This window comes from Xanthomonas hortorum pv. pelargonii (assembly GCF_024499015.1).
Taxonomy (GTDB): domain Bacteria; phylum Pseudomonadota; class Gammaproteobacteria; order Xanthomonadales; family Xanthomonadaceae; genus Xanthomonas; species Xanthomonas hortorum_B.
Genome location: NZ_CP098604.1, coordinates 3738454 through 3796124, shown reverse-complemented (window position 1 = coordinate 3796124; position 57671 = coordinate 3738454). Strand labels below are relative to the sequence as shown.

Here is a 57671-nt window from a genome sequence, read left to right as displayed (position 1 = left end):
TGACGCGCAAGTGGCGCTGTTCACGGTGATCGAGGAAAACCACGACACCGCACGCGCCAAGATCAAGCCATCGGTGCTTGAAACAACCTATTTCCCGACCGTGCCGTTCAACGGCTGGACCGCGACAAATACGGAAGTGGATCTGCCGAAATTCGGAACGATCGGCTGGATGTATTTTTGTCTATTCCAATACATCACACTCAAATACGAGGACAACCAGACCTTGTGGGAGAAGGTGTTCACCGGCCCTACTGGTCAGCGCGATTTGTTCAACACCGCCACCAGCAAGATCCAAAAAGAATACCCACAGCTCAACACCCAGATCACCGAAACCCATCCCCTGGCTGCCGCAGCGCAGGCCATCTACATGATGTATGCCATCTGCGATCAAGGCGAAGGCGGGATTGACTGGCAGACCACCAGTGCATTTCTCGGGATGATCCACGAGCGTGCATTGGAAACCGGGGCCGAACTCGCCACCCTCAACAGCGTGATCGTGCAGTTCCAGCCCGACGAAGCGGCGTTGGCCAACAACTATCCGTCCTACACCGACTCGGGCGACCCGGCGCCCTCGGCAGATGCGGCTGCGCGATCAAGCAATGGTGGACAGGATCATTACGAACGCTTCGAGCAGCTGCTTGATCTGGTCGATCAGGTGGAGACGTGGAGTGAGTGGCACGCGGTCTCCGGCAACATCTGGACAGAGGCGCTACTCACCAGTGCCGATTTCGACCCTGCCACGGCGCCGACCACCATCCCCAAGCCATCCGAGGTGGCAACGGCTCTCAACAACTTGAAGCAGCTTAACCCCGTCGACTTGGACAACGTCGCGCAAGGTTCGCTCGCCGGCATTACGACCGTGTTGACCAAATCCTGGGGTGATCTGTCTGTCGACTTCCCGTTCCCCTCCATGGTCGGCTCAGGGGATCGCATGGGGTTGTATTGGGCCGTCTATGGCAGCGCGCCGACCTTGCGGCAAGGGATGGCGGCACAGCCCACGAGCGCCCTGCAACACGCCTGCCAGGGCCTGGCACTGGATGCCTCTGGCGGGAACTGTGCGGCACCGGCCATCTATCACAGCTGCAAAGGCTCCAATACTTGCGCCACGCAAGGAGGCTGTGGCTTTGCTCATGGGGTGAGCGGTGGCGGCAATTGCTCCCAAGCGATCGGAGGACGCGGCGGGTGTGGCCAATCTGCGCCACGTGCTCCGGCGGTAGGTGGCACCTGCGGCCTGCCGGACTTCTTCAGCGCGCCCGCAGACAACAAATGCGCAGGGTTGGGTGGATGCGCCGTGCCCATCTCCGCCTCGCAGTTGTATCCCACGGCCGGCACCATGGAATTGTTCAATTTCACCGATCCGAACAATACTCCCACACCAGTGGCGGAACTGCCCTTCGCCGTGGGCGACTCCGTCTACGACATCGCATGGCAGGCGTTCGAGAAGGTCATGGCCAGCCGCCAGCTGCCACCCGGCACTAAGCCCAGTCCAACGGATCTGCGCATCGCCCTGCCGCCTTCCACCTGACCGGCCGACACGGTGATGCACGCACGTCCGACTCAACCGCACCACGCCCAGGACATGGTGGAAGAACGCTTGCCACTGCCCCGCCTGGGCTTACCCAATCTCGGATTTGGTGTCGGACTGCGTCCCCAACATCTCCCGGCCATCCTGGCCGGGGGAGCGCGGGTGGATTGGTTCGAGATCATTTCGGAAAATTATCTCGATGACGCCGGCTACCAGCGTGCCATGTTGCGCAAGCTGGCGGCTGAGGTTCCCATCGTCATGCATGGCGTCAGCTTGTCGATCGGCTCAGACGCGCCACTCAACAACGATTATTTGCACAAGCTCAAACGGTTGGCAGAAGACATCAACGCCGTCTGGGTCTCGGATCATCTGTGCTGGACCGGGCTTGGCTCTCACAACTCGCACGATTTGCTGCCCCTGCCCTTCAACGCAGAGTCACTGGCCCATGTGTGCGACCGCGTTCTGCAGGTGCAGGACGTGCTCGGCAGAGCGCTGGTGTTGGAAAATCCATCCAGCTATGTGCAATTCCAGACATCGACCATGCCCGAGTGGGAGTTCCTGGCGTGCCTTGCCGAAAGCACGGGTTGCGGCATCTTGCTGGACGTCAACAATGTCTATGTGAGTGCCCACAATCACCGCTTCGATCCCGAGGTGTATCTGCGCGCGTTGCCGCACCGGCAGGTCGTGCAGATCCATCTGGCAGGACCGACGCAATATGGCGACTGCCTGGTCGACACACATGACCAACCCGTTCCTGCCCGCGTGTGGGAGTTGTATGCACTGGCGCAGCAATTGACCGGTGGTGTGTCGACACTACTGGAATGGGATGCCAACCTGCCTGACTACGATGAACTCCTGGGCGAATTGGACAAGGCGCGTCAGGTCATGGAAGGCAGCATGCCGGTGATGGCACCTCCCATCGTGGCCGAGTGTCGACTCCCCGCAATTCAATGCCAGCCAAAACTAGAGGTCTGCGGTAGATGTTGATCACGGAACTCGGCGGGCGTTAGCCCGCCCAGGCTGTCGTGCGGGATCTGCTGGTTGTAGTCGGCCAGCCAGTGTTCGGTCTGTTCGCGGACCTCGCTCAGCGTGCGGAAGAGATGCATGTCCAGCACGCCGCGCCGGTAGCTGCCGTTGAAGCGTTCGATAAAACCGTTTTGCATTGGACGCCCCGGCTCGATGAAGTCCAAGGCGATGCCTTTGCGCTCGGCCCACTCGGCCAAGGCTAATGCGACAAACTCCGGGCCATTGTCCAAGCGAAGTTTGGCGGGGTAGCCACGCCAGGCTGCGATGCGTTCCAAGGTGCGGATGACGCGGGCGGCCGGAAGATTCAAGTCCACTGCGATCGCCAAGGCTTCCCGGCTGAAGTCGTCGATGACATTGAACGTGCGGAAACGTCGACCATCCCACAGCGCATCGAACATAAAGTCGATCGACCATCCAGCATTGGGGCGTGCTCCGCATGTCAGCGGTTGTGGATGACGGGTCGGGACCCGGCGCCTGCTGCGACGACGTGGATTGAGCTTTATCAGGCAATACACGCGCCACACCCTTTGTGATTCCACACATGTCCGCGACGGCGGATGATCTGAAAGAGCTTTCCAAAACCACGCTCGGGAAAAACGCTTGGCCAATTCGGACAACAGCGCAATGACCTCCTCGTCGCGGTCGGGACGACGCCGATAGCGCGCTGTCGATCGAGCCACGCCAACCACCGCACAGGCCCGGCGCTCGCTCCAGCCATGCTGCTCGATGAGCCAGGCAAGAAGCGGGCGCTTGTGCGCCGGGTCTACAGCTTTTTGCGATGACATCCTTCAGTGCATGGTTTTCCATCGCGAGCTCGGCATACATGCGTTTGAGCTTGCTGTGCTCGGTCTCCAGGTCGCGAAGGCGCTGCACGTCAGCTGCCTCCATGCCGCCGTACTTGGACTTCCAGACGTAGTACGTCGCATCGGAAATGCCCAGCTCACGGCATACATCTTCCTGATTAGCCCTGACCATCAGCCGCCTGTCGCAGGATCTGCGCCGCGCTGGGTGGATGCTGCTGTCACCTGAAGCCAACGAGGTGGCGTGATGAGTATCAATGCCGTGCAGTTCCAAGCGGGATTGTCGATGCCTGAGTTCTTCGCGTCCTACGGCACCGAAGCCAAGTGCTATCGCGCGCTTTACAAGTGGCGCTGGCCGCAAGGCTTTCGTTGCCCTGTTTGTGCCGGACGCGTGCGCTCGCGTTTCAAGCGGGGTGCTGCGATCTACTACCATGCAGCGCGTGCCGGCATCAGACCAGCCTGATTGCAGGCACGATGTTCGAAGGCACCAAGCTGCCGCTGCGCACCTGGATGCTGGCGTTGCACCTGCTGACCTCGACCAAAACCAACATGGCCGCGCTGGAGTTGATGCGGCATCTGGGCGTCAACTACAAGACGGCCTGGCGGATGAAACACAAGATCATGCAGGTTATGGCCGAGCGCGAATCCATGCGGAAACTGGCGGGTTTCGTGCAGATCGACGATGCCTATCTCGGCGGCGAGCGTAACGGTGGCAAGGCCGGACGCGGATCGGAGAACAAACAAGCGTTCCTGATTGCGGTGCAGACCGATGCCACCTTCACCGCGCCGCGCTTTGTGGTGATCGAGCCGGTGCGCAGCTTCGATAACACCTCGCTGCAGGACTGGATTGCCCGTCGCTTGGCGCCCGAATGCGAGGTCTACACCGATGGGCTGGCCTGCTTCCGCCGGCTAGAAGACGCCGGCCACGCGCACACCACGCTGGACACTGGCGGTGGTCGTGCCGCGACCGAAACGGCCGGTGCACGTTGGCTCAACGTGGTGCTGGGCAATCTCAAGCGCGCCATCAGTGGCGTGTATCACGCCATCGCGCAAGGCAAATACGCAAGGCGTTACCTGGGAGAAGCGGCCTATCGTTTTAATCGTCGATTCCGCTTGCGCGAGATGCTGCCACGACTTGCCACGGCCATGATGCAATCCACACCATGCCCAGAGCCGGTTTTACGTGCAGCGAGCAATTTTCATGGCTGAGAGTCGGGGCTAATCAGGTACATCTTTGACCTGGCGACCGCCCTCGACCTGCTTCAGCGTGGCGACAATCTGGCTCTCGGTGAACTTGCTCTTGCGCATCATTGGTCTCCTTGGTGGCTAGTGTGCCGGAGACCTCTAGTTATGGCTGGATCAATTTTACGGGGAGTCGACACAACGAATTCGGCATCCTGAGCAGTGAGAGCTTTTGCCTCAATGATCTGCGCCATGCCCGCGAAAGCGCGTAAGAAATGGCATCTGTCAGGACTTGATGCCCGCAACGCCGGCACCGCATCGTCCAAGTGATCAAGGTGGGTTCGCAACTGGGCTCTGTCCATAACCCAGAGTATCGATGGCGCTGTCGCATCGCCTGAGACCGCACCGCCTGTGCCACGCTATGGAACCACCCACTTGCTAGTGGCTCAGGTCGTTGGAGCTGGGTCACAACTTCAAGAATTAGGGATTGACGCTAGAGTTCGTTTGTTAGATACAAGTGACGACCGCGTGCCACATCGTGGCAACAGGGGCGCGGCGCAACCCTGCCACTCGCCCAGTTGGGCTGCCTGCTTCAACTCCGTCAACTCATGCGTTCCTCAACAGGCAACGGCCTTGTTCCGTGCTTGCTGAGCTTGTGCGACCCCAGAAAACACAAGGAGATGTGCTGCTATGCGATTCCGAATCTTCCTCGCCGTGTCGTTGATCACCACGTTCAGTGCTGCGGCCCAGGCCCAAGTGGTCACGCTCAACAAGGGTGGCTACACGTTGAGCTACGACTGCACCAACCGCACCGCGCTGCGCTACGAGTATGTATTGCAAGCCGACACCGGCTCGGCAGCGCGCCCTTCAAGCTTCAACTTGGATACCGAATTACCCAGTGGCTGCGCAGGCCAAACGTCGAGTGCTTCCTATGCCAGTGTGCGTTCTGGCTATGACCGGGGGCACTTGGTGACCTCCAACCACATGGACTACAACGCACCTACATCCGCCGCGCCAACTTGATGTCCAACATCGTTCCGCAGGTGGCTAGCTTCAATCAAGGCATCTGGGTCCGTGCTGAAGAAGTGGCTGAGTGTTATCGCGATATCGCAAGCGTCCAAGTCTATGGGGGCGTCATTTACAGCGACACGACCAACGACTACTTCCTCACCAGTCATGGCATCCGCACGCCGGATTTCTTCTGGAAGACCATCATCACGGCCAATCCCAATGGCGGCTCGCGGGCCATCAGTTGGCTCATTCCAAACAGCGCCACGCTCGGATCGCTGGACAGCTACATCGTCAGCATCAATGAGCTGGAAGACACCTTTGGCGCCAGCACGATTGGCATCACGGCGCCAGCAGACGTCAAGGCGATGCTACCGGCAACTACTTGGCCACAGCCGAGTGGTTGTGACCTGAGCTAATAGACGGCAATCCGCAGACGTAAGAAATGAGTGCCCGAAGTCCCTTCGGGCACTCGTTGCCTCGCATTCGCAAGCCTCAGCCCGGGAAAGCCGGGAACTTCTCATCCGGATGCTTGGCTTTCCATTCTTTGTAAGAAGCACTGCCCTGCCAAATGGTAAAGGCCTTGGGCGGACGACCACGCCCTGACCATGTCTCTTGGTTGTGGGGCAACCAATACTTGGGCGCTACTTCCTTTCTCGTAGAAGCAGCCTTCTTCGGCTTAGCTACACCAGCACCGATCAGAGCCGCAATTTCCGACTTCTGCTTTGCACTGAAGTGATCGGAATATTGGTCAAGTAGCTTGACGATCTCTGAATAGGTTTCAGATGATTGCTGCTGGCGTAGCTGAGCTTCCTGCTCTTCCAACTTCCGAATTTCTTCTGCCAATTTTTCCTTGGCAGCGGCAAGGGCACTCAAAGACGCGGTTGTCATTCAGGACTATTCCAATCGTTTGGTTAGCAAATTATTCGGGAGAAATCTATTGCAGTAAAGCTGCACGGCGATCTATCGACAAGCTCTACCATTCTATCGTATTGCTCCGCAGCGACCTCTGTCTTTTTTGGATATCGGGAGGGCATGAGGCCGGTCGGGCCTCCTCAACTTGAACAGCTTGACTACTGCCACAACCCTTGAAAGCATGTAGGTCAAGACAGGGGAGGGATCGTCGAAGCGACAAGGAATACACGGCTCAGGAGTGGCGGATTTGGATGTGTCTGCTCGCCGAGCATTGAAGCCTCATCTGCGTTGTCCCTATTGCGAGGCGACCGCTCATTTCAGGTCGGCGTCCAAGCCCAGCCCAGGGCGGCGCAGCAAAGTCGCACACTTCTATGCCGGCGGCTTTAACTCTGATTCGCAATACCAACGGTTGTGATCAGAGTTGAATTCGCCACTTCAATAGTCGTCTTTAGCTCGATCCAACCCAGAACCAGGCAAGCCAGCGCTAAGCACAATACACTAAAACGATGACGACTGAGATCGTCAGTTCTGGATGTAATAACACGCCCCAATTGCAAACAGCGCTTCCCAGGAAATCGCAAAGCGGGGCCGCCCAAAGTCCACTCGGCACATCTTGGACGAGCAGGATCAACGCCAAAGGAGCGTAAGAGCCTATAAACAGAAGCAAAGCAGGGAGTAGACGAAACTTCGTAACTGTTCTCGAAGACACCTTTGCTGCGAATCATTTAGGGAAGCGGTCTCACCGTCAAAGACGGTGAACCCTGTGCTTCACAGATCAAGCGCAGCCTGAGCCGCGAAACGCCAAAAGCGTCGCATGTGAGCCTTTGATCTGATGACTGCTACGCAGAGCATTGTCTCACCCCATCAAAAGCCCCTTCCTGCGTCAAGCAGCGCTCTGGTAAAGGCGTTATCGGCTTGGGTGGGGCGGACTTGACGGCGCGTCTAACAATTTGTGATATACAGACTAGGAAGTGAGAGAGCGCAGGAGAGCAATGGAATGACGACACCGGTAGCGAGGATAGTCATTCTCAACAAAACAGGGGAAGCTCACCGGCAAGCGCGGTTGTGGCTGTTTGTCCTGTCTTGTCGACTGACCTCTCCATAGAGCATTATTGATCGGGATAGACCTCAAGCTAGAGTTCGTCAGTCAAAGTGCAGGGGGCGCTTTTAAGATGAATCAAGTCAGGATCGTTCTACTGAGCGGTGCATTTGGTGTAGGGAAATCAGCAACTACCACTGAACTCATCAACGAGTTCGGCTTTCAGAAAGTCAGCACAAGCGCCTATCTCAGAAGCTTCATCCTCGACGCCTCTCTATCCGAGACCGAGCTTCGCCGGCAGCTTCAAGAGGCCGGCGATCGTCTTGATGCTGAGACCGACTACACATGGGTCGTTGATCCGGTAACGATCCGGGCCATTGAGCAAGCGCCGGATACGAAGGGCTGGATCGTTGATGCCGTTCGCAAGGCGCGGCAAGTTGAGCACTTCCGTTCGCGATTTGGATCAGCTGTTCGCCATGTCCATCTTGAAGCGCCTGAGGCGGTGCTCCGTTCACGCTATGCCCATTCTGATGACGACTATTCAAAGGCGGTATCCCACCCCAACGAGGTGAGTGCTCGCTCGCTGCGAAGCATCGCCGATTGCCTGATCGAAACATCAACACAGATGCCCGAGCAGGTAGCGTCTAGCATCATCAAGAGTTGGAGTTGACGATGCCAAGCCACCGGGTGGTCATCATCAGCGGCAAGCGATGTTCAGGCAAAAGTGGCTTGGCCAAAGCATTGGCTGAGCGCTATGGATTTCGCCTCATTTCCACCGATGACATTTTTTCAGGTCAACTCGAACTAGGTAATGGTCATGCGGCCCCTCCCCGTATCGCTCCCGGGACACCAATGCCGGATCGGGATCGATATGGCGAATGGGTCAATGAGAGTGTGCAAAAGATCTACGACTCATTGAAAGAAGGTGAGCCAGGAATTGTCGTGGATGAGGTGCGCTCTGTTGAACAGGTCAATCAGTTGCGTCAACGCTTTCACACTCGACTTACCCATGTGCACTTGTATGCGTCAACAGAAGTACTGCTGCAACGCTACATCGCATCAACAACAGACGATCCGGGCAGCTTACCCTACGACCAGCTTGACGATCTTGATGACGGCGAGATCAAAATTCTCAAAGAGGATGCCGATGTTCGCATCTACACCGTCCGCGCTGACCATGAGGACGCGCTCGTCCGCGTCGCTGCACACCTTCATCTCCTGACGCCACCGGACGTCCGCTGTGTGGATGTGCTGGTTGGCGGACAATATGGCAGTGAGGGCAAGGGCAACATCGTGGCTTATCTTGCTAACGAATACGATGTGCTTGTTCGGGTGGGTGGACCCAACGCTGGTCACACCGTCGCCAATGCCATGGGCAAATCCATTCATCATCAGCTACCTTCCGGTGCGAGCTTTTCTAGGGCAAAACTTTTCTTGGGGCCAGGCTTTACTATCAATGTCCAAGGACTTCTGAAAGAAATCGAGGAATTTGACATCGGCCCTGATCGGCTATTCATCGACCCGCAGGCCACCATCATCGAAGCGGAGGATATCGAACTTGAAAACGGCGGTGTCGTAGGCGCAATTGCCTCAACCGGCAGCGGAAGTGGCGCTGCCAAGGCCCGGCGCATTCTCAATCGCGGAGACGTGGCAAAGCCCGTCCGCCTAGCCCGTGACATCCCCGAACTGGCCCCCTACATCGGCCGAACAGAAGATCTCTTAGAGCAAGCTTATCGCAAGGGTCAGTCAGTTCTTTTGGAAGGCACACAAGGCAGCGCGCTGAGCTTGTATCACGGCGCGTATCCCTATGTGACCTCCCGAGACACCAATGTTGCCGGGTGCCTTGCGGAAGCCGGCATCTCGCCTAGCCGAGTTCGAAAAATTCTCATGGTGGTGCGCACCACACCTATCCGCGTTGCTGACCCAGACGGCGAAGCCGGAAATACCTCTGGAAGGCTCAAATATGAAACCAGCTTCGCCATGATTGCCGAGGCAGCAGGACTGGACGCCGCCGAAGTTCAAGGCGCCGAGATCACTTCCACAACAAAACGCAATCGGCGCGTTGGCTGGTTCGAATGGAGCGAGTTCCGCCGCGCGTGCAACCTCAATGCGCCGACTGACGTTGTGCTGACCTTCGTCGACTACCTAGATGAGGCCAACCAGAAAGCTAGGCGTTTTGACCAACTAACAGACGACACAATCAAGTTCATTGAGGAGATCGAACGTGTTGCCCAAGCGCCGGTATCGCTGATCAATACCAGATTTCCGAAAAAGGATAGCGACTTCAAGGATCTTCGATCCATCATAGATCGTCGCAACTGGACCGCGCGTTCTCACTTGGAGTAAGAGAGTGGACCTGAGCAAGCTCATTGATCGCTATCCGCGTGTCTATCACATGGCCCAAGCTGGCTCTTGGCCCAGCATTCAAGCACGCGGCCTTTTCTCCACGACAGGCGCGCTTGACTCACTCGGCGTTGAGGGCGACCGTCGCACTCATTTTGAGGCCGAGCATCGGCCCGAGATGGCTTCGCTTAGGCCCCACTCACCTGACGATATCGTGCTTCGCGATCAAAAGCCTATGCCTCCTGGCCGATTGGCACATGCACTTCCCGCGCATGTCACCCCTGAGCAGTGGTATCGACTAATCAATGGCAAGGTCTTCTTCTGGGCCGAACGTGAGCGGCTGCTTCGACTATTGAACTCGTATGGCGAGTTCGAACACGATGTCTTGACCATCGATACGGCGAGTCTTTGGCCGCTCATGCGGAAAACACTTGGCTATGCCACATGAACTCTGGCAATACTTGGCCCATCCCCCATCGAAGGGATGTCGACATCTTCAGGCGCATTGCTGACTATCCTGCCAAAGCCAGCGGCGCTCCTGTCAAAGAGGTTGTGGAGCTGGTCATCGACCATGCCGTGCCTGATATCGCTGACCATGTCATCGCGGTCACCCGCATGAAGGGTGAGGTCGAGATCCGAACAATCAGATAGCCTTGCGGGTGAATGCCATCAGCTCTCAGCACGAAGCAATTGCTAGTTGTCAGCGAGGCCTAAACCGCCGCAAGACCGAAAGCAGGCATAGGCATGTCGCATCGAGCGAATCCTCCCCTTATCTGACCCCAAAGCTCTGATCCGGGAGCTAAATGACACACGCTGAATCGAACGAAGCGTGCCTGGCCTCGATCCAACCTCGCTGACCAAACGCTCAGCCCGGATACTTGGGGAATTTTTCGTCCGGATGCCGCTTTTCCCATTCGTTATAAGCAGCAGTGCCAACCCTGATGCAAATGCATGGGAGGATGCCCTCGACCCGACCGGGTCTATTGGGTATGAGGCAGTCAGTATTTGGGCGCGCCCTCTTTCTTTGAAGAAACTGCCTTCTTGGGCTTGGCCGCCCCATGAATGACAAAGCCTGCAATTCCGGACACTGCTGAGCATTGAAGTGCTTGGCAAAAATTTCCAAATAGCTTGACCACCTCATTGAAAGCTTCGGCAGCTTGATGTTGCCACAATTGGGTTTCTTGCCTTTCAAGCTTGCGAAGTTTCCTCTAACCTTGCCTTGGCGGCGGTGATTGAATCAAGGGAAGCTCCTGCCATGACTAACAGTCTTACTGGAGCGAAACTCATTGCGCGCATTCAGGCGACAAGAGTAAACCCTGGGCCCAGCAGATCCATGGCTTAAAAATTATTCCTACTAAGAGATCGAATTGACCTAGCGATCCTGCGGACCTAAACCGTCTGGGCAGAAAAGATCGTGCAGAGAAAGTTTGACAAACACTATCTTAACTGTATATATGAATGAAATTTTAAAAATATTGTCCCCATGAAAGATATAGCAAAAAAGGCAGGAAAGATGTTGATATTCTTAGGATTTCTCGGAATTGGCTGCCTTATTCTTGCCGTCTATATGGCCACACTGATCCAGCTCAGCCTTCACCTTTGAGTTAAAAACCAAAAATGCCAGCAAATAGTTAACAATCGACCCTAAGATTGCAACCAAATCATGCGTTCCACGGAAATATATAACCGCCAACACTGCCGCGAAAGTAATGAGAAGAGATGTGGACTCGTCCTTGAAAGAGGACAAGCCTTTCTTAATGAAATCCTCGTTAGGCAAGAGATTTCCCAGCAAGCTGAAAAATACCCCGGTGAAGCAGGCCGATGAAATCATTAATAACCACAACCTCCTGTCGATAAAATCTCCGAACTTTACAACAATAGGCTTACCGCCCGCGTCAACCAGACCCACGCCCATTACCGGCATAAACTCAGACAGCAGAAATGAAAGCACCAGCCAAAGAAAAGTCGAGAAAAAGCCCTCACAAGGAATGGCCATACAACTGCCCCAAAAAATCACCGACTTTCATATCCCCGTCCATGCTTTTTTGTCCCAATGGCAACCGTGATTCGTGCTAGACAATAGAAATTTTGCTTCGCAAATAACTAGGGAAGTCGAGCCACCTCAAAAAATATTGGACATCGGGAACATCTTAGATCTGTAAATGGGCATTTTGATCAAGGGCGAAAACTTAGCTAATGTCGCCACACGATCTGGAAGTGTGCGTCGATCAATGTAGAACTTCTCCAACACACCCTGCCCTCGCGCATGACCGGTGATTGCCGCAATGGCTGATGCTGATACGCCGGCCTCATCCAGACGCGATGCAATGGTGTGGCGAAAGCCATGAAATCCTTGCCCCTTGGCTGTGATCCCTTGACGTTTAATGTAGACCGAAAACTGTCGGCTCAACTGTCGACCAAAGCCCAGTCCGGTGCTATTGGGCAGATGTGGAAAGATTTGCGTGTGCCCAGCTTGGCGGACCTCATCAATGTAGACAAGAAAACCGGCATCGATGACCGGCTTGGCCAACGGCACAAAGCGGCGGCTGTTCTTGTTCTTGACGCTCTGCCCCTTCCCACCTTGTCGCACGAAGAACCCTGGCACCCCATCGATCGTGTCGATGTCCTCCACCCGAAGCTGCGCGATCTCATTCACCCGTGCTCCCGAGTAAAGCCCAAGCATCGGACCAAACCACCGATGCGGATACTTCTTGGCCCACGCCGGGAAGGCCATTGGATCGAAGATGGCCTTCAACTGGTCATCGGTGAAGGGCTCACCCGTGTCGTCTGCGTCAGGCGTCGAGATCGCACGGATACCGGCCAACGGATTGCTCGCCAAGAGCCCTGCCGACACCAGCGACACCAAGAACACCGACAAGCGCTGTCGATGCTTGGCAACCGTCCAGGCGGCAGGCTCGGGAACTTGATTAGCTTGGGCAAGCGCCACAACGTCCATGACGGCAAGGCCCTTATACGGCGCGCGCTTGGTCGCATTCGACGGCCACCATCGCACAACATCGAAAAATGCGCGCACATGGTCTGCCGTCAATTCGGAAACCGCGAGATCTTGCCCCACGGCACCCGCAAACAAACGCAATGAGTGACGGCTTTCAAGCACTGTCTTGCTGTGGAGCTTGGCACGCCCTAAGTCCCCCAAGTGATCAGCAATCGCTTTGGACAACAGTGGGCCAGACGCCTTGACCTTGCCAGTGCGCCAGCCACTTGGTTTGGTGGGCGCGGCATTTTCGCTGGCTGGCTCGCGCAACAACTCAGCAAATAGCGCTGCGTCTTCGGGGGTATCAATCTGGGCCTTGCCCAGACGCGTGCCGTTAGGCAGCGTCACATCGGTCAATGTGAGTTCGCGCAGTCCTTGTTCTCGAATGCGGCGCAGCACTTCGTCCAGATCCACCGGCTTCCCCTGCCTCAATGCTTGGAACGCTTTCGATAGTGCCATCCCCATGTAGGCAGACACCAGACGCGCAGCGTCGCCGGGGCGAAGATTGAGAGGACGAACAAGAAAACGCGAGCCGACTTGCCCCCGCAAATCAACAGGAACCAAGAAGCGCACGTAGAGGCCTGAAGGCCGATGCAGCAAGAGGGGTTTTGGCAAAACGATACCTCAAACGATACCTTGGGAGGTCGTTCGAGGCGGTCTTCAGTCAGGCGAAATAGTCAGCACGGTCAACAACTTAGCACTGAAATTCGCAAGACTGGAGCGGGCGAAGGGAATCGAACCCTCGTCAGTAGCTTGGGAAGCTACAGCTCTACCATTGAGCTACGCCCGCGTGGCGTTGCGAGAGTTTAGGCGGGTGCGGGTGTCGGGCGCAATGCGCAGACGTGACGAGGGCCGGTTGCCCGGCCCTCGTGTCTTGCAGATCTACCGCGTGGGCAGCTGTGCGGCGTGGATCAGAAGTTGCCGCTGAAATTCACGAACAACGTGGCATCGCGGGCGCTGCGCTGGGCGGTGGTGGTGCTCAGGCCGATATTGCTCTGCAGGCCCCACAGGCCGGTGCGGGCGCCCAGCACGACGGTGGCGTAGTTGCGATCGAAGTTCTGGCCCGGGACGGTGTACATGCCCACGTCCGGCATCGACTGCAGCCAGGCGCTGGCCTCGGTGCCGTCCTTGAACTCGTGGTCGTAGGTGGCCTGCACGTACGGCTTGACCGCAGCACCGTCCAGACGGACCTGGAAGCCGATGCGGCCCACCAGCGAATCGATGTCCTGATCGGCATAGCCCAGCGCGGTGGAGCTTTCGTTGCTTTCGGTGTAGCCGTCGAGCTTGAGCTTCTGCCAGGTCAGGCCGACCACCGGGCCGTACTTGACGTTGCCTTCGCCCAGCGAATAACCGGCGTTCACCGCAGCGGTGAGGTTGCTGCCGTCCGGCGAGCCGCTGTGCACACGCGTGGCTGGCCCGAGCTGCACTTCGCGGTCGACGTCATAGCGCAGCGCGCTGTAGCTGACCTGCGCATTGACCCACACCGGGCCGGTGTACCAGCCGAAGAACGCGCCCAGGGTGGTGTCGTCCTGCTTGAAGCTGCCGTTGCGGTTGCCGAAATCGGCATCCATGCTGCCGAAGCCGGCAAAGCCGCCGAACACCAGATCGCCCGCGCTCCAATCCACACCGAACAGGCCGGCCGGGGCCATGCCGTCGTACAGATCGGCATGGTCGTAGCGCTGCATGTCGCCACGCACGCTGCCCCACCAACGCAGGCCGTCGGCGTCGGGCTTGCCGTCGAGATGCCACGCCACCTGATCGGCGCGTGCGCGGCCAATGGCCTGCGCGGAATGCGTCAGCACCTGCTGCAACCGCGGCGCCTCCAGCAGCGAGATGGCGTACTGGCCCAGGATCTGGTGGGTGGCGGTGGTCGGGTGGATACCGTCGGCGAACACATAGGTGTTCTGTGCGTTGGTCGCGACCAGGCTGGTCGGGTTACACGCCGGCAGCGGCACTGCCGGGTTGCAGGCAGTGCTGGTGACGTTGCTGAAGCCGTAGGTACCCGGATCGGCAACCACTTCCTGCAGGATGTGGAAGGTGTCGACCGGAATCACGCGCAGGCCGGCCGAACGCAGGCCGTTGAACAATGCGGTGTTGTAGGCCGTCGCCGCAGCAGTGCCCTGCGCCATCGCAGCGGCACCACCGGCACGGAAGCGCGGGGTGATGCCCACATCCGGAATGGTCGGCACCATCACGTAGCGCGCGCCGGCAGCCTGCAACGCGCCGACTGCGCCGACCTGCGCGGTGACCGCGCTGCCGATGATGGCCTGCGCCTGGGCCGGCGCCGCAGCGGCGGCGAGCAGATCGTTGGCGCCGCCCCACACGGTGTAGAGCGCATTCGGGTTGGCCTGGCCGCCATTGGCGCTCAGGTAGGTGTTGATCTGGCTGGTCACCGACGGCGCAGCGCCGAGTGCGCTGACCGAACTGGCCTGGATGCGGGCGCCACCGGCCGCGTAGTTGTCGCCGGTCTGGCCGTTGCCGTTGGGTGCGGCGTTGGTGCCGAAATGGTCGGCCACATATTCGGCCCAGACAAAACCGGGGTTGGTGGTGAACTTGCCGGTGACTGCGCGCGAGGCGGCCGGCAGTAACGGGTTGTAGTAGCCACTGTCGGTGAGGCTGTCACCGAAAAACACGGTCTGGTCGAACGCAGACGCGGCCATGGCCGGGGTGGCCGCAATGGCGATGGCAACGGCCATCAGGGAACGGATCGGGCGAAGAGATGTAGCCATGGGAGTGCCTGCTCAAAGGTGTGTGGAACTGGACCGGACCGGCATACGTACGCCGGCGAATGGCACATGGTTTCACCCTCGCCGCCCGCGCTCACGCTGCATTGCCGCATAACGCAAAAACGCGCGCTCCGGCGGCACGCGATGCAACAATGATGACATGAACATCCAACTCAACGGCACCCAGCGCGACGTTCCCGATGACTTGCTCCTGATCACCCTGCTTGAGCAGGAAGGTCTTGCACAGCGACGCGTGGCGGTCGAGGTCAATGGCGAAATCGTGTCGCGCGGGCGGCATGCCACACACCAGTTGCACGCAGGCGATGTGGTGGAGATCGTGCACGCGCTGGGCGGCGGTTGATGCTGCGCGCAAGCCGGCGCAGCTGCGCGCGATCGGTGATAATTGCCCGATGACGACTACTGCCCCCACTGATGCATTGATCATCGCCGGCAAGGCCTACCGTTCGCGTCTGCTGACCGGCACCGGCAAGTTCAAGGATCTGGACGAAACCCGCCTGGCCACCGAAGCGGCCGCCGCGCAGATCGTGACCGTGGCGATCCGCCGGGTGAACATCGGCCAGAACCCGAACGCGCCCAGCCTGCTCGACGTGCTGCCGCCGGATCGCTACACGCTGCTGCCCAACACCGCCGGCTGTTACACCGCCGACGATGCGGTGCGCACCTGCCGGCTGGCGCGCGAACTGCTGGATGGCCACAACCTCACCAAGCTGGAAGTGCTCGGCGACGAGCGCACGCTGTATCCGGACGTGGTGCAGACGCTCAAGGCCGCCGAGCAACTGGTCGCCGACGGTTTCGACGTCATGGTCTATACCTCCGACGATCCGATCCTGGCCAAGCGGCTGGAAGAGATCGGCTGCGTGGCGGTGATGCCGCTGGCCGCGCCGATCGGCTCCGGGCTGGGCATCCAGAACAAGTACAACCTGCTGGAAATCATTGAGAACGCCAAGGTGCCGATCATTGTGGATGCCGGCGTAGGCACGGCATCGGACGCGGCGATCGCGATGGAGCTGGGCTGCGATGGCGTGTTGATGAATACCGCCATTGCCGGCGCGCGCGATCCGATCCTGATGGCGAGTGCGATGCGCAAGGCAATCGAAGCGGGACGTGAGGCGTTTCTGGCTGGGCGGATTCCGCGCAAGCGATATGCGTCGGCGTCGAGTCCGGTTGATGGTGTGATTGGATGAGTGGGTGTGCTGCGTTGACATTGCAGTCGAGGCGCAATGATTGGCAGTGCGGCGTGCCGGATGTTGCCGTTGCTAGATCGCGCGTTGCTGCGCGTGCGCCCTCACGCCGTACCCTCACCCCAACCCCCGCTCCGCGCCCCGGCCCACGCCTGCGTCGTGGGCGCTCCTATGCACGCGCGCCCACGGCGCGCAAGCTGTGCCTCCTCGCCCCGGTGGGAGAGGGGCTTTCGTTTTGCTGATGACTTAATTCATGACCGATCCGTTTACCAGTGACGGTGCCAAGATGCCGCCCAAGCCCTTCACCATCGAAGAGGGCCGCCGGCAGGTGCGCAGCTTCGTGCTGCGGCAGGGCCGCTTTACGCCGGCGCAGCAGCGCGCGTTCGATGAGTTGTGGCCGCGCTTCGGTCTGGACTACGTCGGGGCGCCGCGCGATTTCGATGCCGCCTTCGGCCGCGCCGCACCCAAGGTGCTGGAAATCGGTTTCGGCAACGGCGCAGCGTTGCGCTTTGCCGCGCAGCAGGATCCCGGCCGCGACTACATCGGCATCGAGGTACATGCGCCCGGCGTCGGCCGCTTGCTCAATGCCTTGCACGACGACGACAGCACGCATGTGCGCCTCTATCACCACGATGCGGTGGAAGTGCTCGAGCACGAAATCGCCGATGGCGCGCTGGACGAAGTGCGCATCTACTTCCCAGATCCATGGCACAAGAAGCGCCACAACAAGCGCCGCCTGATCCAGCCGGCGTTTGCGCAGTTGCTCGTGCGCAAGCTGCGCGATGGCGGCCGCCTGCACGCGGCCACCGACTGGGCCGATTACGCCGAACAGATGTGGGACGTGCTCGACGCCACACCGGGCCTGGTCAATCGCGCCGGCCCACGCGGCCATGTCGAACGCCCCGCCTGGCGCCCGCAGACCCACTTCGAAACACGCGGCCAGAAGCTCGGTCACGGCGTGTGGGATCTGGTTTACGACCGGGAATTGGGAATCGGGAATGGGGAATCGCAAGGGCAACTGCCTCCGGCATCCGGATAGCGTCCACCTGCGTCGGCCTTTCCCGCTTTTCCCATTCTCCATTCCCGACTCCCCATTCCCGGACCTCAATGGACACCGCGCTGACACTGACCAACGATATGAAGCTCGTCCTCGGGCTGGTCGGTTTCACGATGGCGATGTTTTTGTTCGAGCGCATCCGCGCCGATGTGGTGGCGTTGATCGTGCTGGTGGTGTTGGGCGTGACCGGGCTGGTGGCGCCGGAAGAACTGTTCGGTGGCTTTTCCGGTAACGCGGTGATGAGCATCATCGCCACCACCATTCTGGGGGCGGGGCTCGAGCGCACCGGTGCGTTGAATCGCTTGGCGACGTGGTTATTGAGGCGTTCGCACGGCAGCGAACAACGCTTGATGATGATGACGCTGGCCATCTCCGGCTTGAACTCGTCGTTCATGCAGAACCCGTCGGTGATGGCCTTGTATCTTCCGGTGGCCTCGCGGCTGGCCGCACGCACCGGGCTCACCCTGCAACGCATGCTGCTGCCGATCGCGGCGGCTATCGTGATGGGTGGCGCGCTCACCATGGTGGGCAATTCGCCACTGATCCTGCTCAACGATCTGTTGGTGTCGGCCAACAACAACCTGCCCTCGGGCATGGCCAGCATCGAGCCGTTGACGATGTTCGCGCCGCTGCCGATCGGCGTGGCCTTGCTGATCGCCGCACTGCTGTACTTCCGCTTCTACGGCGACCGCAAGCTGATCGAAGAAGAACGCCTGATCAACGAAGGCGTCACGCCCTCGCGCACCGAGAGCTACTTCGCCAAGACCTATGGCATCGACGGCGATGTGTTCGAACTTACCGTCAGCGCCGAAAGTCCGCTGGTCGGCATGACCCTGGGCGAGGCCGAAGCGCTGCACGACGCGCCCTTGCTGCTGGCGCTGAAGACCGGCAACGACACCCGCCTGGCGCCGCCGGCCGACATGCGCATCTGGGTCGGCAGCGTGCTCGGTGCGATGGGGCCGCGCCAGGAAGTGACCGACTTTGCGCAGAACCACTTCCTGCGCATGTCCTCGCGCTTGCGCAATCTGGGCGATCTGTTCAATCCCAGCCTGGCTGGTATTTCCGAAGCGCTGATTCCTCCCAACTCGCGGCTGATCGGCAAGACCGCCGCCGAGTTGCGCCTGCGCAAGCAAAGCGGCATCAGCCTGCTGGCGATCAACCGCGACAAGCAGGTGATCCGCGAAGACGTGCGCAATGTGCCGCTGCGTGGCGGCGACATGCTGGTGTTCCACAGCATCTGGCAGGACCTGGCGCAGGCGGCGGAAAGCCGCGATTTCGTGCCGGTGACCGACTTCCCCAAGGGCGAGCAGCGCCCGCACAAGTTCAAGATCGCGATGGCGATCTTCGCCTTCACCATCTTGATCGCGTTGACCTCGCGCCTGCCGGTGGCACTGACGCTGATGACCGGCGTGGCCTGCATGCTGGTCAGCGGCGTGCTGCGCATGGACGAGGCCTACGCCTCCATCAACTGGAAGACCATCTTCATGATGGCCGGCCTGATCCCGCTGGGCTGGGCGATGGACAGCAGCGGCACCGCAGCCTGGGTGGCCGGACACACCATCGACCGCCTGCCCGAAGGCGTGCCGGTGTGGGCGCTGGAAATCAGTCTGGCATTGCTGACCACTGCGTTTTCGCTGGTCATCAGCCATGTCGGCGCGACCATCGTGATGGTGCCGATCGCGGTCAATCTGGCGTTGGCGGCCAATGGCAATCCCACTGCATTCGCATTGATCGTGGCGTTGTCGGCATCCAACAATCTGATGACCGCCTCCAACCCGGTGATCTCGATGGTGGCCGGCCCGGCCAACTATCAACCGCGCGAGCTGTGGCGCGTGGGCGCGCCGCTGTCGCTGATCTACATCGTGGTGATGGTGTCGATGATCAACCTGATGTTCTGGTGGGCGGCGCGCTGAATCGGTGTAGCGGTTTTTAGCAGCACGCGAGCTGCAACGCGACCTGGCACGCAACCACCATAGATATCGCCGACACGCTGCACGCACTCGCCCGTGGCTTGCGCAACGTCGCTGCCGGAGGAGCCGAGCGACCTAGGCCAGGAAAACCTGCTCGCCCTCGATGCGCACCGGCACCGCCAACAGCGATTGACCGCGGCATGGGCCGCTGATGCATTCGCCGCTGGTGAGCTCGAAGGCCGCGCCATGCGCAGCGCAGACCAGATGGCCTTCCTTGGTCTTGAGGAACTGGCCGGGCGCCCAATCCAGTCGACGGCCGGCATGCGGGCACACGTTCAACCACGCACGCACCTGCGCGCCTTCGCGATACAACACCAGCGATTCCGGGCCGCCATCCCACACCGCTTCGACTTCCAGAAATCCTGCGTCGGGAATCTGCGCCAATTCGGCAAGCGTGGTGGGCGATGACGAAGACATGCGATCAGCCGATCGAGAACGAATGTCGATTGTGGCATGCACATGGATCGCTGCTGCACTGCACTATCGGCCGGATCAGCGCATCAGCGCACATCGACTGCCTCGTCCATCGCAGGCCGCAAGCGACGACGGGGCGGGCTTATACGCTAGGCCGAACGTGATGGCCGCCGCAAAACCAGAGTGCATTTAACGAACTTTTCACTCAATGACATGAAACCGCAACGATACTGCCTGCCTGTTTCCTGCCCGGCAACCCACCGCCATGCCTGCACGCATCTTCCAATTCGGCAACATTCACCACCTGTTTGCACCGCGCAAACCGCGTCATCCGTTGGTGCGCGTTACTGCGGGTCTGGCGGGTCTGGTCATTCTTGCGGTGTTGATCTTCTTCAGCGTGTTCGTCGGTGCGGCCATGATCCTGGGCGGTATCGCCTGGAAGTTGTTGAGCAAGTCCAATCGACGTGCGCCGCAGCAAGCACGCATGGTCGAAGCCGAATACCGCGTGGTGCGCAAGCCCGCGTTGCCCTTGTCGCACTGAGCGACGCTGCGCGCATGACGCGCAGATGGTGTTGTCGTACACCGCCAAACGGCTAGACTCACGCGTCCCGTTCTCCAAGGATGCGTGCATGACCCACGATGTGATTCCCGCCGCCGATGTTCCGCGCATTCCGGTGGTTGGTGGCGGCAACTTTCCGGTGCACCGCATCTATTGTGTGGGCCGCAACTTTGCCGATCACGCGCGCGAGATGGGCGCCACCGCGCCTGCCTCCAAAGCCGAACGCGGCCAGCCGACGTTTTTCATGAAGCCTGCCGACGCGATCGTGGTCGGTCACGGCGACCACATTCCGTATCCGCCCGGTACCAAGGAACTGCACCACGAAGTGGAGCTGGTGGTGGCATTGGGCCGCGATGCGCCGGCCGGCGAGTTGCCGGTGGATCAGGCCGAAGCCCTGATCTATGGCTATGGGGTGGGATTGGATCTGACCCGTCGCGATCTGCAGGCAGCCGCCAAAGCCAAGGGCCTGCCGTGGGACATCGCCAAGGGCTTCGATCATTCCGCTCCCGTCAGCGAGCTGGTGCATGCCGGCGAGGTGGGCGCGCTGGACGCGTTGAATCTGTCGCTGGAGGTCAATGGCGAAGTGCGCCAGCAATCGCTGCTGGATCAGATGATCTGGAATGTGCCGGAGATTCTGCATGAGCTCTCCAAGCTCTATGCATTGCGCGCGGGCGATCTGATTTTCATGGGCACGCCGGCCGGTGTCGGTCCGTTGCTGCCCGGCGATCAGTTCAGCGCCCGCCTGGAAAACGTCGCCGAGCGCCACGGCATCATCGCGGGCTGACACGCAGCCCGCTACGATCTGATTGCGGCAGTTGGTCCGCGACCGCATCTGGAGTGCGCTATGGGAATGGTCAGCGAATTCAAGCAATTCGCGATGCGTGGCAATGTCATCGACCTGGCGGTCGGTGTGGTCATCGGTGCGGCGTTCGGCAAGATCGTCACCGCGCTGGTGGAGAAGATCATCATGCCGCCGATCGGCTGGGCCATCGGCAATGTGGATTTCTCGCGGCTGGCGTGGGTGCTCAAACCGGCCGGCGTGGATGCCACCGGCAAGGAAATCCCGGCCGTGGCCATTGGCTATGGCGATTTCATCAACACCGTCGTGCAGTTCGTGATCATTGCCTTTGCGATCTTTCTGGTGGTCAAGCTGATCAACCGCCTCACCCAGCGCAAGCCGGATGCTCCCAAAGGCCCGAGCGAAGAAGTGCTACTGCTGCGCGAGATTCGCGACTCGCTGAAGAACGACACGCTGAAGATGCCAGGCGTGCCGTAAGCGGACACATCCGCTGCGCAACTTCGCGCAGGAGGATGACCTTTCGCACGCAGACGGGGGACCTCGCGCTGATAAGCTCGGGGTCCCCCTTGTCGTTGGAGCCGCCCTGCATGCGTCGTCTCGCTGTCGCCATCTCTGCCCTACTCGCTTGCGCGCCCGCGCTGGCCGCACCAACCACCATCGCCGATAGCGCGCTGCGCACCGCCGCACAGCTGCGCGAGCAGGCGTTGGCCGACAGCACCGGCTTTGCAGTGGTGGAATCGTTGACCACCGAAGTGGGCCCGCGGATTGCCGGCGGCGAAGCCGATCCGCGCGCGGTGGCCTGGGCCAAGGCCAAGTTCACCGCGCTGGGCTTCGACAAGGTGTGGACCGAGCCGGTGACGTTTCCCAAGTGGCAGCGCCGCAGCGAGCAGGCCACGGTGATCGGCGCGCATGCGCAGCCGTTGCACATCACTGCGCTGGGCGGCAGCCCGGGCGGCACCGTCGAAGGCGAGGTGGTGCGCTTCGAAAATCTTGCCGCATTGCAGGCTTCGCCGGCCGGCTCGTTGACCGGCAAGATCGCGTTCGTCGATTACCAGATGACCAAGGCGCGCGACGGCCAGGATTACCGCAACGGCGGTGCGGTGCGCAGCAAGGGCCCATCGGAAGCGATTCGCAAAGGCGCAATTGGATTTGTGATGCGCTCGGCCGGCACCGACTCGCACCGCGTGCCGCATACCGGCATCACCCGTTTCGATGAAGGCGTGACGCCGGTACCGGCAGCGGCGTTGTCGGTGCCCGATGCCAATCAGCTCGCGCGGCTCACCGCGCTGGGCAGCACGCGTCTACGGTTGGCGCTGGATTGCGGTTGGGACGGCACGGCGACCTCGTACAACGTGATCGGCGAAATCACCGGACGCAGCAAGCCGAAGGAAGTGGTGGTGATCGGCGGGCATCTGGATTCGTGGGATCTGGGCACCGGCGCGATCGACGATGGTGCAGGCGTTGCGATCACCATGGCCGCAGGCCACTTGATCGGCCAACTCAAGCAGGCGCCCAAGCGCACGATTCGCGTGGTGGCCTTCGCCAACGAGGAGCAAGGCCTGTATGGCGGCAAGGCGTACGCGGCCGCACACGGCAAGGATGCCAAAGACATGGCGCTGCATCAGATCGGCGCAGAGAGCGACTTCGGCGCCGGGCGCATTTATGCGTTCAACACCGGCTCGGCGGCACCGGAAGAATCACGTGCGGCGACCCAACAGATCGCCGAGGTGCTCGCACCGCTTGGTATCGCGTATGAGCCGAGCAAGGGCGGCCCCGGCCCTGATGTCGGCCCGATCTCGGCTAAGGGTGGCGCGTGGGCATGGCTGGCGCAGGACGGCACCGACTACTTCGATCTGCACCACACCGCCGACGACACCCTGGACAAGATCGACCCAAAAGCGCTCGCGCAAAACGTGGCTGCCTACACGGTGTTTGCGTATCTGGCGGCCGAGGCGGATGGCGATTTCGGTAGTCGTGCGAAGGTCGTGCAACCGCCGAGCGAGTAAATGCGTTTGAAGACGTCCGCGGGCGGACGTCGGTTGAGCACAGGCGGCACAGATGACGCGCACGCTGTGCGTTATCTGTGTCCACTAGCGAACATCGACAGCGCCGATTGCCTGCGGCGACGCATGTTTTGAGTTGCTGCAGAGTTCAAACGCACCACCTGCCCTTTCGCTTCCACTCCAGGACGAGCACACACGATGGCGGCCAAGCGGCAACGCAGTGCGAATACTGCAGCGACTCTGCTGGATGTCGCCAAACACGCCGGCGTCTCGCCGATGACCGCCTCGCGCGTCATCAACCGCCATCCGCATGTCGGTGAAGACATGCGGGTGCGCGTGGAAGCCTCGGTGCAGGCGTTGGGCTACCGGCCCAACCTGGCCGGCCGCTCGTTGCGCACCAGCGGGCTATTGCGTATCGGTGTGCTGTACAGCAATCCCAGCGCCGCGTATCTCAATCAATTCATGCTCGGCCTGCTCGAACAGAGCAGCCTCAATGGCAGCCAGGTCTTGGTGGAAAAATGCGGCGCCATCCGCAGCCAGCGTGCCGCGACCGAGCGCTTGTTGGCGGCCGGCGTCGACGGGGTGATCCTGCCACCGCCGTTATGCGATTCGCGCCAGACCATCGCCGAACTCGATGCACGCGGCATCCCGGTCGTTGCGGTGGCCAGCGGCGCGCCGATGGCGCAAATCAGCTCGGTGCGCATCGACGATTATCAGGCCGCGCGCGCCATCGTCGATCATCTGATCGAACTGGGCCATCGCCGCATCGCCTTGATCAAGGGCGACCCCAAGCACACCCCGAGCGCGTTACGCGCCAATGGCTATCTCGACAGCTTGCAGGCCGCAGGTTTGACGGTGGCCGAGGAGTTGATCGCCGAAGGATTATTCACCTATCGCTCCGGCCTGCTCGCCGCAAGCAGCCTGCTCGCGCAAGCGCAACCGCCCACCGCCATTTTCTGCAGCAACGACGATATGGCCGCAGCGGCCGTTGCGGTGGCACACGGCCTGGGCTTGCGCGTGCCCGAGGACGTGTCGGTCGCAGGCTTCGACGACACCCCGGTGGCCACCACCATCTGGCCCGAGCTCACCACCGTGCATCAACCGGTCACCGCGATGGGACGCGCCGCAGTGTCGCTGTTGGCCGATGCAATCCGTCAGCGACGCAAGGGCGATACCGCACCGGGCGTGCATCAGGTGATGAAGTACACCGTGGTCAAGCGCGGATCCACGGCGGGTCCGCCGGCACGGTAACCGCTACATCGATCCGCAGCGTATGAGGCCTGTGCCATTACGCACAAAAAAGCGGCCGCATCGCTTCCCGACGATGCAGCCGAATGGGAGGGTGCCCGACGTTTCCATCGGGCGTACTGCAGCGCCGCATTCAACGGCGACGGGAAGAAAGCGCAATGACCGCTTGGCGAGTGGACAACAAGCAAACATGTGCGACACAGCGCGTGGGTGCGCCGTGTCGCACAACGGTGCAAGCGAATCAGAAGCGCAGACGCAAACCCGCGTAATAACGACGCTCGAAGATGTTCTGGTCGTAGTAGTGATTGGTCCACTGCGCGTACCGGCGTTCGCTTTCGCCGGTGAGGTTGGTGGCCTGTGCGTACAGCGTCAGGTGGTCGTTGACGTCGTAGCTCAAGGACGCATCGAGATAGCCCACATCGTCGTTCCAGATCGCCAGCTCATCGCCCCAGGCCCCGCTGTTGACCTGGCTGAAGCGCTTGCTACGCCAGTTGTAGGCCACGCGTGCCTGCAGCTTGTCCTTCTGGTACCACAGCACTGCATTGGCCTGATGCTTGGAGTTATCGCCGATCGGCAGCGTGTTGCCGTCGATATCGGTGTTGTCGGTGTCGGCATCGGAGAAGGTGTAATTGATGTTGGTGCCGAAGCCGCTGAGCCAGCCGGGCAGGAAATCGAACGCCTGTTGGTAGCCGATTTCGAAACCCTTGATCTTGCCGCCGCCGCCATTGACGATGCGCTCGACCGTGCCGCCCTGACGCACCACGCCATCGGCGTCAGGCAACAGTTCGATATTGGTCACGGTGGTGGGAAACGACTTCACATCGATCAGGAACGCACCCACGCTGATCAACGAGGCATCGGCGAAATACCATTCCCACGAGGCGTTGTAGTTGGTGGCGCGATACGGATCGAGATCCGGATTGCCGGAGCGGCCGTTGAGGAACAGCACCGCATCCGAGGGCAACGACGGATTGCGCGGCGGTGTGCCGTTGACCGCATAGAAGCTCACCAGGCCGCGACCGAGATCGGGCAGATCCTGGCGCGCCACCGCCTTGTTGTAGGCAAAGCGCAGCTTCTGCGCGTCGGTGATATCCAGCGACAGGTTGGCGGTAGGCAGCACATCGGTGTATTGGCGATTCAGACGATTGGTACCGATCGCCGGGCTGACCCCGTTCCACTCGACATTGCCAATAAACACATTGCCGCTGCTCAGATACTGATCGATCGCCAGCTTGGTCTGCACGATGCGTGCGCCGATGTTCGCCGTCCACGGCACCGCACTGCCGGTGCCGCCTTCCAGATTCGCCAGAAAGTACGCCGCGGTGCTCTTTTCGGTGACCTTGTACGAATCGGCGGCCTGCTGGTAGGCCACATTGCCCGGGTACAGGCTGTTGAGATAGCCCACCGGGTCCTTCATGACCTGCGGGTTGATCGCCGGCAGGCCCTGGCTGCCCAGGCCGGTGACCTTGAGCGGATCGAAGTCGTTGAAGTACGCCCAGTAACCGGGGATCGAATTGAACGGCAGCAGGCGCGCTTCGGAGACGCCGCTGCAGGTATCCACGATCAGCGGATCCTTGAAGTAATACAGCGAGCGGTTCGGGTCTGCGCAGCTGCTCGACACCGGCGACAGGTAGCGATAGGTGTCCAGCTTGACCTCGCGCTCGCCGTAGCGAATGCCGAACTGGAAGCCGCGCACCACGCCCTCATCGAACTCGAAGGTACCGTCGGCGCGGAACGCGTCCATCGTCGCTTCAATCTTGTTGCCCTGCGCCCAGGTGGACATCAGCTGCCAGTTGTCCGGGTTGGACACATCGGTGCCGAGGTTGACCGCCGGATAGGTGCCACGGAAATCCACCGAGGCATCCACCGTTGGCAAGCCATTGGCGTTTGCCCATTGCGTCACGCCACCGGCGCGGGTGATCTGGTCGCCGCGCGTCACTACGGCGTCGGCGCGCGCTTCGTCGTAGGTGCGCTCGGCATCGCCGTGCACCCAACGGAACGACGCGCGAAACGGGCCGCCATCGTCGAAGCGGAGTTCCAGATTGGTGTTCAACGCATTCGAATCGGCCACACCGGCCATGGAATGCGCTTGAAAGCGGTTGTAGCGGAACTGGCCATATTCGAGCACGCCATTGGAATCGACCACCGACCCCGGCTGCAGCTGATTGGTTGCCCAGCCGGTATGCAGCTGCGCGGCCACCGAGGTGTCCTGGTCTTCGAGCTTGGTGTAGGCCGCATCGGCCAGCACCGTCCATGACTCGTTGATGTTGAACTGGAACGAGCCGTTGACGCCGGTGCGCTGGCGATCGGTGCTGCGGTTGTCCAGTTCGGTGGCCACCCAGTTGTAGAAATAATCGCGCGGCAGATTGCTCGGGTCGGTATTGCTGCCGATGCGTCCATCGCCGTTGAAATCGAAGCCCACGTTCTGCTCGGTGGATTTCTGCGCGCCGTTGGAATACACGCTGGGGTGCTTGTTTTCCAGCGTGGCATCCGAATACGACACCGCCAGCAATGCCCCCCAACGCTCGGTGCGGAAGCTGGCCAGACCCGAGTACAGCTCGTTGAGTTCCTGCACGCGATCGCCGTAGGACCCTTCGGCCTGGCCACTGAAGGTCCAGCCTTCCGGCAGATCGAACGGGCGGCGCGTCTTCAGCGACACAGTCCCGCTGATACCGCCATCCAGATCGGCGGCGGTGGGCGATTTGATCACATCAACGCCACTGAACAAGGTCGGCGGGATGTCGACAAAATCCGGCTGCGCACGGCCAATATTGGGCTGGCCATATTGGTCACCGCCACCGGCGCTCAAGTACAACTCACCGTTCATGGTGGTCTGCACCTGCGGCATGCCGCGAATATTGAGCTGCGAGCCTTCGCCGGCCGAGCGCCGGATCTGCACGCCGGGCACGCGTTGCAGCGAATCGGTGATGGTGACGTCGGGCAATTTGCCGATGTCTTCGGCAGAGATCGAATCGATGATCTGCGCCGCAGTGCGCTTGTTCTCGATGGCCTCGGCCTGCGCGCCGCGCACGCCTTTGACCATGACCTTGTCCAGTTCGGTGACGCCAGGAGTGGTGCTGGCGTCCTGCGCGTTGACGCTGCCGGCAAGCAAGGTAAGCGCTGCCGCGAGTGCGGCAACCAATGGGGTGTGACGGGTGTTCGCATGCAGCTTGTTCATGGTCCCCTCCCAGGGATGACGACAATCCACGACCGTTTCGAATGGCATTGCAGGCACGGCAATGCGGTATTGGCTGACGCGCGATCTGCACGTCAGTGCGAGCGTCGTGCGGGGCACGACGCGGCAACTTGCTGGCGCTGTTACGGAAGCCCGTTGGCAACGCCTGTTGATGGTTCGACATTCCAGCCGCGCACTTGCAGCGTGGCATTGCGCAAGCTCGCCGCAGACGGACCGCGAATCTCCACCTCGCGCTGCTCGCCTGGCACCAGACTCAGATAGTTGTCGCTGTAATACGCCGGCAGGATGCGCTGGCCTTGCGCATCCACCAGGGTCAGCTTGGTATTGAGCGCAACCTGCTGCGATGCATTGCGCACGGTGGCGCGCAGCACCGGCTCCGCACCGTCCTGCAACTGCGTACTGAGCTGCACCGGCACTGCCGCCAACGCATCCAGGCCGCGCATGGCGGCCGCATCGCGCGCGACCCAATAGAAATTACGTGAGCGCACGACGGCGTCGCGGTCGAGCAATTGCAGCCGCACAAAGCCCAGCCCGTTGGTGTCCTTGAGCAACGGCGCCAATTGCAGCACCGGTGCCGACACCGCAACGGCGGCCGCATCCAGCGCTTGCTCGCGCTGCTGCAGCAACCTGCCATCGGCCGCATAGACATCCGCACGTACACGCAAGCCACTCACCGGCTCGGTCGCGTTATTGACCACCACCACCTCATGGCCGGGCAGGTTCATCTGCACATGCAGCATCTCTGCCGCATTGCGCACGCCGTAATAGGCGGCGTGGGTGTCGTAGTCGTGGCTGTAGATCTGCCACATGTTGCTGGGCCAGGCGGGATGGCTCATCCATAGCAAGCGCCCGCTGTTCTTGCTCCACAGGTGCGCGTTGAAACCCTCGAAGATGGCGCGGTGCGTGTCGTAATTGAGCAGCTGCGCCTTGCGTTCGAAATCGGCCAGGCTGGTCGGCGCGCCGAGCTTGTCGGTGAGCGTGCGCATGAAGCTGTTGGTGTCGCCATTACCGGACTGGTGCCAGTCGTGATACGCCCACGCATCGCCGATCGGCCACTGATCCTGCACGGCAGGAACCGAGGCCTTGAACGACTCCAGGGTGGAGAACGAGGGCGTGCCCACTTCCACCGAAAAACCTTGCGCCAACTTGTTGAAGTACGCCACCGGCTCGCGGTAGTTGTACGGCCCGCTGACCTGCAGGTTGATCTCGTTGGAACTGCCGGTGTACCAGCGCGTGCCATCGAGTTCGGCAACCAGTGTGTCCAGGCCTTCGTTGAGGATGGGAGCTGGCACGCCTTCGTTACGCCCGAACCACAGCACGATGGAAGGATGATTACGGAAGCGCTTGATCACCTCGGCGGCATTGTCCAGAAACAGCGCCGCGTCGGCCGGCTCGAGGTTGTAGTTCTGGGTGGACTGCCAGAAGTCGTTGAACACCAACATGCCGTATTCGTCGGCCAGCTCGAAGAAGCTGGCTTCGGTGTTCTGCCCCACCCAGTTACGCACCACATTGAAATGCGCATCGCGCTGCAGACGGAAGTACGGCTCCAGCCGCTCGCGCGAAACCCGCTTGCGCCAATCGTCCATGCCCCAGTTGCCACCCTTCACCGCAATACGCACGCCGTTGATGCGCAACGCCAGATGCGGGGCCAAGCTGGTGTCGTCGAGTCGCTGCACCGCGGGCGAAGACAACGCGCCGGGATACAACGATTGCGCATTGCCACCGGGTACCGGCCGGATCGCGGCATGCCGCACGTCGACGATGCGCTCGCCACGTTGCCGGGCTTGATTGAGATCGACCAGCACGCGACGCAGCGCGCCATCGTCGTCGAACAACGACAGCTCGTAAGTGACCTGGCGAATACCGAAGCGCAGCTGCTGCGTGTCCGAGCGTGCGCCGGCAATATCGAAGCCGGCCTGCAAGGTATACAGCGCAGGCTCGCCATAGCCGTTGGGCCACCACAGGCGCGGATTGGCGATGATCAACTGCGGCGTATCGGCAGCGCTGAGCCTGAGCGTGCTGCCACCGGCCGGCACCGTGACCTCGCGCTGGATGCGCACATCGCCGAAGGCCAGCTGCAACGTGCCCTGCACTGCTGCGTTGGTGTCGTTGCGCAGTGGCACGCTGACCTCGAGTTCCGCGCGGTGATGATCCGGTGCCAGCCGCGCGGTGACCACTTGCGTATCACCGAGCGCCACGGGACCTGTTGCATGCAACTGCACGTCCTGCCACAGACCGGCATTGCGATCGCGCACCGCCGGAATCCAGTCCCAGCCTTCGCTGGCGATAAAGGTAGGCCCGTCCAGCGCCTGCATACCGCCATTTTCGCCGACGCCCGCCGTCATCGATTGTTCGTGTGCGATGCCCGGATGCGGCGGCGGCGACACGCGCACTGCAATGACATTCCTGCCCGGCGTGAGCTGCTTGCTGACATCGAAGCGGCCGCGCGCGAATGCACCCCGGGTGCGCCCGACCTGGGTGCCGTTGACCCAGATTTCGCCGGCATAGTTGATGCCGTTGAACAACAATTCCAGTTGCTTGCCTTGCAGTGCCGCAGGCACATCGAAACTGCTGCGATACCACCAGTCCTGCCGGCTCAACGATTCGGGAATCGCCATATTGTTGAGGCCGATATCCGGATCCGGATACACGCCGCGATCCACCAGCGTGGTGAGCACCGTGCCCGGCACGGTCGCGGCGCGCCACGTGGCCTTGCCCGCTGCGTAATCGCTGTGCGACAGCGTTGCACCGGTAGCTTGACCAAGGTCCGCTGCCGCAGCCAACTGCCATGCCCCGACCCGCCATGACGCGGCATCCAGCGGCTGCAGCGCCGGTGCGTTCGGCACTGGCTTGGCAACCGGCGTCGAGAAGGCCGCCGCGCTGCGTGGCAAGGTCGCCGCGGGCTGCGGCGCAAGCTGCCCAGCCATCTGCTTGACCTGCACACGCCAGCCAGGCGACGCATCTTCAAAGCGCTGCAACGCAGGATCCGGCACCTGCCTTGCAAGCCGCGCGATGGCTGCCTCATCCAGTGCACCCGCCTGCGCGGTAAAGCCCGCAATCTCCCCACCGAAGTGGTGTGTGTACGCGGCCGGTTGCTGACGCGGGCCGAATACCAACGTTGGCGCAACCGCGAGCTGCTGCACCTTGCCGCTGGCAACCTCACGGCCATTTGCATACAGCGTCAGACGCGTGCCTTGTGCAACTGCGGCGACGTATGTCCACGTCCCTGCGCGCAGCGTCTGCTTGCTGCGCAGCACGTTGTCGCCACCCTGCACAAAGCCGAGCTTGCCATCGTCGACAACAAAATAACGGCCAGTGCCTTCCGGATCGCCCACACCGGCGATCAACGCAGGGCCAGTGCTCTCCTTGGCAGGGCGCACCCAACCGGACACGCTCCAATCGGCGTTGGCGGCAAGCAGCGGCGTATCGGCGGCGAGCTTCTTGGTCAGCCCCAGCCCGCCCGCAAGCACGCGCACATCGTAAGGACCCGGCGGATCGTAGGCAGGCGCAGCCTCCACTGCAGTCCAACCGATGCAACCACACAACAACCACAGCGCTCCACGGCGGAACGCCTTGCGAACCATCAGCATTAGAGGCCTCTCCCAAGCTCTACTGCCAAACAACGGTGCACATCGCCGGACGCAACCAACAAGACGACTCGCAACTGTCTTGTCGCTTTGCTTTCAAGTGATGCCGCCCGTGGCTGCCGCCCCTGTTTCAGCGGCCATGGTGCGAGGTAACGTTACCCCAGGTAGATACCGACAACAACCTTTCTGCGTTAGGGTTGGCGCTCCCAGGAGGAGGGACTCATGCGAAACCTGATCCAGTCCGCATTACCGGCGGCATGCGCATTGCTGTGTGTGATCGCTGCGCCGGTTGCAGCACAGAGCTTGCGTGTGCAATCGCCCGACGCACGTACGCAAGTGGAATTCACCTTACGCGAGGGCGGCATTCCAACCTATCGCGTGCTGTATCGCAACAAAGTAGTGCTCGACGATGCACCGCTTGGGCTGGATCTGGGCAGGGCCAATAAGCTCGGCCGCGATATGACGCTGCAAAGCAGCACCACCGAAACGCATGACAGGCAGTTCGCCTTGAGCGTGGGCAAGACGCGCCAGGTGCGCGATCACTATCGCCAGTTGCGCGTGCAGTTGTCCGATGCACAACAGCGGCGAATCACAATCGAGTTGCGCACCTACGACGATGGCGTAGCACTGCGTTACGTGCTGCCCGACGCCGGTGAAGTGCGTATTCGCAATGAGCTCACCAGCTTTGCATTTCCGCGCGATTACGCATGCTGGACATTGAATCTCGGTCGCTTCGGCACCAGCCACGAGGGCGAATACGATGCGATCGCCGCCTCGAAGTTGCGCCCGCACAATCTGCTTGAATTGCCGCTGGTGTGCCAGACCGATGCGAAAGGCACCACGCTGGCGATTGCCGAGGCCAACCTGCGCGATTACGCCGGCTTGTATCTCACCGGCCGCGAGGATGGTGGGCTGGGTGTGTCGGCGAAATTATCGCCACGCCTGGACGACCCCAAGCTGGCGGTCGATTTCGATGCCAAAGGCCGCGATTTCGCCACGCCATGGCGGGTGATCATGCTCGGCGACAGCCCGGCCAGCCTGATCGAATCCAACCTGATTTCCACACTCAATCCGCCGCCTGCCTTCGATGCCAGCTGGGTGCATGCAGGCAAATCGGCGTGGGATTGGTGGTCCGGCTCGCTGGCCAGCGGTGTGGCGAACCCCGGCATGAATACCGCCACCATCCAGCGCTATATCGATCACGCGCAGCAATTGAAACTGCAATACATGCTGATCGACGACGGTTGGTATTTCGGCAGCACCGGCGATGGCCAGTACAACGTCGATGCCGATATCCGCAGGCCGGTGGAGCAACTCGATCTGCCGGGCCTGGTGGCCTATGCACGGCAGCGCGATGTCGGGCTGTGGCTATGGGCGCACTGGCGCGCGCTCGATGCGCACATGGACGAAGCGCTTGCGTGGTATCAGCAGCTCGGCATCAAGGGCATCAAGGTCGACTTCATGGACCGCGACGATCAGCAGATGGTGGATTTCTATCACCGCCTGCTCGCCAAGGCCGCCAAACACAAATTGCTGGTGGATCTGCATGGCGCCTATCACCCCACCGGCTTGACCCGCACCTACCCCAACTACCTCACGCAGGAAGGCGTACTCGGCGCCGAATACAACAAGTGGACCACGCGCATCACCGCCACGCATAACCTCACGTTGCCGTTTACGCGCATGTTGCTCGGGCCGATGGACTACACGCCCGGCGGATTCCGCAATGTGCGCCCGGCCGACTTCAAGGCGCAGCACATCGCGCCGCAAGTGATGACTACGCGTGCGCAGCAACTGGCGATGTATGTGGTCTACGAAAGCCCGTTCGCGGTGGTGGCCGATAGCCCGGAGCAATACGAAAACGTGCCGGCAGCGCAGTTCCTGCGCGATGTGCCGGCAAGCTGGGACGAGACGCGGGCATTGGACGGTGCCATCGGCGAACACATCGCACTGGCGCGGCGCAGCGGCAAGGACTGGTATGTGGGCGCGATGACCAACGAGCAGGCACGCACGCTGACCTTGCCGTTATCGTTTCTGGGCAAGGGCACCTGGACCGCGACCATCTACGCCGATGGCGAGGCGCCGACAGAAGTGCGTATCGACACGCGCGAGCTCACACGTAACGACACGTTGCAGCTTGCGCTGGCTGCAAGCGGCGGCGCTGCAGTGAGGCTGCAAAAAAAGTAAGAACAGCCATGCTTATGGCGGAGTGACCGTGCACACCTTTGCGCATTGGCAATACGCCGTACGCAAGGGTGTGCATGACCATCGACATGGCATCCGCTTAGCGCATTGCGCTTGGCGTGTGCCTGATGTCACGCAATGCGTGTTTGCCGATATATTCCCTTTTTAGACAGTTAGGATGCGCACGCCTTCAACGCAGGCATGCGCCACCGAACGAACCTCGGGACACAACTGCGACACTGAGAGCACTGTGCTGCATGGTGCGCCACGTGCAGGCAGTTTCGTTCTGGCGTCAGGGGAAACACACATGACCTTCCGTTCCAATCGGCCGATAGCGATCGGCCGCGCCGTTGCTGCGCTCTGCGTTTGTGCATTGGCTCCCGCCACTCACGCCGCCGCGTTGCTGCCGCCGTCGATTTCGGCAACCAGCGATCGCAGCATCGACACACTGATGCCACCGCTACTGCGGACGCCTGCCACGGCAAGCGTCGCACCCGTCCAGCGCGCTGCACTGCGCGCCTCGCTATCGGTGTCGGTCGCGCGCATTTCCACAGGTCACGCGCGAGTTCAAAACTTTTCTGGATACGCAGGCGCAGCTCAGTTACGCCACGCGTGGCGCAACTGCCAAGGTCACCGACCCCACCGCATTCGCCGAAATGCAGCGCTATGTCTTCAATCGTTACAACGGCTTGACGGTACTGCGCAGCGTGCGACAGGGCGGCAAGGTCTTCGACTGCATTCCACAATCACAGCAGCCGGCACTGCGTGATGGCAGCACGCCAGCGACGCCGCCCACCCTCTCAAGCAACACGGGTACGGTGACGCCAATCGATGCCGCGCAACGCTGCGATACCGGCAGCGTACCGCTCGAACGCATCGGCCTGGGCGAGATGAGCAAGCATGCGGATCTGCGCAGCTTTCTGCGTGGCACTACTCCCAGCGTGATCGCGCCAAGGCAGGGTGACGCCGTACCTGCGGCGCGGGAGGCAGCATCGGTGGTGCATTACTACTCCACCATCTATCTGGACACCGCCGGCTCGCCGGTGACCGGCGCCGGCGCCGATCTCAACACCTGGGTGCCGACAGTCACTGCCAACGATGCGCAGTCGATCAGCCAGATCTGGTTGGGCGGTTACACCCGACAAGGCGTGATCCAGACGCTGGAAGCCGGTTGGCAGACCCAGCTCGGTGCCGGTTGGGACACGCGGCCGATCCTGTTTATCTACTCCACGCAAGATGGCTACATCACCACCGGTTGCCATAATCTGGATTGCGCCGACTTCGTGCAGACCAGCACCGCCAATGTGCTCGGTGCAGCACCGGCTGGTGGCTTCAGTACCGCAGGCGGCAAGCAGGCGATGCTGCACGTGGAATTCCAGCGCAATGCCGATGGCTACTGGTGGTTCGGCTTGAATGGCGAATGGATCGGCTACTACAAGGCCGAACTTTACGCAGGCGATATCGCCGAGGGCAGCGCGAACATCTTCATCTCTGCGGGCGGCGAAATTTCCACCTGGGATGGTCGTCCCAGCGCACCGATGGGCAGCGGCCGGTTTGCGAACGCCGGCTATCGCCAGGCCGCATTTCAGGCCAACCATTTTTATCGCGATGCGGCGATGGCCGCGCATCCCGCGCAACGCCTGTCGAGCTTGAATGTGGCGCAGCCGTCCTGCTACACGCTGGCGATGGCCGGTTACACCTACCCGTATGCCTTGGGTGCAGGCGTCACCCGCACCACGTTGTCGCCGGAAATGCAGAACGGCGGCTTCTACTTCGGCGGGCCGGGCTGCGCACGCTGAGTGAGTTGAGGGAAGTCATCGCGCGTACCGTTTCGGTGCGCGCGATTTCAGTGCGCACGATCGCTTACGGCAAGTCCACGCCTGCACACACGGGCGGGCGCGCATCCCTGATTTGCCGCACGCTGTTGGCATCGAACTGCAATGCCGCATGCTTGGGCGCGAACGCAGGCCAGGCCGGCAATCCCTTGGTGTTGGGATTGCCACGCTGCACGAAAGCGGCCCAATAACGCTGCAAACTCACCGGCGGTTGCCCGATCGGCAGATCCTTGAACAGGAACGGCAGCTCCGCGCTATGCGTCACCTGCCCGCCCGGTGCGGCGGTATCGAACACGTAATGCCACACCGGCACGCCAAGCGCGGCCTGCTGCTGTGCGACGGTCACTGCCGGGCAACGGAAGGTGAGATCGGTCGACAGCTGCATCGCCGCATCGCCTTGACGCGCGGCACGCTGCGCCGCGTGTGCACGCTGCACTCGCAGTACTGCATCGGCTTGCGCGGGATAGTCGCGACGCAGCCGCGCCTGCGCGCCCTGCTTGCCGCCATATTCCAGCTCCTGCACCACGTAGCCGATCAACAGCGGTACCTTGGCCTGTGCACCTTCGGCTAGTAACGCGGCCGGCGCACGCGGCAGCACGCGTCCGTCGACAACCGCCTGCAACCAGATGTAGCCATCGTCATCCAATGCCGGCACATCGACACCCTGCCCAGCCTTGATCACTTGCTCCACCGGCAGCGCACGCAGCTGTGCCAGACGCGTTGCAGGATCATCAATGCCTGCACGCTTGGCGATATTCACACCCAGCGTGCGGTTCTCTTCCAGCGAGCGCGCTGGCAAGCCGAAACCGGCCGTGCCGCTCTGCTCGATCGCTGCGGAAAACAGGCCGCGTGCCAGCGGGCTGAGCATCAGCAGGCCCACGTCCTGACCACCGGCCGACTGCCCGGCGATGGTGACCCGCGCAGGATCGCCGCCGAACTGCGCGATATTGTCGCGCACCCACTGCAGCGCCGCGATCTGATCGAGCAAGGCGTAGTTGCCGGCGGCTTCGTTATCGCCATCGCGCAGTTCCGGCAGCGACAGAAAACCGAGTGCGCCAAGCCGGTATTGCAGCGTCACCACCAGCATGTTCTGTGCGACCAGATTGGTCGGCAGATGACCATCCGCGCCGCCAGCCACATTGGCGCCGCCGTGAATCCATACGAACACCGGCAGCGGCTTGGCCGGTTGCAACTTCGGCGTCTGCACTTCGACATACAGGCAATCTTCGGTGCCGCGCTTGGCCATGGCGTTGTTCCAGCCCAGCGCGGGCTGCACGCACGGTGTGGCCGCCTGGGTGGCATCGCGCACGTCCGACCATGCCGCAGCCGGCTGCGGTGGCCGCCAGCGCAATGCGCCCAATGGCGGGGCAGCGAAGGGAATCGCGCGGAACACCGCACTGCCGTCGTCCTGCCATTGCCCGCGCACCATGCCGCGATCGGTACGCACCTCGGGGGCGGCAGCCGCTGCGGCGGGAACTGCCACAGCAGTGCTGGCACTCAGCACCCCGCCAATGGCGAGCAACCACGCAGACGTACGCATCAGGACTGCCCGCTGAGCACGCGGGCGCGCCAGGCGGCCTGGAAGACCGCCGTGGCCGAGGCCACGTTGAGGCTTTCGACCTTGCCACTGCCGCGAATCGACAACTGCAGGTCGCAATCGCGTGCGAACTGGCGGTCCATGCCTTCGCTTTCTGCGCCCATCACATACACCAGCCGCTGCGGTAAAGCTGCGGCGAACACGTCTTCACCACCGTCTGCCAGCGTGGCCGCCACCGCAAAGCCGGCCTGACGCAGCTGCGCCATCGCCGTTGCAGTCTCGGGCAGCTGCACCAGCGGCACCGCTTCGGCGCCCCCTTCGGCAACGCGTGCAGCGGCGCCAGATAGGCCCAGCGTGGAGCCGGCTGGCAGCAGCAAACCGGCCACACCAAAGTGCGCGGACGAGCGCAAAATCGCGCCGAAGTTGTGCGGGTTACCCACGCCGTCCAGCCACAGCGCCAGCACCGGCCCGGCCGGCAACGCGGCCAGCCAGTCCTGCAAGGAATGCGGGGTAACGCGCAGCACCTCGGCCACCACGCCTTCGTGGTGGGTACTGGCGGCCAGCTTGCTGAGATCGGCGTCCTCGACCACGCGGTAGCCGATGCGCTGGGCAACGCACCAGGCCAGCAGCGCCTTGAACTGCGGAATGCGCGCCTCGCTCAGATACAGCTTGCGCAACGCCTCCGGCCGCGCCTTGAACACCGCCTGCACTGCATTGATGCCGTACAGCCGCACTTCGCGCGCGTTGCCGCCAGAGGTCGCAGGGGCAGCGGGCGTGGCCGAGGGCGCGTACTGCGCAGGCGCCTGCGGTGCGGGCGGGCGCGCTGCAGGTGCACGCGGCACGGCGCGGCCCCAAGGGTTGTGCGCGCCGCCGGAGGTGCCGCCATCGCGCGGCGGGCGTGAGCCCCGTCCATCATGCTGTGTCATCGTCGTATCCAGTCGTTCGTGTTTCTTGCAGTGCGGAACAGGCCGTTCTCGACCCCTCCCGCGATTGCTGTATTGGTCATCCTGCAGCGCCACCAGGGCCGCTGCCGCAGGAACAGTGACGACGATGGTAAGCCACTGGCGCGATGGGCCGTGTACGGCGGTTGGGATGAAGCCGATTTCCAAAGCCTTGCCTGTCTGCCAGGACCGACTTCTGGCGCGCAGGATCGGCGTGCCCCCATTTGGAAGGCTTCGCCATCGGCGTGTGTAAAAGGGTGCGGAAATTGTGCGCTCAACCCACGTGGCATCAGCGGGTCATGGCGCGCCGCAACAAGGCATCCAGGTCGTCCTGGCGCCAACGGCGCAGCACGACGACGGCTCCGTGCTGCGTCGGTGAATCGACCATCGCTTCGGCCTTGGTATGCGCAGCATCGACACTGCCGATACTGCGCACACAGACCGCACGCTGCAACTCAGCGCTTGGCGGTTTGCGCCTGCTTGAGTGCAGCGCACAGGCGGATGGTTTCGCCGGTCTGTGCGAGGCCGCGGTCGGCGCCGCTGAGCTTGGCCAGGCGCGGTTTGAAGAACGCATCCAGGCGATCGGCGTCTTCCACGCTGCAGCTGCCGGTTGCGCCCATTCCCGGCAAGCCGCCGCCGTCGAACGAGCCGCTGCGCTGCACGATGCGGTCGAAGTTGGCGGTGAACCATGCCCACATCGAATCGTGCGAGGCCTCATAACTGTGCCCGCGCGACAGCAAGCCCTTCATCTCGCCGACCTTGATCGCATCGGTGAGCGCGAAGTCGCGCGCCTGCTTGAGCAATGCCGGGTCCTGCAGCGTGCCCAGTGCGGTGATCATGGCGTTGCGCTGCGCAGGGTCGGCGTGCGTGCGCAACGCGCCGATCAAGGCCTGCACGGCGGGCGCACCACGTTCCTGTGCGGTCACCGCCAGCACGGTGCCTAGCAGATCCGGATTGGCCTTGGAGAAGTCCAGTGCGCCGTTGCCGCCAGCCAGCACCGCATCGCCTTGCGCGAGCAGCGCCTTGCGCACCTGCGCGTTCTGCAGCCGCAGCGCGAACAGGCCGGCCAGCGACGCGCGCAGCGTGGTGTCGTCGATCGATTCGCCGCTGCGCCGCGTGTAACCCAACTGCTGCAGACGCGGCAAATAGGCCTGTTCGGCGACCTTGCGCAAAGCACCGCGCTGCGCCTCGGTGGCGGCCTGGTAACGCCAGATCCACACGAAGCGATCCAGCAGCGCGGTCGAGACATCGGCCGATGCGGATGGCGCCAACTGCTTGAGCGCCGCCAGCACCGCGTCGCTGTCGGCATCGCCGTGACGGTAGGCCGCATCGATCGCATCGGCGTAGGCGAGCTGTTCGTTTTCGTCGAGCTGGCCGATCTGCTTGCCCAGCGCGGCCAACTGCTTCTTCGGCAGGCTGAAACGGTAATAGCCGGCGCCACGCGCGTTCGGGAACACCCAGGTGTTCTTGCCGGCGCCTTCCAGCACGATGCTGCCGCTGCCGTCTTCGAGCATCTGGCAGGCGGTGCCGACCTGGTTCTTGCCCTTGCCGTACTTCACGCACACCGGCACGCCCCATTGCTGCGCGGTGGAGCCGGTGGAGCCCAGCGGCAGGTAGCGCTGCTGCTGAAGTTTGACCACAGTCTTGCCGCCTTCGCGCGCAACCTGGGTCTGCAGATACGGCACGCCCGGCTGATTGAGGAAGCTGCGGAACGCGGCCTTGAAATCCTCACCCTTGCCGGCGGCCTCGGCGATCGCATCGACCAGATCGTCGGCGGTGGCGCTACCGAACTTGTGCTTGGCGATGTAGGCGCGCATGCCTTCGCGGAACACGTCTTCACCGACGAAGGCTTCGAACATCGCCAGTACTGCCGCACCCTTCTGATAGGTGATGCCGTCGAAGGCGGTTTCGATATCGCCGTTGCCGGTGATCGGCTGGCGGATCTTGCGCGCGCTGACCAGGCTGTCGTTGTCCATGGCGTGCTGTGCGCCGGTGATACGGTCCAGATTGGCGCGGTATTCGGGGTGCAGCTGCATGGTGATCTTCTGCTGCATCCAGGTGGCGAACGCTTCGTTCAACCACAGGTCGTCCCACCACTCCATGGTGACCGCGTCGCCGGTCCATTGGTGGGCCAGCTCATGCGCGTTGGTGTTGAAGGAGCGCTGCACGTTCTCTGCCGGCGACTCCTTGTCCAGCAACAGCAGCCAATCGCGGAAGGTGACAAAGCCGGGGTTTTCCATCGCACCGGCACTGAAATCCGGGGCGGCGACCAGATCGAGCTTGTCGAACGGATAGCCGAAGGCGTAGTAGTCCTCCAGCGCGGCGATGATTGCCGGGGTCTGGTCCAGTGCCGGGGTGATGCGCGGGCCCTGGCCCTTGGCGGCAATGCCACGCAACGGCGTGGCGTTGGGGCGCTGCGGGGTCACCGGCATTGCCGGCACGTCCACCACATCCCACGGGCCGGCGGCATGGGCGACCAGATAGGTCGGCAGCGGCACGGTCGGGGCGAAGGTCACCGTTTTCCAGCCCTTGCCGGCCGGCTTGGTCGAGGTGGCGATGGTGTTGGCCAGTGCCTGGTCGTCGGTGGGCACGGTCAGGCTGAGGTCAAACGGCGTCTTGAACGCGGGCTCGTCGAACCGGGGAACGCGTAGCGTGCGCTGATCGGTTCCATCTGCGTCATCGCATAGGACTGGCCCTGATACTTCACCTGGTACAGGCCCTGCAGCTGCTGATTGAGCGGCGCGCTGTAGACGATGTCCACGGTGAACGTCTGCGGCTGCAGCGTGCGGCCGAAATCCAGGCGCACCACACCGGCCTGCGCATCGGCTTCCACATAGCGTGCGGTCAGCGGCTTGCCTTTGCCCTTGACTCTTGGCCGGCGTGATCGTGACCTTGCTGACCTTCAATTCCTTGCCATGCAGCCAGAGGTGATCGGAGGCCTGCTTGAGCTGCACGCGAATGCTGGTGCGGCCGCTGAACTCGGTCTGGTCCGGGTCGATCTTGAACGACAGGCTGTAGCGCTCGGGCACTGCCCAGGCCGGCAAGCGGCCGGCCTTGGGCACCGGCTCGCCGGAGGATTGCGCCAGCGCGGTGCCGCAGCACAGCGCAAGGAGAGAGGGAGGCAAGCAGGCAGGCAAAACGACGCATCGGCAATTCCGGTCAGGGTAACCGCCGAAGTCGACCACAGCCGGGCATGACTGTCATGTGACCTTAGTCATTGCACAGGTTCGGACAGGCCAATCTCTAGATTCGCCAAAGCGCCGGCGCAGCTCCGCATCCGTCGTACACAGCGCTCTGGCAATGCGGCTTTGTCAGTGCAGAGTTGCTGGCCGGCGACCGATCTGCGGGCCAGGCGCTACGCACTGCCGGCGTGTTTGCCACCGCTGCTGACATAGTGACGACCGGCCGGGGTGCAAATGGCAATCGCGTGCGGGAGTTAGAAGACCGCGCGCGCGATGCTGCAACCTGCATTGGTCGACCAGGCTCAGGCGATTGCCGCCATCCAGCAATCGCCGCAGGACGTACAGGGCGAGCAGACGCTTTACCGCCATCGCATCGTCGGCACGGAGTTGCAGCCGCAATGGCGCGAAGCGATCGAACTGGCGACGCGGCGCCACGTTCGCTAAATGCAGGACAAGCCTGCGTTGCTATATTTCGTCGAAAGCGCTGTAGTTGGTACTCACTCTCTTCACGCTCGCGCCTTTCGACATGGAGTCCCCCGACATGTTCAACATCCCTAATCTGCATCTGACAAGGAAAAAGCCGGGCGAGCCATGGCCGTTGCGGTTTGATAGCTATTCGTTCGATGCGCGCTACTAGAACACCTTGCGATGCAATATCAAATTTTCTCGGCGTGTATGTTTATGCAAGGCATGTTGCGTCGAGTGCCAAATACTATTTCTGTTCAATAAAGGAGAAGCAACATGTTGGATCTTCTAAAGAGGTGGATGGGAGTTGGGCTGTTGATCTCAATTGCTATTGGGGTTTCGATGGATTTTGGCTTGAATTTTCCTTGGTGGTCGCCCTTCGCTCCTTTTGTTGCTGCACTAGCGTTCTTATTGGTAATAATTATTTCAGCGATCGTAAAGTCCGGTTAAGGGAAAAACACTTGGCAGTGACAAGGCTTTATGATTAAAGAGGCATGGGTTTTAGTGGCCTACAAGGTCGAATAATATCGGAAATAGGCGTCGCCGCAATATTTTATCGCCACTACATGTGATGTGACAGGATGTAAAGCCAATACAAAAATTTTAATTTTACTGAGACCATAGTTGATAGTGATGCGTGTACATCGGAGTTAATTATATTTTTAAGGAAGGTCTGAACAACGAGGCCTGAGAGTGCGGAATGTCGCATCGTTCCGGAGAGTCGCGTTTGGATTTTAGGATTTTCGCCATTTCTGGCGCTTTCCATGGGAGTTCCCAGGGCTACAGGCGCACGCTCCCCATGGCAGGCAGTAACTGCTTTCGCTTCATCCACAGGTTTGACAGCGCAAACAAGGTCAGCACGTGTGCGGTGTTCTTGGCCAGGCCGCGATAGCGGACCTTGGTGTAACCGAATTGGCGCTTGATCACCCGGAATGGATGCTCCACCTTCGCGCGCACGCTGGCCTTGAAGTGTTCCCAACGCTGTTCCCGAGCACGCTCGCGTTTGTTGCCGATGGCTTGCAGCGTCGAACGCTTGGCGGCAATGAAAAATGCAGCCTTGCAGGTCTGCAGTTCTTCGCGTTTGTCCGCACCGGTGTAGCCGCTGTCGCCGAACACGCTGTCTTCTTTGCCATGCAGTAATGCGTGCGTCACCGTGACGTCGGCGACATTGGCGGCTGTGCAATGGACGTGGTGCACCAGCCCGGAAAATTCATCCACGCCGATGTGCGCCTTCATCCCGAAATACCACTGATTGCCCTTCCTGGTCTGATGCATTTCAGGGTCGCGCGCGTGATCGGCGTTCTTGGTCGAACTGGGTGCAGCGATCAGCGTCGCATCGACGATCGTGCCCGACCGCAGGCTCTGCCCCTTGCGTGCCAGATGCGCGTTGACCGCGTCCAGCATCCGCGCGGCAAGGCCATGGGTCTCCAGCAGGCGCCGAAAGTTCAAAATCGTGGTCTCGTCCGGAACGTTGTCCAAGCCACCGAGCTGGGCAAAGCGCCGCAAGGTCGGAATCTCGTGCAGCGCTTCTTCCATCGCCGGATCGCTCAACGCATACCACTGCTGCAGCAGATGAATCCGCAACATCGTCGCCAGTGCGTATGGCTGCCGACCTGGGCGCCCCGACACCGGATAGTGCGGCGCGATCAGACCGAGCAAGTGTTGCCACGGAACCACCTGCTCCATCTCGGCCAGAAAGATCTCCCGGCGAGTCTGCTTGCGCTTGCCCAGGCCTTCAGCGTCACCGAACGTCAGTTGCATGGATTACTCCTCAACATGAGGCGGGTAGTGTCGCGTATCTATGGTGCGTTGTTCAGAGCTTCCCTAATGTCGTTGAAGGGTTCAGCCGCGACTTTGCGCCATGGAACCTCCGTCGACGCAATGGACCGCAGGAGAAAGCCCGCCAACTGGGGGGCTTTCAAGTACTTCTTGAGCGCGATCAGATTCGTAAGACAATACCGCCGGCGGTATCTGGCTCGCACTTGACGCTTGAGTCGTTACATCAAAAATCTCCACTGATGCTCTGACGTCATTTACAAGTCGATCTTCTTCATACTGTCGATCACGGCCGTGGGAATTCCGTCCACATTGATATCTTTCCCGACGTCGGGGTTTTGCGAATTGATGATCACGCCCTTGACTTTCCAACCTTCCTTCGCCAATCCCGCCATCTGCTGCACATCGGAGAGCTGGTCGCCGTAGGAAATAATCGGTACCTCCTTGCCTACCTTCAGCTGCTCCAAAACCCGATTCAGCCGGGTGGGATCCGGCTTTATGTGCATACGCCCTGTCGATTGCGAATTAGAATCAGGATGGGCATAGCATCGCGCTTCAATGAGCGTGCGACGAGCCACCTCACGATCGTCGCCTCGCAGTGCCGAAACAATGCGTTTCTGAAGATCCTCAGGCATTTTCTCTCGTCGCGTTGAGCCAGATATCACGTCGACTTTTTCCAGCAGATTCATATGTTTTACTTCGCCTGACAAGTCATCATGATCACGGTTGCTGATGACAGCAACACGCGAGTCAGGAGTACAAATCTTATCTAATAACTCTTTGGCGCCAGGCAATAGCTTGGGCTCGCAGTGAGGAAACGGAACTCCGTTTTTCTCAATCGGGCCACCCTTACCTATCGATCTATTATATTGTTCCTTAAAATTTGCGTGAATGCGTTCGGCTAGCGAAGCCGCTTCTTCCTTGCCCAGCTCAGGCAGCATCTTATCGACGAAGTCTCTGGCGATTTTGGGGCTGAAAATATGGTGCCTGACCATCAGATGCTTGGTGAAATCCTCCTGGGTCTTCATCAGCAACGGGGCGCTGTCAGTTGCAGGCAGCCCGCTTTGCATACGCTTGTTCAATTGCGCTACTGCCCGGCTTAATGGCGACGCTTCAGACTCTCTGGCAGTGATCGCCAACGCATTATGCAGGAGCTGGTAAGTCATTCCTTTCTCATCGCGAACGCAATCGTCCCAATCCAGCACCGCCAGCTGCTTTATCTCCGCAGCAGGTTCAGGGTTGCTCTTGCGAGCGGCATCACGCTCCTGCATTCTCCGCTGCGCCAATGTCGGCCCTCTCTGCTGGGGGGGGGGGCGTCACCGCATCTTCCCCACCGTCCCGTTGCTTTGCCTTGTCTTTCGATTTGGGCGGTGCGCTCTTCAGTGCCCGTAACTCCTGGCGCGGCGCATCAACGGGCAGCGCCGGGCCGTGCTTGCCTATAGGAAGCAGGGGATGTTGAGTGACTGCATTGGCAGTCGAGCATTGCGCAACATCACTTTTTCTCAGGCTTACAGGCTTCACTTGATCCTCCAATAGTCATTTAGTTAATGATATATATTTAAACCAAGGTGGCATGACTCGATTGCACACCAAACGCAAAATGACGTCCTGATTTGCGACATGACTGAGAGTGCCTGCCGTGGCACCGGCAATACTTCATCATGATGACCGTTTGATGATCAATGCGAGTGGCGAAGAAAGTCAGTTGTTTTTACAATGCAAGAAACATATCGGCCAGTGCAGTGCTGCGTGGCACGTCCTTGCGCAACGCTGCGCTGTGGAGTCGCTGACAATAGGCTGATACTCGTCAGCAAACAGACGGCCCGATCCCCGCTCAGACACCCATTGCCCAACCTCTTGCAAAACCGGCTCGCGACGCATTAAGGAAGGTCTGAACAACTCGCAGCGTTGCGAGCGAACTTGGGATTCCGGTCGATTGCGCTGGTCGCCCATTCTGAAAAATCAAACACTTGTGCGTGATGGAGCCTGCCTCAGATGTTGTTCGGAAACGCATTAAAGAGTTATTCAGAGCTTCCCTAACGCGTTGTCGCCGCAAGAATTCTTCGCGAAAAATCGATTGGCTCGACCTCCCGCTTGAAGTCCAAGGTGTAGTCACCGAACCGGTTTGATATGGCTGGTCCGATATGGCGACAGCCCGGCCAGCACTTCTGCGCTGATGTGTGCGCCGTCTTCCCGCAGCTCCGCCAATACGCGGGTCATTTGCTCCACGTTGTGCAGGATGACCAAATCGGCCACCAACTGGTTGTAACGCAGCCGTGGGGAGACCATCGCCAACACTGCGCGCCTGGCAGGCGCGAACGTGACCACCGTCAAGCGTGGGTGGGGATACCCTGCGGCTCTAGCAGCCGGGGCGCAAGGTGGATCAGCATGAGGGTCGGCAGGGATTCGTGTAAAATCCTTTACTGACAGTTATTTATCTCACTTTTGGCTTTTTTACACGAATCCCTGCCGACCCTCTCTTTGACGGCTACCGGAGCTCAACTGCACTTTCCGTTCCGTTGCGCCTCAACCCCCTATCCGGCATTGAGGCGCTGCCGGCGACGCGCCAGTGCGTGGAATTGAGGGAGCTATTGCCTCATTTAGGCTCAGTCGGAGACGTCGAACGTACGCCTGTGGAAGCCGGCTTCTTCGCCTGCTTGAGTACGCCAATGATCCAGTTGTCGATGAGGCGGCACTCATATAGGGCCTTCCCGGAGGGGTGCGAGGAATCCTATTCTTGTGTCAGCCCCTTGGGAATGACCCCACCACCCACCGCAGAGACTCGCCAACTCCACGTCACGATCGCAAGAGCGGCGTCATCTGGCAATAGCATGGATGTATCAAGGCACAGATGGTGGTCTGCTCGGATCGCGAGCGTATATGCGCATTGCTGCAGGATTACTGAGAGTTCACTACTGCTGTTCACCTTTCCGAAAGCGCGTCTGTCGATGTTTTCGACTCTGTCCAGAAGCTGCCTGCGCTGCGCGGTGAGCTGAACAAAGTGCGGCGTCACTAGATGATCTGCGCAGAGCGTCTTCAGCGCGTCGATGTACCAGTCGTCCTCCGGGCCGCCGTAGCAGAACGTCGTGATGATGGCGCGGGAGTCGGACTTAAACAGGAGCGCCAGCGCATGGAGCCTGAGTTTGCACGCAAACTGCCTGCGCGCATCGAAGCCGCTATCGGCACCCAGTAGCTCCATGGCGAGATCGTAGGTCAGGTGATTGTGAAACAGGCATGCGGACAGCCGATTCGCTAGCGCCTTCCCAACGGTCAATTTGCCGACGGCTGGCGGGCCATAGAGCATGACGAACTGTCTATCGTTGTGGAACAAGGGCATCCTCGCGTCATTGGGCTGTGCTTGTGGTCCCGGGCGCATAGTAGGTGACATTGAGCGTGTTGCGAGTGACGCTCCCCGTGGTGCACAGCCGCGTCACTTCGTGCCACGTGTCTTCGTAGGCCCCATCGCGAATGATCACTGTCGCATTTCCGACAATGGGGAGCACAACGTGGCGCGCGTCATGGTGATTGCGTGGATCAAGAATACGAAGCAGCCCGCCCCAGTCGCGCTCCCAGTGGGCGTTGAAGTAAATGATCAGGCGAAATCCCTGGCACAATGATGCATCGACGTGGGGCAGGTAATGGGTGTCCTGCCCTCCACGAAACGCAATGGCCTCCATCGGGAATTTGCTCAGGTCCGTTCCGCAAAAGTGGGACATTGCGGACCTGAAGTCCTCCGACACGAGCTCGCCGCACATCGCCTGCCACGCATCCGTTAGCGCCGCTGGCTGGTCGACGCCGAACGAGCCCAGAGGGATGATCGTGCGTCGATAAAAATGCCCGCCGTTGCGTTTCCGGAAGTTGAATCCCTCTGTCGGAAATTCATCTGCGAGTTTGTTCGCCAAAGCGTCGTTTTGCCATATGTTCTGCAGTTCTCCCCATTGGAACGGCGCGTCGTGGCGTGTTCCTCCTGCAATCTGCCTGAGCGCGAAGTATGCGGACGTCATGTTCTCCCTCGTACGAAAAGAAAGCGTCAGTGATGCGATGCTTTGTCTATCGCATGGCTCAATCGTTGCGCCAACTCGTCGATCTCGGCGTCATCGATCATGAACGGCGGCGCGAGCTTGAGATGTCGATCCGCAGCGCCAATGAACAGACCGTGTCGACGCGCGTCGTATTGCGCTTGGCTACATGCCGCTGGCGACGACAAGGTGATCGACAACATCAGTCCTTTCCCTTGCACACTCACGACATCGTCGGTCGCGGGTAGACGGTCACGAATCGCCTGCAGCAAGCGCGTGCCCTTCGCTTTGACCCGTTCGTAGCAATCCTCGGCATCCAGGTGCTCGAGAATGAATAAAGCTGCGCGGCAACCCAGCAGGTTGCCGGACTGGGTATGGCCGTGGCGGAAAAACGGGAGCGGCTGTGTTGCGAAGACATCGGCGATCTTGGCGGTCGTCATGACGGCGGTGATCGGGAAGCCGCCGCCGAGACATTTACTGAAGATCACAATGTCCGGACTAGCGCCCTGGGACACTGACTCGCACAGGACGCCGGTGCGTCCGATGCCACAATACACTTCGTCGAAGATCAGGGGGATATCGTACGCCCTGGCGAGCGACGACAGGACTCGCAAGAAGCCAGCTGGAAACTGCCGGGTTCCCGCCATCGCCATCACCGGTTCGATGATGATCGCCGCCACGGTCGATCCATGCTCGGCAAGAAGCGCTTCCCATTCTGCCACGTCGTCGATGCTCTGCGGCAATGGCATCGTCATTGAGCACTCTTCGACAAGCGCCAAGGAGCCTTCGTTGATGAAGGAGCGTCGTGTCGCAAGCATCGCGCCAAGCGTGCAGCCGTGATACGCACCGTCGATGGCGACGACTTTTATCCGCTGTGGCTGCCCGAGACCGCGTTGATACTGCCAAGCCATCTTCATTGCGGCTTCGACCCCCTCGCTGCCGCTTCCTACCAGGAACGTATGTACGAGTCCGGCGGGCGCCAATACATCGCCTAGCCGCTCTGCAAGCGCTTCGGGTAGGAGCGTACTCGTCCCGATGTTGCACGCGTGCACCAGGCTGTCCATCTGCCGTTTGACGGCGTCGATCAGTGCCGGGTGAGAATGACCGAGGCAGTGGTTGTAGCTGCCGGAGATGCCGTCCAGATAGGGTTTGCCCGCATCGTCGTAGAGATAAACCCCTGCGCCGCGCACGATCCTGGGGCGACAATCCTCAAGGGTCATTGGCGTATACGGCGGCCAATAACCGCGCGGCCTAGATGTAGCGTTCATAGGGTGTCCCTTTAATCGAACATCTCAGTTGCGCGTCGTTTTCAACTATCGATGAGATCGAAGCTGTTTCCTTTTTTCCGGTTCCCGGTTCCAGTCGTACGACCGATACCCCCAGGAACGCGAGCAGCTCGGCATGTGTGCTCTCAGGGTTGTCGAGCAGTTGCTCGTATTCGATGGAGAGGATGTCGTAGTGGCCGAAGCGTTCGCAGAACGCGGCGCGATTGGCAAGGTCGTGATCGATGAAATCTACGAGTTCCTTTTGCGCTACGGACAGCCGGACATACCCACGCGCGGACTCATCGTCCCTGCCGACATACCAGACATGATCGAGCAGGCTTTTTCTCAGAGAAACCATGCGCTCAAGGCGATTGCGTCGATCCAGCAGAATGATCTTCAGTTCAGGCAGGCCAGCCAACGTCTCCCAGACATTGACGCCCCCCATTCAGAGTCGAGATCGCGAAAGAGCACGAACCCGACAGCCTGCACGTACTCAAAGTACGGGCGAAACAGATGTCGCTCGAGGATGTGTTCCGCAGTGGTGTCCTGTACGGAATAGGGCAGCAAGTGCTGACCGAACCGATTGAATGCTTCGCCATGCATCTCGATGCATGGGTGGGAGCCGAGCAGCGTGCGCAACAGGTGCGTCCCGGAACGGGGCGTCGAGATGATGACGAATTTCGTGTACTGCTTCTGCGCCGTGGCAACTGTGCCATTCAGGCTGCCGCCCACCCATTTGTTGTGCTGCGCCTGGGCAACCTTCGAGCGGAAGAGATCAAAGACCTCTGGCGAATGCTTTGCCAGACCGAGCAGCGGTGCGATCACCTCGTCACCCCGCAGCCCTTTGCTACTCCAGTTTCTTCCACCGTTCCGGTACTCGCGAACGAACTCGACGATCGCCGCGGTCATGGGCGTGTCGATCGGGTGTTCTGCAAGATCGCTGCCAATGCGTGCCTCAAGTTCGCTGGTTGGGTGCGACAGCCACAAGGACCATTGGGACGCAAGCAGGGGAGCCGTTGTCTCAGCCATTCGAGCGGCGCCTGCTGTCAGGATCCTTCGACCGAAGCGCGGACCGTATCTGCACGGCGCATGCGCCAGGGGCGGAGAGGAACAGGCCTCGCAGCAGAATACGCGGGTTGCCCGGATCATCGACGTAGGCGCTTCGTCCGTGCGAGAGCTGGTCATTGCGCATGATCAATGCTTGCCCCTTTCGCAGCGGAAAACTCAATGTGTAGCCGCTGTCCGGCTTGGTGAGACGCGTCAAGTAAGCAGCCGCATCGAGCACTCTCGGGTCCATGCGCCGGGAATAGTCCCAGTCGGCCGTCACGTCCAGGGTAAACCCACCAACCATTGCGCCGTCTTCTTCTGCGAGGAAGATCGGGCCGACGTGCTCGTACTGCCTATCTAGCCGCGGATCGGTAGACCTGCGTCGGAACGCCGTCGGGGCCAGGAGGCATTGGGCGAGATCCGGGTGATGGTGGGCAAGCGTCTGAAATGCCGACACGCTGTCGAACAGGATCGATTCGCCGCCACGCAGCGCGTGCTGCTTGCAAAGGAGGATCGAGGTCTTGATCGTGCCGATGGGCAGATACGAACCGTCAGTGTGCAATGCCGCGCTTGACGTGCTGTTGAAGACATCATGCATACCTGTAGTCAAGCCACCGACTTGGTTCATGCCTGACGGCGACATGCCTTCCGTGTGCAGGCGACGATTGAAGTCAGAATGATACATCGGGCCAAGACGATAGCGCGCCGACATATGCTTAAAATCGGATGCATCGAATCGCCATTGATCCCTGACAATCGCGAATCCATATCTGCCGACGTCACGCATGACTGCTGTGACATCGTCCGCATCAAGCACCTGTGCAGACCAACCGCTGAAACGACTTTGCATACCACCTCATCTGATGGCGATTAAGTTTGGCGCATGACGCTCTGAAGAGAAACCCAGGCGTCAGGTTTGCGCCAGGATCGAGATGTTGTCGCCTAACATGCTCTCTTATGTACTCGACCAAATACCGCAGCAATCTGCTCTTGAGCGCGCCTTCGTCGAGCCTGTCAGTATCGTCGGCCACTTAAGGTCCAAGTGCAACAACCTGGCACCGAAGTTATGGATGGGACGACGAAGGAATTGACGCTGAGGATGATCCATACCTTCCCCAACAGGCTGAGCATCAGCCTCCTGGCGTTGCACTGGCTGCGATGGTCTTTTGGGTTCGCCAACTGGGTGCGGTGGCTGCATCTGCGCCAGGAGCTGCTCCAACGCGCTTGAGCCAATCGACTTTTCGCGAAAAATTCTTGCGGCGACAACGCGTTAGGGAAGCTCTGAACAACGCACCATAGATACGCGACACTACCCGCCTCATGTTGAGGAGTAATCCATGCAACTGACGTTCGGCGACGCTGAAGGCCTGGGCAAGCGCAAGCAGACCCGCCGGGAGATCTTCCTGGCCGAGATGGAGCAGGTCGTTCCGTGGCAGCACTTGCTCGGTCTGATCGCACCGCACTATCCGGTGTCGGGACGCCCTGGTCGACAGCCATACGCACTGGCGACGATGTTGCGGATTCATTTGCTGCAGCAGTGGTATGCGTTGAGCGATCCGGCGATGGAAGAAGCGTTGCACGAGATCCCGATCTTGCGGAGGTTTGCCCAGCTCGGTGGCTTGGACAACGTTCCGGACGAGACCACGATTTTGAACTTTCGGCGCCTGCTGGAGACCCATGGCCTTGCCGCGCGGATGCTGGACGCGGTCAACGCGCATCTGGCACGCAAGGGCCAGAGCCTGCGGTCGGGCACGATCGTCGATGCGACGCTGATCGCTGCACCCAGTTCGACCAAGAACGCCGATCACGCGCGCGACCCTGAAATGCATCAGACCAGGAAGGGCAATCAGTGGTATTTCGGGATGAAGGCGCACATCGGCGTGGATGAATTTTCCGGGCTGGTGCACCACGTCCATTGCACAGCCGCCAATGTCGCCGACGTCACGGTGACGCACGCATTACTGCATGGCAAAGAAGACAGCGTGTTCGGCGACAGCGGCTACACCGGTGCGGACAAACGCGAAGAACTGCAGACCTGCAAGGCTGCATTTTCATTGCCGCCAGGCCCTCGACGCTGCAAGCCATCGGCAACAAACGCGAGCGTGCTCGGGAACAGCGTTGGGAACACTTCAAGGCCAGCGTGCGCGCGAAGGTGGAGCATCCGTTCCGGGTGATCAAGCGCCAGTTCGGTTACACCAAGGTCCGCTATCGCGGCCTGGCCAAGAACACCGCACACGTGCTGACCTTGTTTGCGCTCTCCAATCTGTGGATGAAGCGAAAGCAGTTACTGCCTGCCATGGGGAGCGTGCGCCTGTAACCCGGGAATTCCCATGGAAAGCGCCAGAAATGGCGAAAATCCTAAAATCCAAACGCGACTCTCCGGAACGATGCGACATTCCGCACTCTCAGGCCTCGTTGTTCAGACCTTCCTTAGCCGTCATATCAGGCGTTTCCCACAATGGCAAAAAGTAAACACCTTCAAAAGGATCCATATGACAGATGTACAATCACCTTCATCGAAGCCCAGCGACTCCGGAACACGGCTAATGCAAGGCGAGCCAATCCTGCTTGCCGGAGATGGGACTTCTCGCATTGCCGGATTTTCAATGAACAGTGCGTCCAAAGGTGAAATGACCCATGTCAGCGTAAGAGCATCATTGACTTCAGATACGCCCCTCTTTCATAAACTTGTTGAAAGCCTTGAAGGGGTGATCACGCATGCGACAGACAAGCAGAGCATCACGATCAATCTTCGGCAAGCAAGTACGATTCTTATGATCGTCAAGCCTGATAACTCTTTTGAAATCTGGGTTGACGCAGCGGCCGTCGTACTTAAATGCAGAATAAAGCGTTCCATTGCAGCGAAGTCTGCAGTCTTTGAGCAGGATATCGCCGACATCACGCATATGCAGTTCCCGCATGTAGAGATTGGTGAGAGGGACGGAGTTCTTTGCTTGTTTAGAGAGGCATGGGCCTTTGGTCTTGCGTTTGATTTTAATGATGGTGGGGCGTTGGACCGCGAGCGGTTCGAGCGCGACCTTGGAAGCCTATATCGTGCGCTGCGGTATCGGCATCTGTACGAGGTCATGGACGACCCCGCTACCATGGCTGCTCTCAGATCCAAAGGCTGGTTCCCGTTCGCGGAGATCATCACCTCTGAGTTCCGACAGCTTGCGTCGCACATCAAATCGGGATTTAACACTTCGGAAATTGAAGCTGATCTCGTTGAGGCGTTCGATGATGAACGCCTGAACCGCCTACTTGAACGCTGGAATGCCAAGCCACACTTCGTTGCCAAGCAGGCATTGCTGGAAGAGGCCATTCAAGCGTTCAAGCAACGACGGCCTATAGCGGTGATAAAAATTCTACTGACGGAAATTGAAGGCATCCTGCGGGATGCCTACCGTGCCCTGAATGCAGGACAAAATGTCAAAGTAAAGGCTCTGCTGGAGTTCGCAGGAGAAGCGGGGGCGAAGAGCGCAGGGGCACCCGATACGCTACTTTTTGCCCATGCCTTCCGCGAGTACATGCAGGAACACACCTTTGCGAGCTTCGATCCCATGGGGCAGCCAGGAGAGGCTGGCTCACGTCACGCAGTGGGACACGGAGCAGCTACCCAGGAGAGCTACACCATGACTCGAGCTCTGCAGGTTATTTTGACTTTAGATCAGCTGGCCTTCTACACCTGAGTTATTTTTAGTCCTAGCAAACCTGGCGTAGATATCCAAAGCGACGCGATCTGCCGTGTTTAGGACCCAATCGGCTGGAAGAAAGTGCATGCGGGCGCTCTCCAACATGTTATGGGCCCTGAGGGGACGAGACGAAGGCACTACAAGCCCTGGCATCGCTCACGCATGCCCACCCACCGACGGCGTCTGCGCCTCCAGGGTCTCCAACTCGCGTGCCACTGCTTCGGGCGACTTGGTGAATGGCGCGATCAAACTGTAGAACGCCGGCACCACGTACAGCGACAACAGCGTGGACAGCGACACGCCGAAGATCACCACCACACCGATGGTGGCGCGGCTGGCCGAGCCGGGGCCGCCGGCCACCACCAGCGGAATTGCGCCGACCACCGTGGCGATCGAGGTCATCAGGATCGGGCGCAAACGCACCGATGCCGATTCCACGATCGCCTCATGCACGCTACGGCCCTCATCGCGCAGCTGATTGGCGAACTCCACGATCAGGATGCCGTTCTTGGCGGCCAGGCCAACCAGCATCACGATGCCGATCTGACTGAACAAATTGAGCGTGCCACCGGTGAGCCACAAACCGACCAATGCACCCAGCACCGCCAACGGCACGGTGAGCATGATCACCAACGGATGGGCAAAGCTTTCGAACTGCGCAGCCAGCACCAGATACACCACCAGCAAGGCCATGCCGAAGGTCAGCAATACCGCGCTGCCGGATTGCTGGTATTCGCGCGATTCGCCCTTCCAGTCCACCTGCGCGTACTCAGGCAATTCCTCGCGTGCGGTCTGCTGCGCCCAGGCGATCGCATCGCCGAGCGGGTAGCCCGGCGCCAAGCCGGCGCTGATGGTGATCGCCCGCAAACGATTGAAGCGGTTCAAGGTGCCCGCTTCGGCCACTTCGCTCAGCGTGACCAGGTTGGACAACGGAATCAGTTCGCCACGGATCGAACGCACGCGGATCGCGGTGAGGTCTTCCGGCGCCATGCGGCCTTCGCGGCCGGCCTGCAGCATCACGTCGTATTCCTCGCCATTTTCGACGAACGTCGTCACGCGGCGCGAGCCCATCATCGCTTCCAGCGCGCCACCGATCGCCGTCACCGGCACGCCCAGATCGGCCGCGCGCAGACGATCGATATTGACGCGCATCTGCGGGCGGGTTTCCTTGTAGTCGGAGTCGGGACCGACCAACCCGGGATTGGCTTCCATGCGCTGCAGGATGCGATCGCGCCACTGCGCGATCTCGGCATAATCCGGCCCGCCCAGCACCAGCTGGAACGGCTGCCCGCGGCTGCGCACCAACCCACCGCTCACCTGCGTGCGCGCACGCACGCCGCTGAGCACGTTGAGTTTCTGCTGCAGTTCGTCGGCCACTTCGGTGGTGGGGCGCGTGCGCTTTTCCCAATCCTGCAGGAACACGCTGACGCGGCCGGTGTGCATTTCCTCGCTGCTGCCAAATCCGCCGGGCACGCGCGGATTCGCACGCACGATGGGCTTGTCCGGCCCCACGTAGGGGCCAAGAATCGCTTCGACCTGATGCATCTGCCCCACGGTGTAATCGAAGCCGGCGCCCTCGGGGCCATCGATCATGATCTGGAAATTGCCGCGATCTTCGGCCGGTGCCAGCTCCGAGGGAATGCGGCTCATCAGCCACGCGCTGGCGCCCAGCGCCAGCAGCATCAGCAGCGCGAAGATCCAGGTGCGATGCACATGCCGCTCCAGCGAGCGCCCATACGCGCCGGACACCGCCTGCATGCGGCCATCGAACCAGCGATGGAAGCGATTGGGTTTGGCCTGCCCGTGCGAGCGCAACAACTTGGACGACATCATCGGCGTCAGCGTCAACGCCACGAAGGCCGAGATCGCCACCGCCGCCGCCAACGCCACCGCCAGCTCGCGGAACAGGCGCCCGGTATTGCCTTCCAGAAAGCCCACCGGCAAAAACACCGCCACCAGCACCGCAGTGGTCGCGATCACCGCGAAGGCGACCTGCCCGGTACCGCGCTTGGCGGCCACCAGCGGCGGCTCGCCCAGATCGATGCGGCGCTGGATGTTTTCCACCACCACGATGGCATCGTCCACCACCAGGCCGATACACAGCACCAGTGCCAGCAGGGTCAGCAGATTGATCGAAAAATCGAACGCGTATAGCGCGATGAAGGCGGCGATCAGACACACCGGCACCGTCACCGCCGGAATCAAGGCCGCACGGGCGCTGCCCAGAAACACCCAGATCACCACCAGCACCAGCACCACCGCTTCGATCAGCGTGTGGTACACGCGCTCCACCGCCGCATCGATGAAGGTGGTGGTGTCGAAGGCGACGAAGATGTTGGTGCCCTGCGGCAGCGATTTCTGCACTTCTTCGGCCTGCGCACGCGCTTCGCGTGCCACGTCCAGCGCGTTGGCGGTGGAGTTGCGCACGATGCCCAGGCCCACATTGGGCACGCCGTTGCTCTGGAAATACGCGCGTCGCTCGGCCGAGGTCAGCTCCACCTTGGCCACGTCGCCCAACCGCACCACATAGCCGCCCTCGCCCTTGCTCAACGGCAACTTGGCGAAGTCCTCGGGCTTGAGATAACTGCGCTCCACGCGCAAGGTGAAATCGCGCTGTGCCGATTCAATGCTGCCGGCCGGCAACTCGACGTTTTCGTTCTGCAGCGCCGCTTCCACATCGGCCACGGTGAGTTCGCGCGCGGCCAGCTGATCGCGGTCCAGCCAGATGCGCATCGCATAGCGCTGGCGACCGCCGATCCGCACCTGCGCCACGCCATCCAGGCTGGAAAAGCGGTCCACCACATAGCGCTCGGCGTAGTCGGACAGCTGCAGCGTGTCCATCGTGCTGGAGCTCATGTTGAGCCACAGGATGGGGTCGGCGTCGGCTTCGACCTTGGAAATTTCAGGCGGGCGCGCCTGGTCGGGCATGCGATCGGACACGCGGCTGACCGCATCGCGCACATCGTTGGCGGCCGCTTCCACATCGCGCGACTGCACGAACTCGATGCTGATGTCCGAGGAGCCATTGCGGCTGCGCGCCTCGATGGTCTCGATGCCTTCGATACCGGCGAGCGCATCTTCCAGCACCTGGGTGATGCGGCTTTCCACCACCGCCGCCGAAGCGCCGGTGTATTCAACATCCACCGAGACGATGGGCGGGTCGATCGCCGGCAACTCGCGCAGCGTGAGCCGGGTGAACGACATCACCCCCAGCACGATCAGCAACAGGCTCATCACCACCGCCATCACCGGGCGGGTAATGGACAGATCGGAGAGTTTCATCGCGCTGCCTGCGTGGGCGCCACTGCAGATGTCGATGCAGGCACGGGCGCGGCCTGATCGACCACCTTCAAGCCCGGACGCAGCTTGCCGGTGCCATCCACCACGATGCGCTCACCGGCCTTGACCCCTTCCAGAATTTCCACCTTGCCATCGCGGCGCTCGCCCAGCCGCACATCGGCGCGCTCCACGCTGCTGTCGGGCTTGACCCGGAACACGTAGGACTCGCGCCCCACCTGCACCACCGCAATCTCAGGGATCACCACCGCCTGCCGCGCCGGCTGGAACAGCCGCACATCCAGCAGCATGCCCGGGCGCAGCCGGCGATCGCCGTTGGGGAAATCCGCCCGCACCGTCACCGAGCGGGTGGTCTCGTCGATCCGCGAATCGATCGCCGCCACCACGCCTTCGAACTGCGCGCCTGGGTACGCCGCCGCCGTGCCATTGACCGCATTGCCGAGTTGCACCAGGCCGAACTGCGATTCGGGCACCTGAAAGTCCACGTACATGCGCTCCACATCGTCCAGCGTGGCGATCACCGTGCTGGAGGTGATCAACGAACCCGGGCTGATCTGGCGGATGCCGAGCACGCCGGAGAACGGCGCACGCACCTCGCGGTCGGTGATCTCCGCGCGCATCTGCTGCACGCGCGCCTGCGCCGCATCGCGCAGCGCGCGTTGCGTATCGACAGTGGACTTGGCCACCAACTGCTGGCCAACCAGACTCAACTGGCGCCGATACAACTGATCGGTTTCTTCGAAGGTAGCCTGCGCGGCGGTCAATGCCGCCTGCTGCGAATTGCCGCGCAGGCGCAGCAGCAACTGCCCGGCCTTGACCTCGTCGCCACTGTCGAAA

The 57671-nt window shown here is 60.9% G+C and carries 38 protein-coding genes, 1 tRNA gene and 11 pseudogenes (2 of these 50 only partly in view); 22 read left to right on the top strand and 28 right to left on the bottom strand.

Annotated elements, in window-relative coordinates:
- Positions 1 to 1525, top strand: partial view of a ferritin-like domain-containing protein gene (locus NDY25_RS16390; protein ID WP_168959872.1) — the 3' portion only. The gene continues 539 nt to the left of window position 1, outside the view; only the last 1525 of its 2064 coding nucleotides appear in the window; the start codon falls outside the window, past its left edge; its stop codon occupies positions 1523 to 1525.
- A gap of 15 nt (positions 1526 to 1540) precedes the next feature.
- Complete coding sequence (bufB, locus tag NDY25_RS16385) at positions 1541 to 2512, top strand: MNIO family bufferin maturase (protein ID WP_256627569.1); 972 nt, start codon at positions 1541 to 1543, stop codon at positions 2510 to 2512.
- Here the strand turns inward: bufB and NDY25_RS16380 are convergent.
- Positions 2473 to 3336, bottom strand: a complete 864-nt coding sequence (locus NDY25_RS16380) for an IS3 family transposase (RefSeq protein WP_256627568.1) — start codon at positions 3334 to 3336, stop codon at positions 2473 to 2475. The two genes, bufB and NDY25_RS16380, sit on opposite strands and share 40 nt — an antisense overlap.
- 91 nt (positions 3337 to 3427) lie before the next feature.
- A pseudogene (locus tag NDY25_RS16375) lies at positions 3428 to 3526 on the bottom strand (transposase); the annotation flags it as partial.
- 72 nt (positions 3527 to 3598) lie between these two features.
- On the opposite strand from NDY25_RS16375, the pseudogene NDY25_RS16370 reads away from it, so the two are divergent.
- Positions 3599 to 4560, top strand: a pseudogene (locus tag NDY25_RS16370) (IS1595 family transposase).
- 98 nt (positions 4561 to 4658) lie between these two features.
- Here NDY25_RS16370 and NDY25_RS16365 read toward each other — a convergent pair.
- Positions 4659 to 4895, bottom strand: a complete 237-nt coding sequence (locus NDY25_RS16365; protein WP_233366555.1) for a hypothetical protein — start codon at positions 4893 to 4895, stop codon at positions 4659 to 4661.
- Positions 4896 to 5223: 328 nt separating this feature from the next.
- Between NDY25_RS16365 and NDY25_RS16360 the strand changes: the two are divergent.
- Positions 5224 to 5960 (top strand): annotated as a pseudogene (locus NDY25_RS16360) (DNA/RNA non-specific endonuclease).
- A 76-nt stretch (positions 5961 to 6036) separates the two neighbouring features.
- On the opposite strand, the gene NDY25_RS16355 reads toward NDY25_RS16360, so the two are convergent.
- Entirely contained in the window at positions 6037 to 6432 is a 396-nt protein-coding gene (locus NDY25_RS16355) for an H-NS histone family protein (RefSeq protein WP_104552384.1), read from the bottom strand.
- Between the two features lie 1196 nt (positions 6433 to 7628).
- On the opposite strand from NDY25_RS16355, the gene NDY25_RS16350 reads away from it, so the two are divergent.
- From NDY25_RS16350 to NDY25_RS23215, 3 genes and pseudogenes are all read left to right on the top strand, one after another.
- Positions 7629 to 8165 carry an AAA family ATPase gene (locus NDY25_RS16350; RefSeq protein ID WP_168959884.1) on the top strand — a complete coding sequence of 179 codons (537 nt, stop codon included), beginning with the start codon at positions 7629 to 7631 and terminating at the stop codon, positions 8163 to 8165.
- A 2-nt stretch (positions 8166 to 8167) separates the two neighbouring features.
- Complete coding sequence (locus NDY25_RS16345; protein WP_168959885.1) at positions 8168 to 9841, top strand: adenylosuccinate synthetase; 1674 nt, start codon at positions 8168 to 8170, stop codon at positions 9839 to 9841.
- Between the two features lie 49 nt (positions 9842 to 9890).
- A pseudogene (locus NDY25_RS23215) lies at positions 9891 to 10489 on the top strand (DUF7002 family protein).
- An 874-nt stretch (positions 10490 to 11363) separates the two neighbouring features.
- Here the strand turns inward: NDY25_RS23215 and NDY25_RS16325 are convergent.
- The 4 genes from NDY25_RS16325 to NDY25_RS16310 form a co-directional block, all read right to left on the bottom strand.
- Positions 11364 to 11855, bottom strand: coding sequence for a hypothetical protein (locus NDY25_RS16325; RefSeq protein ID WP_256627565.1), 492 nt, complete (start codon positions 11853 to 11855; stop codon positions 11364 to 11366).
- A 105-nt stretch (positions 11856 to 11960) separates the two neighbouring features.
- On the bottom strand, positions 11961 to 13298 hold the full coding sequence (locus NDY25_RS16320; RefSeq protein ID WP_168959901.1) for a site-specific integrase: 1338 nt from the start codon (positions 13296 to 13298) through the stop codon (positions 11961 to 11963).
- Positions 13299 to 13549: 251 nt separating this feature from the next.
- A tRNA-Gly gene (locus NDY25_RS16315) sits at positions 13550 to 13623 on the bottom strand.
- A 121-nt stretch (positions 13624 to 13744) separates the two neighbouring features.
- The gene (locus NDY25_RS16310; protein ID WP_168959902.1) at positions 13745 to 15529 is read right to left on the bottom strand and encodes an autotransporter outer membrane beta-barrel domain-containing protein; all 1785 of its coding nucleotides are present in this window, start codon (positions 15527 to 15529) and stop codon (positions 13745 to 13747) included.
- 190 nt (positions 15530 to 15719) lie between these two features.
- Here NDY25_RS16310 and thiS point away from each other — a divergent pair, with 190 nt between their 5' ends.
- The 4 genes from thiS to NDY25_RS16290 all read left to right on the top strand — a co-directional run bounded on the left by thiS (position 15720) and on the right by NDY25_RS16290 (position 19731).
- The gene (gene thiS / locus NDY25_RS16305) at positions 15720 to 15920 is read left to right on the top strand and encodes a sulfur carrier protein ThiS (protein WP_168959888.1); all 201 of its coding nucleotides are present in this window, start codon (positions 15720 to 15722) and stop codon (positions 15918 to 15920) included.
- Between the two features lie 49 nt (positions 15921 to 15969).
- Positions 15970 to 16764: a thiazole synthase gene (locus NDY25_RS16300; protein ID WP_006448449.1), complete on the top strand. Its 795-nt coding sequence runs from the start codon at positions 15970 to 15972 to the stop codon at positions 16762 to 16764.
- 250 nt (positions 16765 to 17014) lie between these two features.
- Positions 17015 to 17800 (top strand): tRNA (guanosine(46)-N7)-methyltransferase TrmB, encoded by a 786-nt coding sequence (gene trmB / locus NDY25_RS16295; RefSeq protein ID WP_168959889.1) that lies wholly within the window; start codon positions 17015 to 17017, stop codon positions 17798 to 17800.
- Positions 17801 to 17868: 68 nt separating this feature from the next.
- Positions 17869 to 19731 (top strand): SLC13 family permease, encoded by a 1863-nt coding sequence (locus NDY25_RS16290; protein ID WP_023904931.1) that lies wholly within the window; start codon positions 17869 to 17871, stop codon positions 19729 to 19731.
- A 132-nt stretch (positions 19732 to 19863) separates the two neighbouring features.
- On the opposite strand, the gene NDY25_RS16285 is transcribed toward NDY25_RS16290, so the two are convergent.
- A complete protein-coding gene (locus NDY25_RS16285) occupies positions 19864 to 20205 on the bottom strand; it encodes a Rieske (2Fe-2S) protein (protein ID WP_168959890.1) in 342 nt (113 codons plus the stop codon).
- A gap of 262 nt (positions 20206 to 20467) precedes the next feature.
- Between NDY25_RS16285 and NDY25_RS16280 the strand changes: the two genes are divergently transcribed.
- From NDY25_RS16280 to NDY25_RS16260, 5 genes are all read left to right on the top strand, one after another.
- Complete coding sequence (locus NDY25_RS16280) at positions 20468 to 20743, top strand: hypothetical protein (RefSeq protein ID WP_168959891.1); 276 nt, start codon at positions 20468 to 20470, stop codon at positions 20741 to 20743.
- Positions 20744 to 20831: 88 nt separating this feature from the next.
- Positions 20832 to 21545, top strand: a complete 714-nt coding sequence (locus NDY25_RS16275) for a fumarylacetoacetate hydrolase family protein (protein ID WP_006448454.1) — start codon at positions 20832 to 20834, stop codon at positions 21543 to 21545.
- Between the two features lie 60 nt (positions 21546 to 21605).
- Positions 21606 to 22037 (top strand): large-conductance mechanosensitive channel protein MscL, encoded by a 432-nt coding sequence (gene mscL, locus NDY25_RS16270; protein ID WP_168959892.1) that lies wholly within the window; start codon positions 21606 to 21608, stop codon positions 22035 to 22037.
- Between the two features lie 110 nt (positions 22038 to 22147).
- A complete protein-coding gene (locus NDY25_RS16265) occupies positions 22148 to 23566 on the top strand; it encodes a M20/M25/M40 family metallo-hydrolase (RefSeq protein WP_168959893.1) in 1419 nt (472 codons plus the stop codon).
- Positions 23567 to 23761: 195 nt separating this feature from the next.
- A complete protein-coding gene (locus tag NDY25_RS16260; RefSeq protein ID WP_168959894.1) occupies positions 23762 to 24814 on the top strand; it encodes a LacI family DNA-binding transcriptional regulator in 1053 nt (350 codons plus the stop codon).
- A 238-nt stretch (positions 24815 to 25052) separates the two neighbouring features.
- On the opposite strand, the gene NDY25_RS16255 is transcribed toward NDY25_RS16260, so the two are convergent.
- Together NDY25_RS16255 and NDY25_RS16250 are read right to left on the bottom strand one after the other, a co-directional pair.
- Positions 25053 to 27989: a TonB-dependent receptor gene (locus NDY25_RS16255; protein ID WP_168959895.1), complete on the bottom strand. Its 2937-nt coding sequence runs from the start codon at positions 27987 to 27989 to the stop codon at positions 25053 to 25055.
- Between the two features lie 140 nt (positions 27990 to 28129).
- On the bottom strand, positions 28130 to 31597 hold the full coding sequence (locus tag NDY25_RS16250) for a glycosyl hydrolase 2 galactose-binding domain-containing protein (RefSeq protein ID WP_168959896.1): 3468 nt from the start codon (positions 31595 to 31597) through the stop codon (positions 28130 to 28132).
- Between the two features lie 219 nt (positions 31598 to 31816).
- Here NDY25_RS16250 and NDY25_RS16245 point away from each other — a divergent pair, with 219 nt between their 5' ends.
- Entirely contained in the window at positions 31817 to 33781 is a 1965-nt protein-coding gene (locus tag NDY25_RS16245; RefSeq protein WP_168959897.1) for a glycoside hydrolase family 97 protein, read from the top strand.
- 384 nt (positions 33782 to 34165) lie between these two features.
- Here the strand turns inward: NDY25_RS16245 and NDY25_RS16240 are convergent, their stop codons facing one another.
- Complete coding sequence (locus tag NDY25_RS16240; protein ID WP_256627564.1) at positions 34166 to 34324, bottom strand: hypothetical protein; 159 nt, start codon at positions 34322 to 34324, stop codon at positions 34166 to 34168.
- A gap of 110 nt (positions 34325 to 34434) precedes the next feature.
- Here NDY25_RS16240 and NDY25_RS16235 point away from each other — a divergent pair, with 110 nt between their 5' ends.
- On the top strand, positions 34435 to 35577 hold the full coding sequence (locus tag NDY25_RS16235) for a neprosin family prolyl endopeptidase (RefSeq protein WP_256627563.1): 1143 nt from the start codon (positions 34435 to 34437) through the stop codon (positions 35575 to 35577).
- 64 nt (positions 35578 to 35641) lie between these two features.
- Here NDY25_RS16235 and NDY25_RS16230 read toward each other — a convergent pair whose 3' ends face one another.
- From NDY25_RS16230 to NDY25_RS16205, 6 genes and pseudogenes are all read right to left on the bottom strand, one after another.
- Positions 35642 to 37153: a carboxylesterase/lipase family protein gene (locus NDY25_RS16230; protein ID WP_425526343.1), complete on the bottom strand. Its 1512-nt coding sequence runs from the start codon at positions 37151 to 37153 to the stop codon at positions 35642 to 35644.
- Positions 37153 to 38076: a TrmH family RNA methyltransferase gene (locus tag NDY25_RS16225; RefSeq protein WP_168959898.1), complete on the bottom strand. Its 924-nt coding sequence runs from the start codon at positions 38074 to 38076 to the stop codon at positions 37153 to 37155. Before NDY25_RS16225 ends, NDY25_RS16230 begins: the two co-directional genes overlap by 1 nt.
- A 233-nt stretch (positions 38077 to 38309) precedes the next feature.
- Positions 38310 to 38479 (bottom strand): annotated as a pseudogene (locus NDY25_RS16220) (GNAT family N-acetyltransferase); the annotation flags it as partial.
- A 67-nt stretch (positions 38480 to 38546) separates the two neighbouring features.
- Complete coding sequence (locus NDY25_RS23015; protein ID WP_343243432.1) at positions 38547 to 40523, bottom strand: M1 family metallopeptidase; 1977 nt, start codon at positions 40521 to 40523, stop codon at positions 38547 to 38549.
- A 105-nt stretch (positions 40524 to 40628) separates the two neighbouring features.
- A pseudogene (locus tag NDY25_RS23010) lies at positions 40629 to 40897 on the bottom strand (M1 family peptidase); the annotation flags it as partial.
- Between the two features lie 121 nt (positions 40898 to 41018).
- Positions 41019 to 41120, bottom strand: a pseudogene (locus NDY25_RS16205) (hypothetical protein); the annotation flags it as partial.
- Positions 41121 to 41503: 383 nt separating this feature from the next.
- Here NDY25_RS16205 and NDY25_RS16200 point away from each other — a divergent pair.
- Positions 41504 to 41705 (top strand): annotated as a pseudogene (locus NDY25_RS16200) (hypothetical protein); the annotation flags it as partial.
- Between the two features lie 813 nt (positions 41706 to 42518).
- Here the strand turns inward: NDY25_RS16200 and NDY25_RS16195 are convergent.
- From NDY25_RS16195 to NDY25_RS23210, 3 genes and pseudogenes are all read right to left on the bottom strand, one after another.
- Positions 42519 to 43499, bottom strand: coding sequence for an IS5 family transposase (locus NDY25_RS16195; protein ID WP_233403130.1), 981 nt, complete (start codon positions 43497 to 43499; stop codon positions 42519 to 42521).
- Positions 43500 to 43771: 272 nt separating this feature from the next.
- Complete coding sequence (locus tag NDY25_RS16190; protein WP_256627561.1) at positions 43772 to 44785, bottom strand: HAD family hydrolase; 1014 nt, start codon at positions 44783 to 44785, stop codon at positions 43772 to 43774.
- Positions 44786 to 45550: 765 nt separating this feature from the next.
- Positions 45551 to 45788: pseudogene (locus NDY25_RS23210) on the bottom strand (Tn3 family transposase); the annotation flags it as partial.
- Between NDY25_RS23210 and NDY25_RS23000 the strand changes: the two are divergent.
- Positions 45784 to 45906, top strand: a pseudogene (locus tag NDY25_RS23000) (recombinase family protein); the annotation flags it as partial. The pseudogenes NDY25_RS23210 and NDY25_RS23000 overlap by 5 nt on opposite strands.
- A 339-nt stretch (positions 45907 to 46245) precedes the next feature.
- Here NDY25_RS23000 and NDY25_RS16180 read toward each other — a convergent pair.
- The 5 genes and pseudogenes from NDY25_RS16180 to NDY25_RS16160 all read right to left on the bottom strand — a co-directional run bounded on the left by NDY25_RS16180 (position 46246) and on the right by NDY25_RS16160 (position 50695).
- A complete protein-coding gene (locus NDY25_RS16180) occupies positions 46246 to 46851 on the bottom strand; it encodes an AAA family ATPase (RefSeq protein ID WP_343243411.1) in 606 nt (201 codons plus the stop codon).
- A 7-nt stretch (positions 46852 to 46858) separates the two neighbouring features.
- Positions 46859 to 47518, bottom strand: a complete 660-nt coding sequence (locus NDY25_RS16175) for a 2OG-Fe(II) oxygenase (RefSeq protein ID WP_012438478.1) — start codon at positions 47516 to 47518, stop codon at positions 46859 to 46861.
- 26 nt (positions 47519 to 47544) lie between these two features.
- Complete coding sequence (locus NDY25_RS16170; RefSeq protein ID WP_180336621.1) at positions 47545 to 48723, bottom strand: aminotransferase family protein; 1179 nt, start codon at positions 48721 to 48723, stop codon at positions 47545 to 47547.
- Positions 48724 to 48784: 61 nt separating this feature from the next.
- A pseudogene (locus NDY25_RS16165) lies at positions 48785 to 49827 on the bottom strand (sulfotransferase family protein).
- Positions 49820 to 50695, bottom strand: coding sequence for a TauD/TfdA family dioxygenase (locus tag NDY25_RS16160; protein WP_168960088.1), 876 nt, complete (start codon positions 50693 to 50695; stop codon positions 49820 to 49822). The pseudogene NDY25_RS16165 and the gene NDY25_RS16160 overlap by 8 nt, the downstream one beginning before the upstream one ends.
- A gap of 487 nt (positions 50696 to 51182) precedes the next feature.
- On the opposite strand from NDY25_RS16160, the gene NDY25_RS16155 reads away from it, so the two are divergent.
- A protein-coding gene (locus NDY25_RS16155; protein ID WP_256627481.1) for an IS5 family transposase occupies positions 51183 to 52162 on the top strand; the annotation gives its coding sequence in 2 pieces (ribosomal slippage) (positions 51183 to 51894 and positions 51894 to 52162; 981 coding nt in all).
- 13 nt (positions 52163 to 52175) lie between these two features.
- Complete coding sequence (locus NDY25_RS16150; RefSeq protein ID WP_233366538.1) at positions 52176 to 53534, top strand: hypothetical protein; 1359 nt, start codon at positions 52176 to 52178, stop codon at positions 53532 to 53534.
- A gap of 159 nt (positions 53535 to 53693) precedes the next feature.
- On the opposite strand, the gene NDY25_RS16145 is transcribed toward NDY25_RS16150, so the two are convergent.
- Entirely contained in the window at positions 53694 to 56819 is a 3126-nt protein-coding gene (locus tag NDY25_RS16145; protein ID WP_168958797.1) for an efflux RND transporter permease subunit, read from the bottom strand.
- Positions 56816 to 57671, bottom strand: the 3' portion of a protein-coding gene (locus tag NDY25_RS16140; RefSeq protein ID WP_168958796.1) for an efflux RND transporter periplasmic adaptor subunit. Its footprint extends 230 nt past the window's final position; 856 of the gene's 1086 nt are visible here — the last part of the coding sequence; the start codon falls outside the window, past its right edge; it ends in the stop codon at positions 56816 to 56818. Before NDY25_RS16140 ends, NDY25_RS16145 begins: the two co-directional genes overlap by 4 nt.

Bases quoted from the DNA above. Each gene is read 5' to 3' on its own strand.
- thiS (WP_168959888.1), top strand. From the start codon at position 15,720: ATGAACATCCAACTCAACGGCACCCAGCGCGACGTTCCCGATGACTTG.
- NDY25_RS16145 (WP_168958797.1), bottom strand. From the start codon at position 56,819: ATGAAACTCTCCGATCTGTCCATTACCCGCCCGGTGATGGCGGTGGTG.
- NDY25_RS16290 (WP_023904931.1), top strand. From the start codon at position 17,869: ATGGACACCGCGCTGACACTGACCAACGATATGAAGCTCGTCCTCGGG.
- NDY25_RS16150 (WP_233366538.1), top strand. From the start codon at position 52,176: ATGGAAAGCGCCAGAAATGGCGAAAATCCTAAAATCCAAACGCGACTC.
- NDY25_RS16320 (WP_168959901.1), bottom strand. From the start codon at position 13,298: ATGGGGATGGCACTATCGAAAGCGTTCCAAGCATTGAGGCAGGGGAAG.
- NDY25_RS16235 (WP_256627563.1), top strand. From the start codon at position 34,435: ATGCAGCGCTATGTCTTCAATCGTTACAACGGCTTGACGGTACTGCGC.
- NDY25_RS16245 (WP_168959897.1), top strand. From the start codon at position 31,817: ATGCGAAACCTGATCCAGTCCGCATTACCGGCGGCATGCGCATTGCTG.
- bufB (WP_256627569.1), top strand. From the start codon at position 1,541: ATGCACGCACGTCCGACTCAACCGCACCACGCCCAGGACATGGTGGAA.
- NDY25_RS16225 (WP_168959898.1), bottom strand. From the start codon at position 38,076: ATGACACAGCATGATGGACGGGGCTCACGCCCGCCGCGCGATGGCGGC.
- NDY25_RS16190 (WP_256627561.1), bottom strand. From the start codon at position 44,785: ATGCAGGAGCGTGATGCCGCTCGCAAGAGCAACCCTGAACCTGCTGCG.
- NDY25_RS16265 (WP_168959893.1), top strand. From the start codon at position 22,148: ATGCGTCGTCTCGCTGTCGCCATCTCTGCCCTACTCGCTTGCGCGCCC.
- NDY25_RS16300 (WP_006448449.1), top strand. From the start codon at position 15,970: ATGACGACTACTGCCCCCACTGATGCATTGATCATCGCCGGCAAGGCC.
- NDY25_RS16280 (WP_168959891.1), top strand. From the start codon at position 20,468: ATGCCTGCACGCATCTTCCAATTCGGCAACATTCACCACCTGTTTGCA.
- NDY25_RS16350 (WP_168959884.1), top strand. From the start codon at position 7,629: ATGAATCAAGTCAGGATCGTTCTACTGAGCGGTGCATTTGGTGTAGGG.
- NDY25_RS16175 (WP_012438478.1), bottom strand. From the start codon at position 47,518: ATGACGTCCGCATACTTCGCGCTCAGGCAGATTGCAGGAGGAACACGC.
- NDY25_RS16380 (WP_256627568.1), bottom strand. From the start codon at position 3,336: ATGTCATCGCAAAAAGCTGTAGACCCGGCGCACAAGCGCCCGCTTCTT.
- NDY25_RS16250 (WP_168959896.1), bottom strand. From the start codon at position 31,597: ATGCTGATGGTTCGCAAGGCGTTCCGCCGTGGAGCGCTGTGGTTGTTG.
- NDY25_RS16160 (WP_168960088.1), bottom strand. From the start codon at position 50,695: ATGCAAAGTCGTTTCAGCGGTTGGTCTGCACAGGTGCTTGATGCGGAC.
- NDY25_RS16310 (WP_168959902.1), bottom strand. From the start codon at position 15,529: ATGGCCGTTGCCATCGCCATTGCGGCCACCCCGGCCATGGCCGCGTCT.
- NDY25_RS23015 (WP_343243432.1), bottom strand. From the start codon at position 40,523: ATGCCGGTGACCCCGCAGCGCCCCAACGCCACGCCGTTGCGTGGCATT.
- NDY25_RS16195 (WP_233403130.1), bottom strand. From the start codon at position 43,499: ATGCAACTGACGTTCGGTGACGCTGAAGGCCTGGGCAAGCGCAAGCAG.
- trmB (WP_168959889.1), top strand. From the start codon at position 17,015: ATGACCGATCCGTTTACCAGTGACGGTGCCAAGATGCCGCCCAAGCCC.
- NDY25_RS16345 (WP_168959885.1), top strand. From the start codon at position 8,168: ATGCCAAGCCACCGGGTGGTCATCATCAGCGGCAAGCGATGTTCAGGC.
- mscL (WP_168959892.1), top strand. From the start codon at position 21,606: ATGGGAATGGTCAGCGAATTCAAGCAATTCGCGATGCGTGGCAATGTC.
- NDY25_RS16285 (WP_168959890.1), bottom strand. From the start codon at position 20,205: ATGTCTTCGTCATCGCCCACCACGCTTGCCGAATTGGCGCAGATTCCC.
- NDY25_RS16260 (WP_168959894.1), top strand. From the start codon at position 23,762: ATGGCGGCCAAGCGGCAACGCAGTGCGAATACTGCAGCGACTCTGCTG.
- NDY25_RS16275 (WP_006448454.1), top strand. From the start codon at position 20,832: ATGACCCACGATGTGATTCCCGCCGCCGATGTTCCGCGCATTCCGGTG.
- NDY25_RS16180 (WP_343243411.1), bottom strand. From the start codon at position 46,851: ATGCCCTTGTTCCACAACGATAGACAGTTCGTCATGCTCTATGGCCCG.
- NDY25_RS16255 (WP_168959895.1), bottom strand. From the start codon at position 27,989: ATGAACAAGCTGCATGCGAACACCCGTCACACCCCATTGGTTGCCGCA.
- NDY25_RS16355 (WP_104552384.1), bottom strand. From the start codon at position 6,432: ATGACAACCGCGTCTTTGAGTGCCCTTGCCGCTGCCAAGGAAAAATTG.
- NDY25_RS16240 (WP_256627564.1), bottom strand. From the start codon at position 34,324: ATGCGCGCGACCGACACCGATAGCGAGGCGCGCAGTGCAGCGCGCTGG.
- NDY25_RS16365 (WP_233366555.1), bottom strand. From the start codon at position 4,895: ATGGACAGAGCCCAGTTGCGAACCCACCTTGATCACTTGGACGATGCG.
- NDY25_RS16230 (WP_425526343.1), bottom strand. From the start codon at position 37,153: ATGCGTACGTCTGCGTGGTTGCTCGCCATTGGCGGGGTGCTGAGTGCC.